The organism is Marinobacter sp. ATCH36 (assembly GCF_023555055.1).
GTDB lineage: Bacteria > Pseudomonadota > Gammaproteobacteria > Pseudomonadales > Oleiphilaceae > Marinobacter.
On the sequence record NZ_JAMJPL010000006.1, the window covers coordinates 113,471 to 171,141 of the forward strand.

Annotated in this window: 52 protein-coding genes and 1 pseudogene (2 of these 53 running past the window's edge); 28 read left to right on the forward strand and 25 right to left on the reverse strand. The window is 57.9% G+C overall.

Translation table 11 applies throughout. The features are described from left to right. The 5 genes from M8010_RS16480 to M8010_RS16500 all read left to right on the forward strand — a co-directional run. On the forward strand, nt 1-283 hold the 3' portion of the coding sequence (locus M8010_RS16480) for a CidA/LrgA family protein (protein WP_250093789.1). The gene continues 77 nt to the left of window position 1, outside the view; 283 of the gene's 360 nt are visible here — the last part of the coding sequence; its start codon lies beyond the left edge, outside the window; the stop codon is at nt 281-283. Beyond that, nucleotides 276-1,007 (forward strand): LrgB family protein, encoded by a 732-nt coding sequence (locus tag M8010_RS16485; protein WP_250093790.1) that lies wholly within the window; start codon nt 276-278, stop codon nt 1,005-1,007. Before M8010_RS16480 ends, M8010_RS16485 begins: the two co-directional genes overlap by 8 nt. Before the next feature lie 107 nt (nt 1,008-1,114). Beyond that, nucleotides 1,115-1,321, forward strand: a complete 207-nt coding sequence (locus tag M8010_RS16490) for a bacterioferritin-associated ferredoxin (RefSeq protein WP_250093792.1) — start codon at nt 1,115-1,117, stop codon at nt 1,319-1,321. A gap of 101 nt (nt 1,322-1,422) precedes the next feature. Next, nucleotides 1,423-1,899 (forward strand): bacterioferritin, encoded by a 477-nt coding sequence (bfr, locus tag M8010_RS16495; protein ID WP_250093793.1) that lies wholly within the window; start codon nt 1,423-1,425, stop codon nt 1,897-1,899. Nucleotides 1,900-1,911: 12 nt separating this feature from the next. Further along, nucleotides 1,912-3,270: a phosphohexomutase domain-containing protein gene (locus tag M8010_RS16500; RefSeq protein ID WP_250093900.1), complete on the forward strand. Its 1,359-nt coding sequence runs from the start codon at nt 1,912-1,914 to the stop codon at nt 3,268-3,270. Between the two features lie 152 nt (nt 3,271-3,422). Here the strand turns inward: M8010_RS16500 and M8010_RS16505 are convergent, their stop codons facing one another. Next, nucleotides 3,423-4,532, reverse strand: a complete 1,110-nt coding sequence (locus tag M8010_RS16505; RefSeq protein WP_250093794.1) for a phospholipase A — start codon at nt 4,530-4,532, stop codon at nt 3,423-3,425. Nucleotides 4,533-4,543: 11 nt separating this feature from the next. Then, entirely contained in the window at nt 4,544-4,882 is a 339-nt protein-coding gene (locus M8010_RS16510) for a hypothetical protein (protein WP_250093795.1), read from the reverse strand. Nucleotides 4,883-5,076: 194 nt separating this feature from the next. Here M8010_RS16510 and M8010_RS16515 point away from each other — a divergent pair, with 194 nt between their 5' ends. After that, nucleotides 5,077-5,490: a c-type cytochrome gene (locus M8010_RS16515; RefSeq protein WP_250093796.1), complete on the forward strand. Its 414-nt coding sequence runs from the start codon at nt 5,077-5,079 to the stop codon at nt 5,488-5,490. 69 nt (nt 5,491-5,559) lie between these two features. On the opposite strand, the gene rep is transcribed toward M8010_RS16515, so the two are convergent. Then, nucleotides 5,560-7,578 carry a DNA helicase Rep gene (rep, locus tag M8010_RS16520; protein ID WP_250093798.1) on the reverse strand — a complete coding sequence of 673 codons (2,019 nt, stop codon included), beginning with the start codon at nt 7,576-7,578 and terminating at the stop codon, nt 5,560-5,562. Nucleotides 7,579-7,722: 144 nt separating this feature from the next. On the opposite strand from rep, the gene M8010_RS16525 reads away from it, so the two are divergent. From M8010_RS16525 to gshA, 3 genes are all read left to right on the forward strand, one after another. Then, nucleotides 7,723-9,459, forward strand: a complete 1,737-nt coding sequence (locus M8010_RS16525; protein WP_250093800.1) for a putative bifunctional diguanylate cyclase/phosphodiesterase — start codon at nt 7,723-7,725, stop codon at nt 9,457-9,459. Nucleotides 9,460-9,506: 47 nt separating this feature from the next. Further along, entirely contained in the window at nt 9,507-11,852 is a 2,346-nt protein-coding gene (locus M8010_RS16530; protein WP_250093802.1) for a Tex family protein, read from the forward strand. Between the two features lie 68 nt (nt 11,853-11,920). Continuing rightward, nucleotides 11,921-13,474 (forward strand): glutamate--cysteine ligase, encoded by a 1,554-nt coding sequence (gene gshA, locus M8010_RS16535; RefSeq protein WP_250093803.1) that lies wholly within the window; start codon nt 11,921-11,923, stop codon nt 13,472-13,474. Nucleotides 13,475-13,476: 2 nt separating this feature from the next. On the opposite strand, the gene M8010_RS16540 is transcribed toward gshA, so the two are convergent. Continuing rightward, entirely contained in the window at nt 13,477-13,920 is a 444-nt protein-coding gene (locus M8010_RS16540; protein ID WP_250093805.1) for a flagellar basal body-associated FliL family protein, read from the reverse strand. 162 nt (nt 13,921-14,082) lie between these two features. On the opposite strand from M8010_RS16540, the gene M8010_RS16545 reads away from it, so the two are divergent. Beyond that, the gene (locus tag M8010_RS16545) at nt 14,083-14,589 is read left to right on the forward strand and encodes a disulfide bond formation protein B (RefSeq protein WP_250093807.1); all 507 of its coding nucleotides are present in this window, start codon (nt 14,083-14,085) and stop codon (nt 14,587-14,589) included. A gap of 92 nt (nt 14,590-14,681) precedes the next feature. Further along, on the forward strand, nt 14,682-15,164 hold the full coding sequence (gene rsd / locus M8010_RS16550; RefSeq protein WP_250093808.1) for a sigma D regulator: 483 nt from the start codon (nt 14,682-14,684) through the stop codon (nt 15,162-15,164). Between the two features lie 66 nt (nt 15,165-15,230). Here the strand turns inward: rsd and bamJ are convergent, their stop codons facing one another. The 4 genes and pseudogenes from bamJ to M8010_RS20155 form a co-directional block, all read right to left on the reverse strand. Then, entirely contained in the window at nt 15,231-15,941 is a 711-nt protein-coding gene (gene bamJ, locus M8010_RS16555) for a BamJ family beta-barrel-assembly machinery protein (RefSeq protein WP_250093809.1), read from the reverse strand. 111 nt (nt 15,942-16,052) lie between these two features. After that, the gene (locus M8010_RS16560; RefSeq protein ID WP_250093810.1) at nt 16,053-16,439 is read right to left on the reverse strand and encodes a DUF4124 domain-containing protein; all 387 of its coding nucleotides are present in this window, start codon (nt 16,437-16,439) and stop codon (nt 16,053-16,055) included. Continuing rightward, nucleotides 16,433-16,675 carry a hypothetical protein gene (locus tag M8010_RS16565; RefSeq protein ID WP_250093811.1) on the reverse strand — a complete coding sequence of 81 codons (243 nt, stop codon included), beginning with the start codon at nt 16,673-16,675 and terminating at the stop codon, nt 16,433-16,435. Before M8010_RS16565 ends, M8010_RS16560 begins: the two co-directional genes overlap by 7 nt. Before the next feature lie 6 nt (nt 16,676-16,681). Next, nucleotides 16,682-16,963, reverse strand: a pseudogene (locus tag M8010_RS20155) (DUF2390 domain-containing protein); the annotation flags it as partial. 48 nt (nt 16,964-17,011) lie between these two features. Here M8010_RS20155 and M8010_RS16575 point away from each other — a divergent pair. After that, nucleotides 17,012-18,955 (forward strand): ATP-binding cassette domain-containing protein, encoded by a 1,944-nt coding sequence (locus M8010_RS16575; RefSeq protein WP_250093813.1) that lies wholly within the window; start codon nt 17,012-17,014, stop codon nt 18,953-18,955. Between the two features lie 12 nt (nt 18,956-18,967). Here the strand turns inward: M8010_RS16575 and ppx are convergent, their stop codons facing one another. Beyond that, nucleotides 18,968-20,479 (reverse strand): exopolyphosphatase, encoded by a 1,512-nt coding sequence (gene ppx / locus M8010_RS16580; RefSeq protein ID WP_349666116.1) that lies wholly within the window; start codon nt 20,477-20,479, stop codon nt 18,968-18,970. Nucleotides 20,480-20,760: 281 nt separating this feature from the next. Between ppx and trxA the strand changes: the two genes are divergently transcribed. After that, the gene (gene trxA, locus M8010_RS16585) at nt 20,761-21,087 is read left to right on the forward strand and encodes a thioredoxin TrxA (protein ID WP_007153552.1); all 327 of its coding nucleotides are present in this window, start codon (nt 20,761-20,763) and stop codon (nt 21,085-21,087) included. A gap of 244 nt (nt 21,088-21,331) precedes the next feature. Here the strand turns inward: trxA and M8010_RS16590 are convergent, their stop codons facing one another. The 4 genes from M8010_RS16590 to moaB are packed head-to-tail and all read right to left on the reverse strand — an operon-like array spanning nt 21,332 to nt 23,836. Continuing rightward, nucleotides 21,332-21,778, reverse strand: coding sequence for a molybdenum cofactor biosynthesis protein MoaE (locus M8010_RS16590; RefSeq protein ID WP_250093814.1), 447 nt, complete (start codon nt 21,776-21,778; stop codon nt 21,332-21,334). A gap of 1 nt (nt 21,779) precedes the next feature. Further along, nucleotides 21,780-22,043, reverse strand: coding sequence for a molybdopterin converting factor subunit 1 (moaD, locus tag M8010_RS16595; protein ID WP_250093816.1), 264 nt, complete (start codon nt 22,041-22,043; stop codon nt 21,780-21,782). A 2-nt stretch (nt 22,044-22,045) separates the two neighbouring features. Then, nucleotides 22,046-23,260 (reverse strand): molybdopterin molybdotransferase MoeA, encoded by a 1,215-nt coding sequence (locus tag M8010_RS16600; RefSeq protein WP_250093817.1) that lies wholly within the window; start codon nt 23,258-23,260, stop codon nt 22,046-22,048. A 3-nt stretch (nt 23,261-23,263) separates the two neighbouring features. Further along, nucleotides 23,264-23,836: a molybdenum cofactor biosynthesis protein B gene (moaB, locus tag M8010_RS16605; protein ID WP_250093818.1), complete on the reverse strand. Its 573-nt coding sequence runs from the start codon at nt 23,834-23,836 to the stop codon at nt 23,264-23,266. A 390-nt stretch (nt 23,837-24,226) separates the two neighbouring features. On the opposite strand from moaB, the gene rho reads away from it, so the two are divergent. The 3 genes from rho (at nt 24,227) to M8010_RS16620 (ending at nt 28,232) form a co-directional block, all read left to right on the forward strand. After that, nucleotides 24,227-25,489, forward strand: coding sequence for a transcription termination factor Rho (gene rho, locus M8010_RS16610; RefSeq protein WP_250093819.1), 1,263 nt, complete (start codon nt 24,227-24,229; stop codon nt 25,487-25,489). A gap of 249 nt (nt 25,490-25,738) precedes the next feature. Then, nucleotides 25,739-27,226 carry a 4-hydroxy-3-polyprenylbenzoate decarboxylase gene (gene ubiD, locus M8010_RS16615; protein ID WP_250093820.1) on the forward strand — a complete coding sequence of 496 codons (1,488 nt, stop codon included), beginning with the start codon at nt 25,739-25,741 and terminating at the stop codon, nt 27,224-27,226. Nucleotide 27,227: 1 nt separating this feature from the next. Continuing rightward, entirely contained in the window at nt 27,228-28,232 is a 1,005-nt protein-coding gene (locus tag M8010_RS16620; protein ID WP_250093902.1) for a 2Fe-2S iron-sulfur cluster-binding protein, read from the forward strand. 158 nt (nt 28,233-28,390) lie between these two features. Here the strand turns inward: M8010_RS16620 and M8010_RS16625 are convergent, their stop codons facing one another. The 6 genes from M8010_RS16625 to M8010_RS16650 form a co-directional block, all read right to left on the reverse strand. Further along, nucleotides 28,391-29,629, reverse strand: coding sequence for a heme biosynthesis HemY N-terminal domain-containing protein (locus M8010_RS16625; protein WP_250093821.1), 1,239 nt, complete (start codon nt 29,627-29,629; stop codon nt 28,391-28,393). Continuing rightward, on the reverse strand, nt 29,626-30,732 hold the full coding sequence (locus M8010_RS16630) for a uroporphyrinogen-III C-methyltransferase (RefSeq protein WP_250093822.1): 1,107 nt from the start codon (nt 30,730-30,732) through the stop codon (nt 29,626-29,628). Before M8010_RS16630 ends, M8010_RS16625 begins: the two co-directional genes overlap by 4 nt. Before the next feature lie 2 nt (nt 30,733-30,734). Then, the gene (locus tag M8010_RS16635; protein WP_250093824.1) at nt 30,735-31,547 is read right to left on the reverse strand and encodes a uroporphyrinogen-III synthase; all 813 of its coding nucleotides are present in this window, start codon (nt 31,545-31,547) and stop codon (nt 30,735-30,737) included. Continuing rightward, nucleotides 31,528-32,469, reverse strand: coding sequence for a hydroxymethylbilane synthase (gene hemC / locus M8010_RS16640; protein WP_250093826.1), 942 nt, complete (start codon nt 32,467-32,469; stop codon nt 31,528-31,530). Before hemC ends, M8010_RS16635 begins: the two co-directional genes overlap by 20 nt. A 96-nt stretch (nt 32,470-32,565) precedes the next feature. Continuing rightward, on the reverse strand, nt 32,566-33,321 hold the full coding sequence (locus tag M8010_RS16645) for a LytR/AlgR family response regulator transcription factor (RefSeq protein WP_250093827.1): 756 nt from the start codon (nt 33,319-33,321) through the stop codon (nt 32,566-32,568). Nucleotides 33,322-33,327: 6 nt separating this feature from the next. Further along, nucleotides 33,328-34,422: a sensor histidine kinase gene (locus tag M8010_RS16650; RefSeq protein WP_250093828.1), complete on the reverse strand. Its 1,095-nt coding sequence runs from the start codon at nt 34,420-34,422 to the stop codon at nt 33,328-33,330. Between the two features lie 134 nt (nt 34,423-34,556). Between M8010_RS16650 and argH the strand changes: the two genes are divergently transcribed. Then, complete coding sequence (gene argH, locus M8010_RS16655) at nt 34,557-35,948, forward strand: argininosuccinate lyase (RefSeq protein ID WP_250093829.1); 1,392 nt, start codon at nt 34,557-34,559, stop codon at nt 35,946-35,948. On the opposite strand, the gene M8010_RS16660 is transcribed toward argH, so the two are convergent. Next, nucleotides 35,945-38,389 (reverse strand): EAL domain-containing protein, encoded by a 2,445-nt coding sequence (locus M8010_RS16660; protein WP_250093830.1) that lies wholly within the window; start codon nt 38,387-38,389, stop codon nt 35,945-35,947. The genes argH and M8010_RS16660 overlap by 4 nt on opposite strands. 116 nt (nt 38,390-38,505) lie before the next feature. On the opposite strand from M8010_RS16660, the gene M8010_RS16665 reads away from it, so the two are divergent. The 7 genes from M8010_RS16665 to M8010_RS16695 all read left to right on the forward strand — a co-directional run bounded on the left by M8010_RS16665 (nt 38,506) and on the right by M8010_RS16695 (nt 47,279). Further along, a complete protein-coding gene (locus M8010_RS16665) occupies nt 38,506-41,358 on the forward strand; it encodes a class I adenylate cyclase (protein WP_250093831.1) in 2,853 nt (950 codons plus the stop codon). Nucleotides 41,359-41,445: 87 nt separating this feature from the next. Next, complete coding sequence (gene lptM / locus M8010_RS16670) at nt 41,446-41,613, forward strand: LPS translocon maturation chaperone LptM (protein ID WP_250093832.1); 168 nt, start codon at nt 41,446-41,448, stop codon at nt 41,611-41,613. Nucleotides 41,614-41,640: 27 nt separating this feature from the next. Then, nucleotides 41,641-42,891: a diaminopimelate decarboxylase gene (gene lysA / locus M8010_RS16675; RefSeq protein ID WP_250093833.1), complete on the forward strand. Its 1,251-nt coding sequence runs from the start codon at nt 41,641-41,643 to the stop codon at nt 42,889-42,891. A 14-nt stretch (nt 42,892-42,905) separates the two neighbouring features. Then, nucleotides 42,906-43,874 carry a diaminopimelate epimerase gene (gene dapF / locus M8010_RS16680; RefSeq protein ID WP_250093834.1) on the forward strand — a complete coding sequence of 323 codons (969 nt, stop codon included), beginning with the start codon at nt 42,906-42,908 and terminating at the stop codon, nt 43,872-43,874. Nucleotides 43,875-43,890: 16 nt separating this feature from the next. After that, entirely contained in the window at nt 43,891-44,637 is a 747-nt protein-coding gene (locus M8010_RS16685; RefSeq protein WP_250093835.1) for a DUF484 family protein, read from the forward strand. Between the two features lie 2 nt (nt 44,638-44,639). Then, complete coding sequence (xerC, locus tag M8010_RS16690; protein ID WP_250093837.1) at nt 44,640-45,587, forward strand: tyrosine recombinase XerC; 948 nt, start codon at nt 44,640-44,642, stop codon at nt 45,585-45,587. Beyond that, nucleotides 45,588-47,279, forward strand: coding sequence for a GGDEF domain-containing protein (locus tag M8010_RS16695; protein ID WP_250093838.1), 1,692 nt, complete (start codon nt 45,588-45,590; stop codon nt 47,277-47,279). Here M8010_RS16695 and M8010_RS16700 read toward each other — a convergent pair. Continuing rightward, nucleotides 47,245-47,478 carry a DUF2789 domain-containing protein gene (locus tag M8010_RS16700; protein WP_250093839.1) on the reverse strand — a complete coding sequence of 78 codons (234 nt, stop codon included), beginning with the start codon at nt 47,476-47,478 and terminating at the stop codon, nt 47,245-47,247. The genes M8010_RS16695 and M8010_RS16700 overlap by 35 nt on opposite strands. Nucleotides 47,479-47,675: 197 nt before the next feature. Between M8010_RS16700 and M8010_RS16705 the strand changes: the two genes are divergently transcribed. Beyond that, nucleotides 47,676-50,420 carry an ATP-binding protein gene (locus tag M8010_RS16705; protein ID WP_250093903.1) on the forward strand — a complete coding sequence of 915 codons (2,745 nt, stop codon included), beginning with the start codon at nt 47,676-47,678 and terminating at the stop codon, nt 50,418-50,420. A gap of 7 nt (nt 50,421-50,427) precedes the next feature. On the opposite strand, the gene M8010_RS16710 is transcribed toward M8010_RS16705, so the two are convergent. Next, complete coding sequence (locus tag M8010_RS16710) at nt 50,428-50,790, reverse strand: hypothetical protein (protein WP_250093840.1); 363 nt, start codon at nt 50,788-50,790, stop codon at nt 50,428-50,430. Nucleotides 50,791-51,010: 220 nt separating this feature from the next. Between M8010_RS16710 and M8010_RS16715 the strand changes: the two genes are divergently transcribed. Both M8010_RS16715 and M8010_RS16720 read left to right on the forward strand, forming a co-directional pair. Further along, on the forward strand, nt 51,011-51,625 hold the full coding sequence (locus M8010_RS16715; protein ID WP_250093904.1) for a hypothetical protein: 615 nt from the start codon (nt 51,011-51,013) through the stop codon (nt 51,623-51,625). A 15-nt stretch (nt 51,626-51,640) separates the two neighbouring features. Then, complete coding sequence (locus M8010_RS16720) at nt 51,641-53,842, forward strand: patatin-like phospholipase family protein (RefSeq protein ID WP_250093841.1); 2,202 nt, start codon at nt 51,641-51,643, stop codon at nt 53,840-53,842. A gap of 11 nt (nt 53,843-53,853) precedes the next feature. Here M8010_RS16720 and M8010_RS16725 read toward each other — a convergent pair whose 3' ends face one another. From M8010_RS16725 to M8010_RS16735, 3 genes are all read right to left on the reverse strand, one after another. After that, the gene (locus M8010_RS16725) at nt 53,854-54,528 is read right to left on the reverse strand and encodes a GntR family transcriptional regulator (RefSeq protein WP_250093842.1); all 675 of its coding nucleotides are present in this window, start codon (nt 54,526-54,528) and stop codon (nt 53,854-53,856) included. 111 nt (nt 54,529-54,639) lie between these two features. Next, nucleotides 54,640-56,076, reverse strand: coding sequence for a cardiolipin synthase (gene cls / locus M8010_RS16730; protein ID WP_502846228.1), 1,437 nt, complete (start codon nt 56,074-56,076; stop codon nt 54,640-54,642). Continuing rightward, the gene (locus M8010_RS16735) at nt 56,073-57,110 is read right to left on the reverse strand and encodes an AraC family transcriptional regulator (protein ID WP_502846229.1); all 1,038 of its coding nucleotides are present in this window, start codon (nt 57,108-57,110) and stop codon (nt 56,073-56,075) included. Before M8010_RS16735 ends, cls begins: the two co-directional genes overlap by 4 nt. Nucleotides 57,111-57,529: 419 nt before the next feature. Between M8010_RS16735 and M8010_RS16740 the strand changes: the two genes are divergently transcribed. Then, nucleotides 57,530-57,671, forward strand: partial view of an alpha/beta fold hydrolase gene (locus tag M8010_RS16740; protein ID WP_250093844.1) — the beginning only. It continues 650 nt past the right edge of the window; 142 of the gene's 792 nt are visible here — the first part of the coding sequence; it begins with the start codon at nt 57,530-57,532; the stop codon falls past the right edge of the window.

Sequence of the window (57,671 nt, forward strand, 5' to 3'; positions counted from 1 at the left end):
GCCGGTCAGTGGTGGAGTTATCGGTATGATTCTGCTCACCCTGTCGCTGATGGTCAGAGGCTCTATCAGCGAGAGCCTGTCAGGCGCGAGCCAGGCACTGATTTCGGTACTGGTGCTGCTGATCATGCCGGGGGTGGTAGGCGTGTTTTTTGTGGCCGATGAGTTTTCAGGGCAATGGTTGGCGATTGCTGTTGCGCTGGCGCTGGGTACCCTGCTGAGCGTGCTCACGACGTTATGGTTGATGCAGCGCTTCAGCGGGCATGAGGTGGATGGCCATGAGTGAGCTGTCTGCCCGCTTTCAGGAATTGCTGGGCCTGCTCTCTGCCAGCCCGGTTTTGGCAATCGCCCTGACGTTGGGGGCATTTTTTGCCGGTAATCGCCTGTTCAGGCTACTGAGGCGACCGGTTTGGCTTCCGCCGATGCTGATTTCAGCCATGCTGGTTGGCGGGATGATCGCTGTGCTGGCGATCGACTACAGCGATTATAGCGACGGTGCCCAGTGGCTAACGGTACTGCTGGGCCCTGCGACGGTGGCGCTGGGAGTGCCGCTGTACCAACAGATGCATCATATCCGTGCACTATGGCGCCCCATTTTATTTACCCTGCCGGTGGCAGCCATGATGGCTGCCGTGTATGCCGTGGTCATCGCCGGTTTGATGGGCGCCTCTCCGGAGGTTCTGGCGTCACTGGCGCCGAAGTCGGTGACAGCACCCATAGCGATCGGCATTACCGAGCAACTGGGCGGCTCCGTGTCACTGATGATGGGCGGGTTGCTGATTACCGGCATACTGGCCACGCTGTTTGTTGACCTGGTTGCCCGTTGGCTCTCCATCACCGACCCACGCATCCTCGGTCTTGCGTTGGGGTTGAACGGTCATGCTCTGGGCACGGCGAGGGCATTCGAAATAAGCCCTGCCGCGGGCGCTTTTGCCTCCCTGGGCATGGGGCTGACGGGCATTTTTACCGCGCTCATCCTGCCACTCGCTTTTCGGCTCATCGGTATCTGAGGGCACTGACACAATTATTTGCACAAAAACCGCTCAAAGGGGTTGCAAAGCCGCATGGTAATGACAATAATTATCACTACTTTTCATCGGCCCAGTGAGTAGCCCTGATGTACGTTTGCCTTTGCCATGGTGTAACAGACCGAGAAATCCGTGAAGCCGCCGATAGCGGTGTCAGCTCCATGCGCCAGCTCGGCAGAGAGCTTGGCGTGGGTACCCAGTGTGGCCGTTGCGCCTGCACCGCGAGGGAGATTCTGCGTGAAAGCCGCGCTCCGGAGTATCTTGCCATGGCGAACATGCTGGCCCAGCCTGCCTGAACTGTCGTTTCGTGCATTCATTTCCCATTTGTGATTTTTTCTCTCTCGATGAAGGGCTATCCTTGTAGGTAATTCAAAATCAAGCAAGGAGAACCGTCATCATGAAGGGCGACAAGAAAGTCATTCAGTTCCTCAATAAAGTGCTCGCCAACGAGCTTACCGCTATTAACCAGTATTTTCTCCATTCCCGCATGTACAAGGATTGGGGCATCACCAAACTGGCAGAGAAGGAATACGAAGAGTCCATCGACGAAATGAAGCATGCGGATCAACTGATCGAGCGCATTTTGTTTTTGGAAGGGCTGCCCAACCTTCAGGACCTTAACAAGCTGTTGATCGGCGAGAATGTCGAAGAAATGCTGTCCTGCGACCTCAAACTGGAAATGATTGCCCATAAAGACCTGAAAGAAGCTGTGATCTATTGCGAGCAGGTTCAGGACTTCACCAGCCGGGAGCTGTTCCGCGGAATCCTCGATAGCGAAGAGGAACATATTGACTGGCTCGAAACCCAGTTGGATATGATTGGCAAGATGGGCTTGCAGAACTACATTCAGCTTCAGTCTTCCTCGGGAGAGTAAACGATTGTGACAATGGATCTGTCCTGCTTTAAAGCCTACGACCTTCGCGGCCGCGTGCCGGACCAGCTTAACCCCCAGTTGGCGGAGCGCATTGGCCGCGCCTATGTGGAAGTCACCGGGGCCAAGCGTGTGATTGTCGGTTACGACATCCGCCTTTCCAGTCCTGAAATTGCCGATGCCCTGAGCTCTGGCCTAATGGCCGCCGGCGCCGATGTCTTTGATATTGGTCTGTGTGGCACCGAACTGGTCTACTTCGCCACCAGCCATTACAAGATGGACGGCGGCATCATGGTCACCGCCAGCCACAACCCCCGTGATCACAACGGCATGAAAATGGTGGGCCCGGACTCGCGTCCCATCAGCTCCGACAACGGCCTGAACAATATCCGCGACCGCGTGCCCGAGCCCTTCGCTGACGCGCCGAAACAGGGCAGCTACGAACCGTGGGAAGTCACCACTGCCTACATCGATCACCTGCTGGGTTATGTGGACGCCGGATCGCTCAAGCCAAAAACCATCGTGGTCAACGCGGGCAATGGAGGTGCGGGCCTGATCATCGACGAGCTGGAGCAACACCTGCCGTTTGATTTTGTGAAGATTCACCACGAAGCGGACGGACATTTTCCCCACGGTGTCCCCAATCCGCTGCTGGAAGAAAACCGTGCCGCTACAGCAGATGCGGTGATTGAGTATGGCGCCGCCATGGGCATCGCCTGGGATGGCGACTACGACCGCTGCTTCTTCTTCGACGAAAACGGCCGCTTCATCGAGGGCTACTACATTGTCGGTCTGCTGGCAGACCAGTTCCTGCGCAAAACCGGCGGCGGCAAGGTCATCCACGACCCAAGGCTGACCTGGAACACCATCGACCTGGTCAAAGCCGCCGGTGGCGAGGCCATCGAAAGCAAGACCGGCCACGCCTTTATCAAGCAGCGCATGCGCGACGAAGACGCGGTGTACGGCGGCGAAATGAGCGCCCACCACTACTTCCGCGACTTCGCCTACTGCGACAGCGGCATGATCCCCTGGCTGCTGGTCGCCGAACGCCTGTGCCAGTCCGGCCAGACGCTATCCTCCCTCATCGACGCCCGCATCGAAGCCTACCCGGCCAGCGGCGAAATCAACCGCACCATCGCCGACCCACCCAAAGTCATCGCAGCGATTGAGGCGAAATACAGCGTAGGCGCCAAAAACGTCTCCCACATCGACGGTGCAAGCATCGAATTCGACGACTGGCGCTTCAACCTACGGATGTCCAACACCGAACCGGTTGTTCGCCTGAACGTCGAATCGCGTGGTGATATTCCGTTGATGAAGGAAAAAACGGCGGAATTGCTGGCGGAAATGGAGCGATTAAATACCGACGGCTAAGTCAAAGCTCTGGGGCTGGGCGGTGCGGCTTCCTCTCCTGAAACTGTGCGGAGCCATGGATGGCGGAGCTCAAGCGCCACATGGATGTGCTTGAGCGTGTTTCAGGAGAGGGAGCCGCACCGCCCAGCCTTGCACCAAAAGCAAGCGGTAACTCAAAGCCAGTCGTTCAGCATAATCCCGATACCAATCCGCTGAACCCGGTGATTGTAATCAATCAGACTCTCACCGTAGCCATTGTAATACTGGATATACCCCTTGATCGTATCCCCCATTGGAAAGCTATAACCCAGCTCAACCGACGTCTTGTTATCCTCAGAGCGCAAATTATTCTGCAACGTCAGCGACAGCGTCCGGTCCTCCGTCCACTTGTAGATTGCCCTGTAATTCGCGTGCCCCAGATACCTCTCGATATCCTCGTTGTCATCGTCACTGTCCGGTAACCGATACCAGGGCTGCACCATGAACAGCCAGCGGTTGTAGCTGTAAGCCGCTGAACCCATGATACGGTTCCAACTGCGGGAGCGAGGTTCCGACTGACCATTGGACGCGTGGTTAAGCCCCAGTGTGACCCCGTTGAGGGTGCCCGGGCCGATGTCGTAGTTCAACGCTTGCCGCAGAAAGATCTCAGGCTCGAAATTGGTTTCCCGGAACGGCGTTGAATCCTCCGTGTTGTATACTTGCCAGAACGACCTCTGGGTGTAACCGAACCAGAGCGTTGTCCGATCCTCCAGCCAGCCTGTGAGCAGCGGCACCTTGAAGCTGATCTGGTACTTGGCCTCCAGGTTATCGATACCGTGATCGTAACGAGTCGTGCCAAGCCTGGGGCTGGAGGGTACCCGGTTGGCATTCTTCATATAGCTGGCAGGCAGGATGTACATGGGCCGGTGGCCGACAAAACTGCCGGAGAAGGAGAAAATTTCCTTCTCGGCCTGCATGTAGCGGTTCACTGCAGCTGACATCACCCCGGCGTCCTCGTCACCTTCGCCGCCTGATTCCTTATCGTCTGGGGCCTCGACAGACTCAGAGATGGCATCGAGTTTGTCCTCTGGTGCACGTTCACGAGCGTCGGTGGGGTCATTGATGGCGTCATAGCAAGCCAGCCGCTGAACACCGTCCTCGATCAAGGCGCACTCTCCTGAGGATAATTCATCAAAACGCTGTTCTGCTCGCGTCTGATCTTCTTCCGCGCTGGCCAGCGGTGCTGCGCAGAGAAAAGCGATACCAGCGGCTCGCAGGGTCTGTATTCTGTAGGTGCTTGGCATTGCACTTGTCCTTATGCGTTAGAAAGGCTGATCCATGTGTTAGCGATGCCGTAGGCCCAGACGCCAAGCAAGGTCAACACCAGCAGGGAAAACACAATTTTGTGGCGTGTTCTGCGTTCTGCCGCTGCGGCTACCACCCAGCGCAGATACATCAGGCCAATAAAGCTGATAAACACCGCCAGGCTGGCAGCGGCGGGAATCAGCAGCCAGGCAGGACTGAGCTCGGCACCGCTCTCGGTGCGACTGGAAAACCATCCCATGGAAATTAGCAGTATGGCCAGTGCGGAAAACTCCGTGATCAACAGAGGTTTGCGCCATGGGTGGGCTTGCGATAGATTCGCATCAGGCATAAATTCCGACCTTCGAAGTCTGTTTTGTGTATGGTACCCGGAATAGGCGGGCAGAGCCCTCTGACTTACGAAATGGCAACGAAACTGGTTGAATCGATGTGTTCATTTTGAACTTTGGTTTTTTTGCCCCTCCGCAGTCGCTATAATGCGACCACTGATTATTATAACGCCCAATTGCGAGGTGCATTGTGAAGATGAAGAGAGTCCTGGCTGCCGTATTGCTTGGCTTCGGCCTGACGACAGGTGCCGTAATGGCCAACGTTGAAGATGAAATCCGCTCCCGTATTGCTCCTGTCGGCGACGTGTGCGTACAGGGGGAAGATTGCGGGCAGGAATCTGCGCCTGCTGAGTCAGCCAGCTCTGAACCTCGTTCCGGTAATGAAGTCTACGATGCTGCGTGTGCTGCCTGTCACACATCCGGCGCCGCTGGTGCCCCGGTAATGGGCGACTCCGGAGCCTGGGGTGATCGCATCGATAAAGGGCTTGAAACCCTTGTTGATCACGCCATTAATGGCTTCAATGCCATGCCCGCCAAGGGCGGCTGCTCCAGCTGTTCCGACGAGGAAATTGAAGTGGCTGTTGAGTACATGGTTGAACAGAGCGAATAAACTGTCGGCGTAGCACTGTTGAATCGAAAAGCCCCGCACGCGGGGCTTTTTCATAAGGGCTTGCATTTTTCAGCTTCCCAGATCGCCCAGCAGTGCGCTGAGCGTGGCCTTACCCTTCTTCTGGTTGGCCTCCACGTCCAGGTCACCAGTGCCCTCCCAGCGCAGGTCGTCTTCCGGCAGTTCGTCCAGGAAACGGCTGGGGATGGTTTCCAGTTTTTCGCCGTACTGTTTACGTTGGGCAGCGTAGGTGAGGGTGAGGGTCTCCTTTGCCCGGGTAATACCCACGTACATTAATCGGCGCTCTTCCTCGATATTGCCTTCCTCGATACTGGAGCGGTGAGGCAGGATTTCCTCCTCCAGGCCCAGGATGAACACATGAGGGAATTCCAGGCCTTTGGAGGCGTGCAGGGTCAGCAACTGGACCTTGTCGCTGTCATCTTCCTCTTCCTGCTGCTCCATCATGTCCCGCAGGATCAGGCGGCTGATGGCATCCTCGATGCCCATTTCGTCGGCTGTGCCCTTGCCATCATCCAGCATGCGCTGGATAGACTCCACCAGGTACCAGATGTTTTCCATGCGCCGTTGTGCCTGTTTTGGCGAACCGGAATGCAGGTGTAGCCATTCCTCGTATTCAATGTCGGTGAACAGCTGCTTGATCACCGGAATCGGATCGTCCCGGAGCAGGCGCTCACAGGTGCTGTCTACCCAGTGGGCGAACCGGCGCAAGCGGTCCAGCCCCTTTTCCGTGACATGGGTTTCAGCCCCCATGTCTCCCAGGGCCCGGAACAGGCTGACATCGCGGGAGCGGGCGTAATGGCTCAGCTGCTCCAGGGTGCGGGGACCAATCTCCCGGCGCGGTACGTTCACCACCCGCAGGAACGCAGCATTGTCATCCGGGTTCACCAACAGGCGCAGATAGGACATGGCGTCCTTGATCTCGTTCTTGGAGAAAAACGACTGGCCGCCGGAGATGCGATAGGGTATCTGGTAAGCCTGCAGCTTCATTTCCAGCAGGCGCGCCTGGTGATTGCCCCGGTAAAGCACGGCAAAGTCGCGGAAGGCCTGGCCTTTTTTGAGCTTCTGGTCGAGGATTTCTGTCGCCACCCGTTCGGCTTCGGCGTCCTCGTTGCGACAGCGAACGATGCGTAATTCATCCCCGATGGTGTGGTCACTCCACAGGGCTTTCTCGAACACGTGGGGGTTGTTGGCAATCACCGTGTTGGCGCAACGCAGGATGCGGGCGGTAGAGCGGTAGTTTTGCTCCAGCTTGACGATCTTCAGGCTCGGGAAGTCTTCCTTCAGTTGCGCCAGGTTCTCCGGCCGGGCACCGCGCCAGGCGTAGATGGACTGGTCATCATCGCCCACCACGGTGAAAGCGGCGCGCTCTGCCACCAGCAGTTTCACCAGTTCATACTGGCACATGTTGGTATCCTGGTACTCATCCACCAGCATGTAGCGGATTTTGCGGCGCCATTTCTGCAACACCTCCGGGTTGTTGCGAAACAACTGCACCGGAAGCAGGATCAGGTCGTCGAAATCAACCGCGTTGTAGGCCTTGAGGTACTCGTTGTAGTAGCGATAGATGATCGCAATGCGCTGCTCCCGCTCATCCGCGGCGCGGCTCCAGGCGTCCTGAGGGCTGCGCATGGCGTTCTTCCAGGACGAAATGGTCATCTGCACGTCCGACAGCTCGTCACCAGCATCGGCGCTGGCTTCCCGCATCATCAGGTCCTGCAGCAGGGCCTTGGCGTCTTCCGCGTCGAAAATGGAGAAGCCGGGGTGGTAACCGAGGTGCTCGTGCTCCTCACGAATCATGTTCAGCCCGAGGTTATGGAAGGTGGAGACAATCAGTCCGCGGGTCAGCTTGCGATCCACCAGTCGCCCGACACGCTCCTTCATCTCCCTGGCCGCCTTGTTGGTAAAGGTGACCGCTGCAATGTGCCGCCCCGGAATGCCCAGATGCTCGATCAGATAGGCCACCTTGCGGGTGATCACACTGGTCTTGCCACTGCCGGCGCCGGCCAGCACCAGCATGGGGCCATCCGCATACCGAACGGCTTCACTCTGTCGGGGGTTGAGCATGTTCACAAATATAGGCGCCAAACCGGATTTAAATGGATGAACTCAGAAAGCAGATATTCTACACCAGCTGGACATGCTGTACCTTGAGGATCTATCAGCTATTCTTGAGGAAACGGAGATGTTTGCTCACCAGGAACGGGACGCTTGTTGATGACCCTGGCAGTAAAATCGTTTAATTCCGGCCATGTGCGCCTGTTGGTACTGACACCTGAGTACTCGGACTATTTGTGGCTGGGTGCCTTGCTGGCAGGCGACAGCGAAATGGAGCCGGATCTGACCTGGTGTCCGGACCTGATTGATTGCGACGACCTGATTCGCAATACCCACTTTGATGTCATCCTCTGGGACTGCGTTTTCCATGGTGGTTCTGAAGATGCCTTCCTGCAATACCTGTCGGCGTCCAGTAACGAAAAACCGGTGCTGGCCTTGAGTGCAGAGCCGGTCGCAGAACGGGCGCCAGGGCTGTTGTCCAATGGCGCTGCGGATTACCTCTCTCGCCAGGGGCTCGATGGGTGGGGCCTGTGCCGGGCGGTTCGGTGCCTCTGGTACCGGCAACAGTTGTCCGAGTACGCGCACGGTCAGCTGGGCAAGGAAGTAGCCAGCGGGTTCATCAATCGCGACCTGTTTTTCGACCGGCTGCAGCAGGCATTACTGAGGGCAGAGCGAGCCAGTCAGCGGCTGGCGCTGCTGCACATCAACCTGGACGATTTTCGCAGTTTCAACGAATCCTTCGGTTACCAGAAAAGTGATCAGATCATGCTCAAGCTGGCGGAACGTCTGCGCCTGAGCCTGCGGCGAATGGATTCGTTGATGCGTATCGGTGGCGATGAGTTCGCAATTATCGTCGAGAAAGTGGAAGACTCACTGGATATCACCCAGATTATCCGCAAGGTTGTGAACGCCATCGGTGAACCACTGAGCATCGACGGCCAGAATGTGGTGGTCAGTGCCAGTCTCGGCGTGGCCACCTATCCCGAGGCCGGCGAAAGCCCGGAGAACCTGATGCGCAGGGCCAACCGCGCCATGTTCGAGGCCAAGCGCGATCCCGGCACCAGCTACCGTTTTTACGACCGCCAGTTGCACATTACCGCCGGTTACCAGCTGCGCCTTGAGGCGGATCTTCGCAATGCTCTGCGTGGCAACGAGCTGGAAGTGTATTACCAGCCTCGGATTGACCTGGCCTCCGAGGAAGTGCGCGGCGTGGAGTGCCTGCTGCGATGGAATCATCCGGAGCGGGGGCTGGTGGGCCCCGATGAATTTATTCCTGTGGCTGAACGCAGCGGGTTGATTGTGCCCATCGGCTACTGGGTCATTGAACAGGCGTGCAAGCGCCTGCAGGAGTCTTCGGAACTGGGGCATCCTGGGCTGGTGTTTGCGGTAAATCTCTCGTTCCGTCAGTTCCATGACCGCAAGATGACCGAGACCATATTTCGCATTATCTTCAACGCCAATGTAGATACCAGCTTGCTGGAGCTTGAGCTCACTGAAAGCGCCATGATGCACGATCCCGAATACGCCCAGCGATGTTTGCGGGAACTAAACCAGTTGGGCATCAGCTTCGCCCTTGATGACTTTGGAACCGGCTTCTCTTCCCTAAGCAACCTGCAGCACCTGCCTATCTCTCTGGTCAAGATTGACAAGTCCTTCGTCCAGGAGCTGGGCCATTCGGCGGATGCCGAACACATCATCCGCGCCATCATCAGCCTGGCCCACAGTCTGCAGATCAGCGTCGTGGCAGAGGGCGTGGAAACCGAAGGGCAGCTGGAATTCCTGCGCCAGCAACACTGTGATGAAATTCAGGGTTACTATTACGCCCGCCCCATGCCCTGGAGCGATCTTGTTCAATTCCTGGACAACCGTAGCCGCTCTGCTTGCCTGCAGCAATAAGCCGCTGTACCTTTGCGCTTTGACCCGTAAGCATCAGATGAGGTTGCATGAACAGTATCATCAGGCGCATTGCTGACGAACTGGGCGTTCGTGAACAGCAGGTTAATGCCACCGTGGAAATGCTGGATGGTGGCGCCACCGTCCCCTTTATTGCCCGCTACCGCAAGGAAGTCACCGGTTCGCTGGACGACAACCAGTTGCGTACCCTGGAAGATCGCCTGCGCTATCTGCGGGAACTGGACGACCGCCGCTCGACTATCCTTAACAGCATTGAGGAGCAGGGCAAGCTGACCGATGAACTGCGCGCCAGTATCGATGCAGCAGACACCAAGAACCGCCTGGAAGACCTCTACCTGCCTTACAAACCCAAGCGCCGCACCAAAGCCCAGATTGCCCGGGAAGCGGGGCTGGAACCCCTGGCGGATGCGCTTTATGGCGATCCGACACTCGAACCGGAACAAACGGCCGAAAGCTACCTGAACGAGGAGGCCGGTATTTCCGATACCAAGGCGGCCCTCGACGGGGCCCGTTACATCCTCATGGAACGTTTTGCCGAGGACGCAGAGCTGCTGGGTGAGCTGCGTGATTATATCTGGCAACAGGGTCAGCTCAAGGTCTCCGTGGTGGCCGGCAAGGAAAATGAAGGCGCCAAGTTCCGCGACTACTTTGACCATGTCGAGCCACTGAAAAAAATACCCTCCCACCGCGCTCTGGCGATTCTGCGAGGCCGTAACGAAGGCGTGCTGAGCTATTCCATTGTGGTGGGTGATGCTGAGGATGATCGCCGCCAGCCCCATCCCGCGGAGCAGCGCATTGCCGCACGTTGGCGCGTTCGCGATAACGGCCGCGCCGCCGACCGCTGGCTTGCGGAAGTCGTCCGCTGGACCTGGAGGGTCAAACTGTCCACCCAGATTGAGACCGACCTGATGGCCCAGGTGCGCGAAGCGTCGGAAACCGAGGCCATTAACGTGTTTGCCGCCAACCTCAAAGACCTGTTGTTGTTGGCACCCGCCGGCCAGCGCCCGACACTGGGACTGGACCCTGGCCTGCGCACTGGCGTGAAAGTCGCCATTATCGATGGCACTGGTCAGGTAGTGGGACATGGCGGCATTTTCCCGCACGCGCCTCGTAACCAGTGGGACCAGTCCATAGAGCAACTGGCCAAATGGTGCCGCCAATACAGCATTGAATTGATTGCTATCGGTAACGGCACCGCTTCCCGCGAGACCGAAAAGCTGGTGGCGGATCTGTGCAAACGTTACCCGGAACTCAAGCTGGCGCGGATTGTGGTCAGTGAGTCCGGTGCCTCCATTTATTCCGCCTCCGAGTTTGCATCACGGGAGTTGCCAGATCTTGACGTCACCATTCGTGGTGCCGTCTCGATTGCGCGCAGACTGCAGGACCCGCTGGCGGAAATGGTCAAGATTGAGCCCAAATCCATCGGCGTGGGCCAATACCAGCATGATGTATCACAGGTGCAACTGGCCCGGAGCCTCGATGCGGTGGTGGAGGACTGTGTGAACGGGGTTGGCGTGGACCTGAATACCGCTTCCATTCCCCTGCTGTCACGGGTGTCGGGGCTGAACCAGAGCATTGCCCAGAACATTGTCGATTTCCGTAACCAGAATGGTGTATTCCGCAACCGAAAACAGTTGCTTAAAGTGTCGCGCCTGGGTGAGCGTACTTTCGAACAGGCGGCCGGCTTCCTGCGCATTGCCAGTGGCGACAACCCGCTGGATCGTTCATCAGTTCATCCGGAAGCCTATGGCGTGGTCGAAGCCATTGCCCGCAGGAACAACCGCAAGGTTGAGGGCATCGTTGGTGACGCATCGTTCCTGCGCTCGCTCAACCCGCAGGACTACGTGACCGAGCAGTTTGGTCTGCCCACCATAAAGGATATTATTACGGAACTGGAAAAGCCGGGTCGTGACCCCCGTCCGGAGTTCCGTTTTGCGAGCTTCGAAGAAGGGGTGGAGACGCTCAATGACCTGAAGCCGGGCATGGTACTGGAGGGATCGGTCACCAATGTGACCAACTTCGGCGCGTTTGTGGATGTTGGCGTTCACCAGGACGGGCTGGTGCATATTTCCGCACTGTCCAATACCTTCGTCAAGGACCCCAGGGAAGTGGTCAAAGCCGGGGATATCGTCAAGGTCAAGGTGATGGAAGTCGACATCCCGAGAAAGCGGATTGCGCTTTCCATGCGTATGGATGACCAGCCCGGTGAGAAGTCCGATAATCGTACTGGCTCTGCTGGTAGCCGCAAGGAATACAGCGGCAAGCCTTCTGCCAGGAATGATCGCCAGAAGGGCGGGGAAAGTCCGCAACAAAAAGGTGCCATGGCAGGAGCGCTGGCACAGGCACTGGCATCAGCCCGGAAAGACGGCCGCTAACCGGCGACGTTACACACTATACTACTGGCGGCCGGTAATCCCGGCCGCCATCCTAGCAGGAGTCATTCATGGGTGAATCCCGCCATCAGCTTTTTCAACAGTTCACTGCCAGCCAGTGGACAGGGTTCAGAAAGGGCGTGGAAAAAGAAGGCCTGCGGGTCGATCGCAACGGTTTTATTGCCCAGACACCGCATCCGCGTTCCCTGGGCTCTGCACTGACCCATCCGCGGGTCACTACGGATTACTCCGAGGCCCTGCTGGAGCTGATCACCCCCGTGTTCGACACCACCCGGGGCATGCTTGACTCGCTCCGGGACATTCATCGATTCGTGCAGCATCACCTGGGTGACGAAGTATTCTGGTCCGCCAGTATGCCTTGCGAGCTGGATGGTGATGCCAGCATTCCCATTGCGGAATACGGCACCTCCAATATCGGACGCCTCAAGCACGTTTACCGCCAGGGTCTGGCAGTGCGTTATGGCCGCATGATGCAGAGTATCGCTGGCGCTCATTACAATCTGTCTTTACCCGACAGCTTCTGGAACCTGTGGCAACAGGCGGTTGGCAATCAGCAAAACCTTCAGGATTTCAAATCGGACCAGTACTTCTGGCTCATCCGTAATTTCCGTCGCCGCAGCTGGCTGCTGATGCTGCTGTTTGGAGCTTCCCCGGCACTGGATGCCAGTTTTGTTGCAGGCATGCGCCATGACCTGGCCAGATTCAGCGAAGACACATGGTACGGCCGCACTGCCACCTCCCTGCGCATGGGAGACCTTGGGTACCACAACAATGCCCAGGCCTCGCTGAATATCTGTTTTAACGAGCTCAAGACTTACACCGACACCCTGTTTCGGGCGATACACACCCCATGGCCGCCTTACGGGGAGATTGGCACTCGGCGTAATGGCGAGTTCATCCAGATCAACACCAGCGTGCTGCAGATCGAAAACGAGTATTACAGTGCCGTTCGCCCCAAGCGCACCACCGAGCGGGAAGAGAAACCAATTCAGGCCCTCGAGTCCCGTGGTGTGGAATACATCGAAGTGCGTTGTCTGGATCTTGATCCCTTCTCCCCGGTCGGGGTCAACGAAAGCCAGATTGATTTCCTGGATCTTTTCCTGCTGGACTGCCTGCTGTCTGATAGTCCACGCATCGACGACGATGAATGTGACCGGCTGGATGATAACTACCAGGACGTGGTGGCGAGGGGGCGGGACCCGAAACTCACGCTTTGCCGCGCCGGTGAGCCGGTAGCTCTGGGTGATGCGGCCTCGGGCTTACTGGATCGGCTGGAACCGCTGGCGGAACAGCTGGACGGCTGGAACGGTGACACGACCTATCGGCGCGCGCTGGATGACCAGCGAGCCAAGCTGGCGGATCCGCTTCAGATTCCCTCGGCAAGGGTTCTGGAGACCATGGAAAGTTCTGGTATGGGGCACAGGGAGTGGGGAATGGAGATGTCCCGGCGCCATCAGCAGACGTTGCGGGACGAGGGGCTACCGGATGAGGTGATGGCCGCATTCGAGAAAATGAGCAAGGAGTCACTTTCGGAACAGACTGCCATGGAGCAGGCTGATAGCCAGTCCTTTGATGAGTTCCTGGAGCATTACTTGCAGTCCTGAGATTACTTCTGAACGACAAACTCGGTAAATAAGACGCCGGTGATGCTTTCGCCGGTTTGCTGCTCTTCCAGTACCGCATTGATCCGACGCGTTGCTTCCTCCCGCAGTGCCTGCTGTCCCTCAGTGCCCGACAACCGGTCGGTATCGGTCTGCTCGCCAAACAGCATTACCAGTTCATGACGTAACCTGGGCATGTGGGCCAGAACTGCCGGACGCGTAGTCTCTCTGGATGCCCGTATGGTAATCGCAGCTTTGAGGTAGGTCAGCTTGGCACCGGGTTTGCCCACATGGGTCACGAACGGCGGGTCCATTTCGATGTAGTCGGTTATGCCCGGCTCTTCCTGTTGCTCCTGCCCGGCTTCTTCGTCTTCCTCGGCAAAAGCTGCGGACGCGAGGGGCAGCGAAAACAGCAGTGCCAGCAATAGGTGCTTTGGCTTAAGTGTCATAGGCTTGAAGTTCGTATTGGTTTAAAGTTACGTGGCTGGGCGCCTGCAGGCACCACCGATGCTGGGAGAATAGCAGGGTCGATGCAGGGTTGCAGCATCTGGTGGTTTCGCTGCCATGGCGGGACAAACTGTCTGACATGAATATTAATCAGAGGTGCGCTTTTGAATTCCCGAGCCGTTTTTTTTCTGATATTCCTGCTTTGTGCCGGCCTTCTTGGCGTGGCCTTTTACATGGAACATTTTATGGGGCTGGAGCCTTGCCCTCTGTGTTGGTTGCAGCGGTTCGGCTTTATGGCTGCAGGCCTGGTCAGCCTGCTGGCGGCGCTGCATGGTCCCGAGAGGTTCGGCGCCAGGGTTTACGGCTTTTTTCTGGTGTTGACTGCCGGCGCCGGTCTCGGAATTGCGGGGCGCCAGCTCTGGTTACAGAGCCTGCCCGCTGATCAGGTTCCCGCTTGCGGTCCGTCGGTGGACTATATGTTGGAGGTCTTGCCCTGGATGGAAGTTTTAACCACAGCACTCAGGGGCACCGGTGATTGCGCCGAGGTAACCTGGCGCTTCCTCGGGCTCAGCATTCCGGGATGGGCCGCTATCTTTTTTACTCTGGTGGTGATCACGGGGCTGATCATGCTGTTCCGGCCCCGAAAAAAGTCTGGCTGGATACGGAGCTGAAACGGTTGCGACGGACCGTCGGCATGGGGTAACTTGAGACTCGACTCAACAAAAAGAATCAAACCAGAACCCGGTAACCGGAGATAGGCGTCATGTTGGATAATTGCCGTAATGCCAGGGAGCGTTGGGGTGGAGTCAGCGAACTGATTGATCGCTGGCTGAAAGAAAGGCAAGAACTACTGGTGCACTACTGTGATTTGTCCGGCACCTCGGATTACTCGCAGACGGACGTGCTTAGTGCGAAATTCATCAGGCTTTGCGAAGTCCTGGTGGATTACGTATCGGCAGGGCATTTCGAGATATACGACCAGTTGGTACAGGAAGCCAGGGAATTCAATGACGGCGGCCTGGAACTGGCGGCAAGGCTTTATCCGAGAATCGAACAAACGACGGAAACGGCGCTGAACTTTAATGATCGTCTTAATGGCCAGTCACTGAGTGAAAGTGAAATCCGCGAGTTGTTCGAGCAGCTTTCGGAACTGGGGGAGACCCTGGAAAGTCGTTTTGAGATGGAAGATTATCTGATTGAGCATCTTCATAATGCCCACGCAGAGAAGGTCATATCGTCTGCCTGACTGGCACTCCTGACGGCTTCCCCCGGCCTCATCCGGTAAAGCGGGGGAAGAGAAGGGTGAACGTGATTATTCCGGATTGATTTCCAGCAGTTCCACGTCAAACACCAGCGTCTCGTTGGGTCCGATCCTCTGGTTTCCACCTGGTCCGTAGGCCAGTTCCGCCGGAATATAGAGTTTTGCCCTGCTGCCTTCAGACATCAGCTGCAGACCCTCAGTCCAACCGGGAATAACCTGGTTCAGGCCGAAAGTAACTGGCTCACCGCGTTCACGGGAGCTGTCAAAAACCTCACCAGAAATCAGTTCGCCAGTGTAGTGAACCTGCACCCGGTCTTCCGCAGTCGGCTTTTCGCCATTGCCTTCTTCAACAATTTCGTACTGCAAGCCTGAATCGGTGGTCTCAACGCCGTCACGCTCTGCGTTCTCGGCCAGGAACTCCTCTCCCGCCTCGCGGTTCTTGTTGGCGAGTTCGTCCGTCTGTGCCGATTCCTGTTCCTGGAGCTCGGCCTGGTAAGCCATCAAGGCCTCCTGAATTTCCTCCCGGCTCATGCGGGTCTGCTCTTCATCACCGGCGTGGCCATGCTGGATACCCTGCAGAAACTGGTCCATCTGCAGATCTGGCAGATCGTTGCCCATCCGCTCACCCATCACCAGGCCCATGCCATAGCTGACCTTTTCATCGGTGGATTCCAGTGCGGGATCTTCCGGCGCGGCATCCTGCGGAGAAGAGCAGCCGACCAGGGCGCCGGCAACAGCCAGTGCGATCAGGGTTTTGTTCATTGCCTGTTCCTTCATCGTGGTTTCTTTTGAATGATTACGAACGCACAGAAGGTAACGGGTTCTGTCGCCAGATGCCACTGAACATGTGTTAAGGGAAGGGTAACGGCAGTGTTAACTATCGTTGTGTGCGGTGTCGCTAGACAGAGAAAACGGAGCCCTGTAGGGCGACTGCCAGTCGGTCTCAGGGTCCGAGGCCGGCAGGCGCAAGGTTTCGTTGTCTGTCCGTTCTATGGCCAGCGCATTCCAGGGCCCCTGGGCCGGCGGTTTGTCAGCGTAGTGCCAGCTGCCGTCGCTGTCCTGCCACTTGAAGACAATATCAGGCCCTTCGGTGGGTACCGGAGAAGGGACCAGTCCCTCAAACGAGGGGATGTCCACATTCGCTTCTGTTTTGGCAGGCTTGGTTGATGTTTCCGCAGGGTCGTTAATACCAAAAAATACCAACGCAACAAGAACGCCCAGTGCGGGAAACGCCAGCCGGATAAGCCATTTCATCAACATGGCCTGTTATCTCCCTTTGCGAGTCTCGACAGCTCTCTGGCAATTGTGTCCAGCAAACTGCCGGTCTCGTTTTCCATATTAGTCTCCGGTGCCGCAGCGAGAAGGTTATTCCGGGCCAGACTGGCCGTGGTTTCTTCACTGGAGCCTGTTTGTATGTCTGAAACAAGGGCCCGGTAGGCCAGTGCCAGCTCAACCCGCTCTGCTTCCAGTTCGCTGCGGGCTATGTATTCCCTCACGATAACAGTGCGAGGGTTGTTTTTCGTTATGTATTTTCTCGCAGACCTCAATGGCGCTGTAACCTGGCTTCGCCAGTCTGTTACGGAGTCACACTCACGCCCGGAAAATCTGTGGCCGGATGATGCAAGCCACGCTGCGCAGAGGATCCTGGTAACGCTCCACCCCCGGCTCTGCAGCTCGAGACACGCTTCCCTCGCCCGGGTCGATTCCCAGAACCGCGAGGCAAAACGCCATAACGGGTTTTCCGGATCGGCATCCTCAGGTATCTTGCTTCCGCTACACGACATTGGACACCTGTCGGTTCCTTATTGAACTTTCCCTGATACCATTAAGTTATGCTAACGATAACCGATCTCAGTTTACAACGGGGTGGCGTCTGGTTGCTAGAAGCCGTCAACCTTACCGTCCAGCCCGGCCAACGGGTGGCAATAGTCGGTGCCAATGGCGCCGGAAAATCCAGTTTGTTCCAGTTATTGCTGGGGCAGCTGTCACCGGAGCAGGGTAGTGTGTCATTGCCCGGTGGTTGCCGGGTTGCCCACATGGCCCAGGAAGTGGCTGCCTCATCCCGGAGTGCCCGGGATTTTGTGCTGGATGGTGACCACGATCTACGGCGAATGGAAGCGGAACTGGCCGCTGCCGAAAAGCGCGGCGACGATCACACCTTGGCCCGCGTTCATGGCGAGCTGGACGTCCACGAAGCCTGGTCTGCGCCGCGTCGGGCGGAAACCCTGCTTCGGGGGCTCGGGTTTTCGGATGCCGATGCTGACCGGCCGGTTTCGTCGTTTTCCGGTGGCTGGCGGATCCGCCTGAACCTGGCCCAGGCATTGATGCGCCCGTCGGACCTCCTGCTGCTCGACGAGCCCACCAACCACCTGGATCTGGACGCCTGTCTGTGGCTGGAAAACTGGTTGCGACGGTACGAAGGCACCCTGTTGTTCATTTCTCACGACCGGGATTTCATGGATCGTGTGGCGACACACCTTGTGCATTTCGACCGGCGTCAGCTGGAGCTCTATACGGGTAATTACTCAGCGTTCGAAACCCAGCGCAGTGAACGTCTTGCCCAACAGCAGGCGGGTTACGAACGCCAACAGGCCAAGATCGCCGAGATTCAACGCTTCATTGACCGTTTCAGGGCCCAGGCTACCAAAGCCCGACAGGCTCAGAGCCGGGTTAAAGCGCTGGAGCGAATGGAGAAAATTGCCCCTGCCCATGTGGACTCACCGTTCAGTTTCGAGTTTCCGGTGGCCGATAAGGTCTCGAATCCTTTGTTAACCATCCGCAACGGTGCAGCCGGTTACGGCGAGACAGTTATTCTGGAGGGTATTAACCTGTCCCTGCTGCCCGGCAGTCGCGTTGGCCTGCTTGGCCCCAACGGCGCAGGCAAATCCACCCTGATGGATGCCCTGCGGGGTGAAAGCACGCTGCTTCGGGGGGAGCGGACCACGGGGGAGCATCTGGCTATTGGTTATTTTGCCCAGCACCAGCTGGAGTCACTTGATCTGGATGCCAGCCCTTTCCTGCACCTGCAACGGCTTTCTCCCAGGGCATCGGAGCAAAGCATTCGGAATTTCCTGGGGGGCTTCGACTTCCACGGCGATGGTGCGCTGAGTGCCATTCGTTCGTTTTCCGGCGGTGAAAAGGCTCGAGTGGCCCTGGCGGTCATCGCCTGGCAAAAGCCCAACCTGCTGTTGCTTGACGAGCCCACCAACCACCTGGACCTGGAGATGCGCCAGGCCCTGACCATGGCCCTGCAAAACTTCGACGGAGCGATTGTTGTGGTCTCCCACGATCGCCACCTGTTGCGCAACACGGTGGATGATTTCTGGCTGGTGAACGACGGCCGGGTGACGGAATACGATGGCGACCTGGAAGATTATGAACGCTGGCTGGCCGACCGGCGTAAGGACGACGCGGAAGCGCCCCGGCGTGAGAGCGGCAACGTTTCTACGGCTGATGCAGATACAGCGGTTGCCGGTGAGAACGCGGACGATCGCAAGGCCCGAAAGCGGGCAGAAGCGGCTATTCGCCAGAAGCTCAGCCCCTATCGAAAGCAGCAGGCTGCCCTGGAGAAAGAAATGGACAAGCTTCAGTCAGAATTGATGACACTGGAGCAGGACCTTTCAGAACCTGATCTCTATGCCGATCAGGGCAAACAGAAGCTGAAGGAACTGCTGGGCCAGCAGGCTGCCGCCAAAAGCCGACTGGCCGAGGTGGAGGCAGAGTGGCTCGATATCAGCGAAACGGTGGAAAACCTGGAAGCAGAACTGACGCCCTGATCAGTCGGGATACTAGACGTTTACTTTCAGGTTGAAATCCTGTTTTGCGAGATAGTCCCGTTCGTTTTCGAGGTCGGCCAGAGTGAGCGGCCGGTCCTCCAGCCAACCGGCAGGGAATTCCACGGCGAGACCATTGGTTGAAGGAGTTAAACGGAGCTCTGGTGGCTGCTCATGATTACGCGGGTGTTGCAGTAGGACCGCCAGGCGAACCAGTACGCACAGGTAGCGCAAACGGGGAATGTCTTCCGGGTCCAGGCCTTCGAAAATGGCGGCAGAGAACTTGCGCCGATGCCCACGAACCAGTGTTGCCAGGTCCCGCTGAAACTGCTGGCTGAAGCCGGGGAGATCGGAGTAACGCAGCAGGTAGGCTCCGTGCTTGTGGTACTGGCTGTGGGAAATGGTCAGACCGATTTCGTGCAGCCGGCAGGCCCAGCGCAACACCTCCTCATCAGCCGGCGTGTTCAGCACCCAGGTATCGGCTACCTGTTGCCAGGCAGCGATGGCCGTCTCCTCCACGGCGCCACCGTGCTCCTGATCCACATGGTAGCGCTCCTGCAGGGCCTGTATGGTGCGCTCCCGCACGTCCTCATGCTGAATCCGGCCAGCAATATCGTATAACAGGCCCTCGCGCAGGGCGCCATCGGCGAAGGTCAGTTCCTTTACCTGCAGCGACTGGAAGGCCCCCATCAGAATGGCAAACCCTGCCGGGAAAATACTTTGGCGGTCAGTGCGGACCCCAAGATCGCCCAGCTTCTCAACCTTGCCCATGTCCACCAGGCGTTTTCTTAGCTCGGTCATGGCGTCGAAAGTAATCTTGCCGTCAGTGATCTTGAGGCTGGCCAGCACACTGGCAATGGCCTTGATTGAACCGGATGACCCCACCGCACTCTGCCAGCCTTTGCTACGGAAATTCTGCCGGATATTGAGCAATTCCTGCTCGGCATGGGTGATCGCTCTGTCCATCTGCTTGCGGGCGATTTTTCCGTCTGGGAAATAACGATTGCGGAACGAAACGCAGCCCATGTGCAGGCTTTCCAGTTCCTGGGGCTCGAAACGTTCGCCGATAATGAATTCGGTACTACCGCCGCCAATATCAATCACCAGTCGCCGGCCGCTGTCATCGGACAGAGTGTGAGATACCCCCAGGTAGATCAGGCGAGCTTCCTCACGGCCAGCAATAATCTCAACGGGATAACCAAGCACCTCCTCTGCCCGGGCCATGAACTCCTGAGTGTTGCGTGCCACTCGCAGAGCATTGGTGCCCACCACCTGTACCGCTTCCGGCGGCATGCCCTGAAGTCTTTGCGCAAACCGGCGCAGGCACGCGAGGGCGCGCTCCTGAGCTTCGGCAGTAAGGCGGTTGTACCGGTCCAGCCCGGCTCCAAGCTGAACCTTTTCGCCCATTTTCTCCAGGGTGCGGATTTCTCCATGAACAAGGCGGGCAACCACCATGTGGAAACTGTTGGAGCCCATATCGATTGCTGCGAGGAGTTCTGGCGGGGTGGCGGAGGAGTTGGCCGTCACGTCTATTGAATTCCTTCTGACAGGCCCTACATAGAGGGAATAAAAGCTTTAAAGGCCGCCTGCGGGATACCCCGACAACGGTTGTATAATGACCAGTGCAAATGCGACAGCGAGCGGAAACCGCTAAAGCTGGTGTTTACTATAAGCGATATGCAGTGTAACGCAATGGTGCGCTATCGGTCAGTGTAATCCGAAGTACCCGGGCAGCAGGAAGCGCTTCACATAGGCCTGACCAATCGCGTAAAGTATTGGAAACCTTGACCACGAATCGGGAAACTGAAATGAGCGGAAATATCGTAAACGTTACAGATGCCTCTTTTGAGCAGGACGTACTGCAGTCAGACGTGCCAGTACTGGTGGACTACTGGGCAGAATGGTGCGGCCCATGCAAAATGATCGCACCCGTTCTGGAAGAAATGGCCGAAGAATACGAAGGCAAGCTGAAAGTCTGCAAACTGAACATCGACGAAAACGAACAGACACCGCCCAAGTTCAACATCCGCGGCATCCCAACACTGATGCTGTTCAAAAACGGCAACGTTGACGCCACCAAAGTGGGCGCACTGTCCAAATCCCAGTTGGCCGCCTTCCTGGACAGCAATCTCTGATTGCCACCAGTCGGCAAAAACCGCCTCTGAGCCCAGACTCACAGGCGGTTTTTTATTGTCCCGAAACAAAGCACGCGGAAGACTTTCAGGCGAGCAACAAATCAGGCAAGCAATGCCGGGCCACTCTTCCGAAAATGTGCGGAGCCATGGATGGCGGAGCCCAAGCGTACACGGACGTATTCAAAGCGTTTTTCGGAAGAGTGGCCCGGCATTGCTTGCCGTCTGGCCAAAAGATCCCAGAGAACTACTCCCAACTCTGTGACCGGTCCAGATCCGAAGCCTTCTGCTCAACCCAGTGCTCACTATCCCCGGTAATCTCCTTTTTCCAGAATGGCGCCGACGTCTTCAGAGCATCCATGATGAACTCACAGGCCGCAAACGCATCCCCACGGTGGGCACTGCAGACCCCCACAAACACAATCTGCTCACCCAGAGCCAGGTGCCCCACCCGGTGAATCACCCGGGCCTCACGCACCTCCCAGCGCTCTGATGCGTTAGCAATCAGCCCCTCAATGACCTGCTCCGTCATCCCTGGATAGTGCTCCAGGAAAAGCCCTGTCACACCCTTTAGATCGCCACTGTCACGAACCAGCCCGGTAAAGGTCGCAATGGCCCCGGTGCCGGAACCGCTGCGACGAAGTGCCCGGTATTCCTCTGCGGGATCAAAATCCTGCTGCTCAATACGAATCACTTCAGCCCCCTGTTACCGGCGGAAAAAAGGCCACTTCATCGCCCGGGTGCAACACCTTGTCCGGTTTGGTCATCAGCTGATTGACCGCAATCATTACCGGCTGCGCGCCATCCAGCTGAGCCCAGTGTCCGCCCCTTGCTGCAAGATCGCTCAACAACTGGCCGGCCGTCAGGCCTGGTTCGGCCTCGACTGTCAGTGAGGCGGTATCCAGTTCTTCCCGCAGGCGCGCGAAAAATTTCACGGTAATGGTTTTGTCTGCAGCCATGGTTATTCCAGCAGCTCCGCAAATGAAAAGTAGGTGACCGTATCACCGATGCCAATAGTCGTATTTTCCGGCACCACCGCCAGACCTTCAGCCCAACAGGCCGCGCTAAGCACACCGGAGCTCTGATTGGGAGAGGCGTTGACGACCGGGCCATTGTCACCGATACCTTTGCGCGCGCGGACGTACTCCCGACGAACCGAAGGCGTCTCAATCGAAAATCCTGCGGGCATTTGTTCACCGTGGCCCGAAATCGCAGTGCGTCCCTGGCAGGCGCGTATCAGTGGCATACCCACCACCAGGAAAGTGACTAGCACAGAAGCGGGATTGCCGGGCAGACCCAGCACCGGGGTATCACCAATGCTGCCAAAGGCCAGGGGCTTGCCCGGTTTCATGGCCATGCGCCACAGCGACAGGTTGCCGTCCTCCTCAAGCACTGCCCGCACATGATCTTCTTCACCCACGGATACGCCGCCGCTGGTGATGATCAGGTCTGCCTCGACGGCGGTGCGCTTGAAGGTGCTGCGGGTTTCATCACGGGTATCCGCCAGGGTCTCGCAGAGTACGACTTCACAACCGGCCTTCGCCAGCAGTCCCTGTAACGTATAGCGATTGGAATTGTAGATTTGTCCTGGCGCCAGGGGCTGGCCTGGGTCTACCAGCTCATCTCCAGTCGTAAGAATGGCCACTTTCAGTCTGTTGTAAACCTCAACTTCGGCCACCCCCATCGAACCCAGCAGGCCCATTTCCTGAGGCCGGATCTTGGTGCCTTTCGCCAGTGCCAGCTCGCCCCTGGCAAGGTCCTGTCCCCGACGGCGAATATTCTGGCCTTCGCTGACCAAGGCATCGATGGTAATACCGTCATCGGCAACCGAGACCCGCTCCTGCATGACCACTGAGTCTGCGCCTGCGGGGATTTCCGAACCGGTAAAAATACGAACCGCGGTGCCGGGCTGAAGGGATCCGGGAGCTTCGCCTGCCGCCACCCGACCGGATACCGGCAACATAGCGTCGCTGGAAAGATCTCCGGCCCGAACGGCATAACCATCCACTGCACTGTTATCGGCCGGCGGTACATCCGCGGGCACCGTGTAGTCTCGTGCCAGAACGCGGTCAAGGCTATTGGTCAGCGCTACTGATTCTGTGCCTGTAATCGGGCGGGCCTGCCTGAGAAGATGATCAATTGCATCGTCGACGGGCATCAGGTCTGAATTTGCCATGGACTATCGCTCCGCTCGCTCACCAATGGTTTCATAAATTCGGCTTAGGGGCTTGTCCGGCTTTCGCAGTGTGATCGCCGAGAAATTGCACGGGCCGTGGCGGCTGTCCAGCTGAGAGCTGAGAATGCCGTTCCAGCCGGTACGGCAGGCGCCGGTGGAGCCGGGCAGGCAGAAAATGACAGTATGGTTGGCCAGTCCGCCAAAAGCCCTGGACTGAATAGTAGAGGTGCCAATCTCGCTGGCGGACAGCCTTCGGAATTCCTCGCCGAAACCTTCAATGGTCTTGTCCAGCAGAGGGACAACGGCTTCCGGTGTGCTGTCACGTTCGTGGAATCCGGTGCCGCCGGTGATCACGACTACGTGCACCGCGGGATCGGCAATCCAGCTCGACATCAATGCCCGCACCAGATAGACATCGTCCGGAAGGATGCGCCGTGCAACCAGCTTATGGCCTGCTTCCAGGATACTGTTTTCCAGGAATTGCCCTGATGAGTCTTCTGCAACGCCACGGGTGTCAGACACCGTTAACAGGGCAATGTTCAGTGGTTTCAGTTCGCTGGTGGTGTCGCTGCTCATTGATGTTCTCCGGAGTCTGTGAAAATCATATTACCAGTATCCTCATAGGTAAGGATGATTGGAAGAGGAGTAGCCCATCAGGGGGATATGATCCGGCTCCGGGAAGGGTAGGCAATGGATCGTAATAGGGTAGATAGTGCCGGAAACTCGAAAATTGGCGCAAAAGTGCGCAGCATCACTTGACATTGGTATACAAGGTGGCTGATTATCCGTCTTGCCCGGTGAGCGGTTGTTCTTCCTGTCTCTGGCTTCAGTACCTTTCCGGATACCATCTACACCGATTGCTCCATCTGGCCAGCACCTAGACAACGTTTACCCGATCAATCCGTTCAGGGGCATCCCTGTCATTCCAATGTTCGTTTACTTCCATTCCTGACAATCTAATAACCTATGAATCTTACTGAACTCAAGCAGAATTCCATGCCCGAATTGCTCGATATTGCGCAAGAGATGGGCCTCGATAACCTGGCTCGTTCGCGCAAGCAGGATGTGATCTTCACCATTCTGAAGAAGCATGCCAAGAGCGGTGAAGACATCTACGGTGACGGCGTACTGGAAATTCTGCAGGATGGTTTCGGCTTTCTGCGCTCCGCTGACGCCTCATATCTTGCCGGCCCGGATGATATTTACGTTTCACCCAGCCAGATCCGCCGGTTCAACCTGCGGACCGGTGATACGGTTGCCGGCAAAATCCGTCCGCCAAAAGACGGCGAGCGCTATTTTGCGCTGTTGAAGGTCAATGAGATCAACTTCGACAAGCCGGATAACGCCCGCAACAAGATCCTGTTCGAAAACCTCACGCCATTGTTCCCTGATCAGCGCCTTATGCTTGAGGCAGGCAATGGCAGCACGGAAGACCTGTCTTCCCGAGTGCTGGATCTGGTGGCTCCCATTGGCAAGGGTCAGCGCGGCCTGATCGTTTCTCCACCCAAAGCCGGTAAAACGCTGTTGATGCAGAGCATTGCCCAGTCCATCACCCGCAACAATCCTGAGTGCCATGTGATGGTATTGCTGATTGACGAGCGGCCTGAGGAAGTGACCGAGATGCAGCGCACTGTGCGTGGCGAAGTCATCGCCTCCACCTTTGACGAGCCACCGGCGCGTCACGTTCAGGTGGCGGAGATGGTGATCGAAAAGGCCAAGCGCCTGGTCGAGCATAAAAAAGACGTGGTGATCCTGCTGGACTCCATTACCCGTCTTGCCCGTGCCTACAACACCGTGATTCCGTCCTCCGGCAAGGTGCTGACCGGTGGTGTCGACGCCCATGCCCTGGAAAAGCCCAAGCGCTTCTTCGGTGCCGCCCGTAACGTGGAAGAGGGCGGAAGCCTGACGATCCTGGCGACGGCACTGGTGAACACCGGTTCCAAGATGGACGAGGTGATTTACGAGGAGTTCAAGGGCACCGGCAACATGGAGATCCACCTGGATCGCAAGATTGCCGAGAAGCGGGTTTACCCGGCTCTCAACATCCGCAGCTCCGGCACGCGCCGGGAAGACTTGCTGATGAGTGAGGCGGATATCCAGCGTATCTGGATCCTGCGCAAGCTATTGCACTCCATGGACGACGACACCGCCGCCATCGAGTTCCTGCTGGACAAGCTCAAGGAAACCAAGACCAACGACGAGTTCTTCCAGTCGATGAAGCGCCGTTAAGTTTTCGTTTCGCCTTCCAGGCGCACTGAGCTTGGGGGCTGGCAACGCCGGGGATCTTCTCCCCGGACACGCCGTGAACCCATCCATGGGGGCTCGGCATTGCCATCCCTGGCAATGCACGGTCCGGGGAGAAGATCCCCGGCGTTACCGATCCAGCATCCCCCATCCCGTTCCTGCACCGAAGCCCAACCGGGGCCAAACCAAAACCAAAGAATTCGCGTACAATGCCGGAACCAACCGGAGTAGCCGATGAAATACAACGACCTGAGAGACTTCATAAACCAGCTTGAAAAGCTCGGTGAGCTGAAGCGCATTTCAGTGGAGGTTGATCCTCACCTGGAAATGACCGAAATCTGCGACCGCACCCTGCGGGCAGGTGGTCCGGCGTTGTTGTTCGAAAACCCCAAAGGCTACGATATGCCCGTGCTTGCCAACCTGTTTGGCACCCCGAAGCGTGTCGCCATGGGCATGGGGCAGGATAGCGTGACTGCCCTGCGTGACATTGGCAAGCTGCTCGCTTACCTGAAAGAACCCGATCCACCCAAAGGTTTCAGAGACGCCATCGAAAAACTGCCGCTGTTCCGGCAGGTGATGCGCATGAGCCCCAAGGTTCTCAGGTCCGCTCCATGTCAGGACGTGGTGATCGAAAAGGATCAGGTGGATCTTTACCAGATACCGGTGCAGCATTGCTGGCCCGGCGATGCAGGGCCATTGGTGACCTGGCCGCTGGTGATTACTCGTGGTCCCCATAAGGAGCGCCAGAATCTGGGCATCTATCGCCAGCAGGTGATTGGTCGCAACCGGCTGATCATGCGCTGGCTCAGCCATCGTGGCGGAGCACTGGATTTCCTTGAGTTCCAGAAGGCCAACCCGGGCAAACCTTACCCCGTGGCCGTGGCATTGGGCGCCGACCCGGCGACTATTCTGGGGGCGGTTACGCCAGTACCCGATACCCTGTCGGAATATGCCTTCGCCGGCCTGCTTAGGGGAGGGCGTACAGAACTGGTGCAGTGTGGCCTCAGTGATCTGCAGGTGCCGGCCAGCGCTGAAATTGTTCTGGAAGGGTTTATCTACCCCGACGATATGGCGCCTGAAGGGCCGTTCGGGGATCATACCGGCTATTACAACGAAGTGGACCAGTTCCCGGTGTTTACCGTGGAGCGGGTGACTCACCGCAAAAATCCGATATACCACAGCACCTATACTGGTCGGCCACCTGATGAGCCGGCGATTCTCGGTGTTGCGCTTAACGAAGTGTTCATCCCCATCCTGCAGAAGCAGTTTCCCGAGATCGTGGATTTCTACCTGCCGCCGGAGGGTTGCTCCTACCGCCTTGCAGTGGTGACGATGAAGAAACAGTATCCAGGCCATGCCAAACGGGTGATGATGGGGGTATGGTCCTTTCTGCGGCAGTTTATGTACACCAAGTTTGTAATTGTCACGGATGACGATGTCAACGCGCGGGACTGGAAAGATGTGATCTGGGCGATGACTACCCGAATGGATCCTTCCCGGGATACCACGCTGGTGGAGAATACCCCGATCGACTATCTGGATTTCGCCTCGCCGGTATCCGGGCTGGGTTCCAAGATGGGGATGGATGCCACCAGCAAGTGGCCCGGTGAAACAGACCGTGAGTGGGGTACGCCCATTACCATGTCTGATAACGTCAAAAAACGTGTCGACGACATCTGGGACAGCCTGGGCATTGAAGTTTCGCCCGACCGCCCCGACTGATATGGCCAGCGATGAAGTTCGTATTCACTTGTCACCGGCCGGGTTGTCGTATAGAGCGGCAGCTGGTGAGACGCTTCTGGCGGCGGCAAACAGGGCAGGTGTTGCGGTTCCGGCAGCATGTCGCAACGGTGTATGCGAACTCTGTGAGGCCCGCCTGATCGCAGGCGAGGCCGTGAACACCCGCAATCAACATACAATTCCGATCGCCGGGCGCCTGATGATGTGTCGAACCCTCGCGCTCAGTGACCTAGAACTGGAGATAGACGCCATTATGGCAGCCGGAGAAAACCACCCCCGCAAGTTCCAGGCAAAAGTGGTGGACGTCCGTTCCATCAGTCACGATGTATACCGTGTGGAACTGCAACTGCCCCGTCGCCGGGAACTGTCGTTCCATGCCGGCCAGTACCTGTCAGTGAACCTGCCGGATACCGACCCCTGCTATTTTTCCATCGCCAGCAGTCCGTCGGACGAATTGATCGAGCTACACATTCAGGCCTCGCCGGAATGGGTGTCTGCCCAGAAAGTGATCGATGCGCTGACCTCCGGTGGGGAAGTCACCGTTGAGCTGCCCCATGGCCGCGCCTGCCTGGCGTCGGTGCCGGATAAACCGTTGCTGCTGGTGGCAGCTGGTACCGGATTTGCCCAGGTGAAAAGCCTGGTGGATTATCTGAGAGAGACATCCTACGACAAACCGGTAAAGCTATACTGGGGCGTTCGCCGCCACGAGGATATGTATCTCCGGTCCCTTGCCCAGAAGTGGCAGGAGGACTGGCCGCCGTTCAACTTCCTGCCGGTGGTCGGAGATGATGAGGATAACGACTGGAGCGGCCACCACGACCAGTTGGTTCGCACGGTACTGGCTTCAGGTATGGACTGGAGTGATGTGGAAGTCCACGCCAGTGGTTCGCCGACGATGGTTTACACGTTGATGGATGCGTTGCTTGAAGCCGGGTTGCCACAGAGGGCGTTTTTCTCTGATGTGCTGGAATACGCGCCTAGGGGATGAGGCTGGCAAACCACCAAAGTCAGTCCGGGCACGGGTGGGGTACCTTTTCTGTCAGGGAAAAGGTGTCCGAGCAAAGCGAGTTCTTTTCCCAGAAGAAAAGGTACCCCACCCGGGACCAGCCCCACTTTGGCAGGCTACGAGGCCAGCAACCAACCCCATCAGGCCTTGGGCATCGGCAAATCCGGCAACCCACTGTCTTTCACGAGCCCCTGCATCAACAGCTTCACACTATTCTCGCCTTCACCCATATGGGCGTTCAGGCGGCTAAGCTCGGCCATGGTTTCGCGGCTGCGGCGTAAGCGCAAACTGGTTTCAAAGTACTCCCTGGCCTTGCCCCAGAGCTCGTTGCGCAGGCTCAGGCGGCCAAGTGCCAGTAGCAGTTCGGCGTTGTTGGGGCGGTCTTTCAGCCATTGTTCTGCAATCAGCAGCTGTTCGTCCGGTTTCAGGCCCTTCACCCGACCATAGAGGTTGACCAGGTCGTCACCCCAGTGATTGCGCAATACCTTTCTCAGAAGCGTTTCAGCCTGGGCCTCGTCCCCCAGTTGCGCCAGCAGGCGGGCGTACTCGCGAATGGTGTGCTCGTCGCGACGCAGGAATCCTGGCAGCTCGTCCCAAAGTTTCGTTAGCGGCTCCAGAGAGGCGGATGGCTCACCCGAATGGCGCCGGCATTCCGCGGCAGCTCGCTGCAGCAGGTTGTGCCAGACCAGCCGTTCCAGATCGCCCAGCTCTTCGCGTTCCATCAGGTTTCGCTTGCGGATCTCTGGTAGCAGGCGAGACAGCTCGCGCCAGTCTTCCAGGCGAACGTAGGTGTTTTTCAGCAGTTTGAGTACGAACGGGTGATGAGGTGCCTGCTTGCGTAGCCTCAACAGTGTGGCCAGTGCTTCCTCAAGCCGGTTACCGGCTAGTTGCAGTTGGGCCTGGGTAATGCCCACGGCCATGTCGGATCCCGGCGTGCTCTCAAAGGCTTTGCGCAGCAGTTCGTCGACCGCCTCGTGATCGCCGGATTCAAACGACGCCTGGGCAGCCGCGAGGTAGTTGATCAGGGGGGTGTCGGCGTGCTCTGCCGATGAAGTGAGAAGCTTGCGTGCCCGCGGCCAGTTACCTTCGGCGAGGGCCAGCAGGCCCTGGGTGGTACGGCGGCGAGCACGACGTTCGCTGCTGCGAGCCAGCCAGCCGGCAACCATGCCAGTGCCGTGGCGCAGGCGACGAAACAGGTTAATGGCCATCACGGACACCACCAGCAGCAGCACCAGTGCCGCCAACCCAACCCAGAAATTGGTTTCAATCAGGTAGTTGCCCAGGCTGATGCGGATATAACCGAGATCATACTGAAGCCCCAGGGAGAGACCGGTGCCTAACAACAAGGCGATCAGGATGATCAGCAGGATGCGGATCATGAGGCATCTCCCTGTTCATCGCCATCGCCATTGTCCAGCCTTCCTGCCAGACGTGACTTGAGTAGTTCCAGGGAGCGACTGATATCCGGCAGTTCCGGGTCGACGTTCTTTTCAGACAGTTCGTCCAGGCTTTGCGAAAGCGCGATAATGCGATCGTTGCTGCTGTCGTACCAGTTGTTGATGGCATTGCTGGCCTTGGTGAGGGAGCGGGAGTACAGCTCCTGGTGGCCGCGCAGAACCGCCAGTTCTGCTTCTTCCAGCATCAACTGGAGATTGAGTCGGGCGTATGCGCTCTGCTCAGGAGAAAGCAGTGGCTTGACTGGTTCGTCGAGTCTGCGCACAACAACGACCTGTGACAGGGTATCTTTTACCTTGTTCCATCCCTCGGCCATCAGGCCAGGGACAGAATCTGTGTTGCCGGCCGCGTTATCGCTTGCATCGGCGATGAACCCGGGGGCTCGGTCGCTGGCCAAGGCATCGTCCGTAAGTTGGTGGATGCTGTCGATGGCCGCTTCCAGCTTCAGGTAAAGGCCGGTGCGGTCAACATCGGCGATACCCTTGAGAGCAAGGATTTCCTTGGCCAGTTGCTGACGAACCGGATAGACGCCGATATCGTCAGACTCCGCCAGTACTTCGTCGCCGGACTCCAGTGCAGCCAGGGCCCCGCGGATATCCTTTTCAATCATCAGACGCTGGTTGGCCACTCGGAGCAGGTATTCAGCTTCGGCCAGCAGCCAGTCGGTGCGGGTGCGGTTACCGGCTTCCAGCAATTCGCGGGCATTGTGGTCGATCTGGCGTTGCTGAGTGGAAATCAGCTCACGCTGTTCCGAAAGCTTTTCCTCCAGTGCCTGCAGGCGCTGGCTTTGCTGGTTGCCGGTCTGGCCGTACATCCGGTCCAGTTGCTCGGTATCGCTTTCCAGGCTGGTGATGGATTGCTGCAGGGACTGGTAGTTGTTCCACTGCTGCCAACTCCACAGCGCCAGTGCTATTGCCAGCGCCAGTGCAAGCAACGTTATGATCCAGAGAGGCCACAGCCGTTGCCGTGTTTGCTGTTGTTTCGGGATTGGGGCGGGCAGTTGTGCTTTTGATTCTGTCACGGGCATCCTTACTTGGTGTTTCCGGAGCCTCCGTCCAGGCTGGCGAGTTGCTCGGCAACTGCAGCCACAATCGTGCTATCGGCAAGGCTTCCTGGTATACACGTTCGCCGAAGGCCGGCCAGACGTGCTTGTTCGGCAATCCGCTCAACAGGGACAACCAGCAAAGTATCTTCAAGATTATGGCCGGTATTTTCACTTAGCGCGATGAGATTGTTCAATGTTTCTCCCGACAGTGTGATGATTGCCTCGGGGGAAAAGTTGTTCAGCATCGCGATCAGCGTGGTTTTATCATAGTCGGGACGGTAACGGCGATAAAGTGGCAACACCGTGACCCTTGCACCCCGTTCTTCCAGCGTTTGCGGGATCAGCTCGCGGCCTTCCTGCCCCCGCACAACCAGCACCTTCTCATGATCCAGGCTGGCCAATTCAGGCAACTGTAGCAAATCTTCGCTGGTATGGCCGGTTTTCGGCTGTCGTGTGTTCAGACCGTAACCGGCCAGTACCGCTGCGGTTCCTGCTCCGACGCCATACCACTGGATGCCCGACGGTGTTTGTGGCCACCAGGTATCCAGCCACTCCAGCAGCAGGCTGGCAGCATAGGGGCTGACAGCGATCACACGGGAGAACTCATCCAGGTTCAGGATGAGCGTGCGGGAAGCGGGATCCTCCGGTAGCGGCTCACGGGCGATCAGAGGCAACACCTGCGCGTCGGCGCCAGCCTCCCGGAAGACCTCGGCAAGGCGGTCGGCTTCGGGTTGCGGCCGGCAGATCAGGATTCGCCGACCCACTAATGGCAGGGAATCAGGTCGGGGTGTGGCCATAGATTTCAGCCAGAACCTTGTCTGCACCCAGCGCAAGCAGGTCTTCCGCCAACTCGCGGCCAAGGCGTTCGCCTTCGCTGCGCGGCGCGCGGCCTTCCACCCGGAACACCTTGGTGCCATCTACGGCGCCCACAAGGCCTCGCAACCACAGGGTATCGTCATCCTCCAGCAGGGCATAGGCGGCAATGGGAACCTGGCAGCCACCCTGCAAGCGGCGGTTCAATGCCCGTTCCGCCTTGACCCGGTCCGAGGTGTCGCGGTGGTCCAGGGGGGCCAGCATGCGGATGAGCTCGGCATCGTCCAGCCGGCATTCGATTCCCAGCGCACCCTGGCCGACAGCGGGCAGAGATACACTGTCGGGCAGGCAGTAGCGGATACGGTCATGGAAACCCAGGCGCTTGAGCCCGGAGCTGGCCAGTACAATGGCGTTGTAATCACCGGCGTCCAGTTTCGCCAGGCGGGTGTTGACGTTACCCCGCAGGGTGCGGATTTCCAGGTCCGGCCGATAGGCGCGAAGCTGGGCCTCCCGGCGCAGGCTGGCCGTGCCTACAATGGCGCCATGGGGTAATGCGTCCACATTTTCATAGTCGTTGCTGACAAAAGCGTCGGTAGGGTCCTCCCGTTCGCAAATGGCCACCAGCCCCAGACCCTCGGGAAATTCCATGGGCACATCCTTCATGGAATGCACGGCCAGGTCCGCCTGACCTGCCAGCATCGCCTCTTCCAGCTCCTTGACGAACAGGCCTTTGCCGCCAATCTTGGCCAGCGGCACATCCAGAATCTTGTCGCCCTGGGTTTTGATCTTGACCAGTTCAACCTCCACATTATCGTGGAGCCGTTCCAGTTCAGACTTGATGAAGTCCGCCTGCCAAAGCGCCAGTGCGCTGCTGCGGGTTGCAATGCGAAGAGTTCGTTTTGACATGTTACTCGTTGCCGAATCTGAAAATGTTATGCCAAGGGTACCCTTTGTGGGGCTATTTGTAGAGCCAAACGTCAAGCCACGACATTGGTGCCAAAGCTAGCCGGGGCGGTGTTCCTTCAACCATTGCCTTACTGAAGCGGTATGTCTCCGGCTTACCGGCAGCCGGCCGTGATCGTCCGACAGGTCAATGACGTTCTGGCCGCCACCGTTTCTGAGTATCGCCTGGATAAAACGCACGCCCACCAGGGTATGGCGGTGAATCCTCAGTAGATGCTGGGGATAGGTGTTTTCAAGCTCTTTCAGGGTGTAATCGGTGACGGTCTCACCCCGGAGATGGTGGATGGTGACGTACTTCTGGTCGGCCTCGCAGTAGAGAATTCCCCGGATATCAATCAACTCCGTGCCGCGATGGGTGCGGACGGCCAGTTGTTCGTCGCTGTCTGACTCTCTTTCCGCCAACGCCTGCATTTGCACCCGGTTGACCCGGCCTGCGCGTTTCAGTGCCTCCACAAGCGCTTCCCGGCGTACCGGTTTGAGCAGATACGCCACGGCATGAACGTCGAACGCCTGAATGGCGTAATGGTCGTACGCGGTGCAAAAAATAATGGCCGGCGGTGCCTCGAGTGAGGCAATTCTCTCTGCCGCTTCCATGCCATCCATGCCGGGCATGCGGATATCCAGCAGCAATATGTCGGGAGACCGCTGCGCGATTCTTGCCAGCGTTTCTTCACCGTCGCTGGCCTCGCCGCACACGTCATAGCCTGGCAGGGCTTCCACCAGTCTGCGGATGCGCTCCCGGGCCAGGGGCTCGTCATCGGCAATCAGTACGCTACGGCTGCTCACATCGGCCATGCTTGCCTACCTGTTCCTTGTCGCGGGTTTACCATTGCTACTCGCCTTCTGCCAAGGTAAGCGAAGAGTGACGGTATATATATCATTCTGGTGGCTGTGCTTCAGCACCGCCGGCTCTCCGAAAAGAGCGTGCAGGCGTGACTGGATGTTGGCCAGCGCCATGCGATTGCCATTATGGCCACCATGATCCGGGGCCGGGCGGGGATTTTGCACCATCAGATAGACGGACGGGCCGTTACGGTAGACCTCAATTTTCACCGTTCCGCCGTTCGGACGAGGCTGAATACCATGATAGATGGCATTCTCCACCAGTGGCTGCAGGGTAAGCGGGGGGATGGCTTGCTGATCCAGGCCATCCTCGATACGCCAGTCCAGAGTCAGCCGGTCCTCCAGGCGTAGCTTTTCGATGGCCAGATAACGCCGGCACAGATCCAGCTCGGCAGACAGGGGGATCAGGCGGTCACCGGTTCGAAGGCTGGCGCGGAACAGTTCGGAAAGATCGAGTACAGCGTCTTCGGCCCGCTCAGGGTTTACCGAGATCAGGCTGGCGATAGTGTTCATGCTGTTAAATAGAAAGTGGGGGTGTATCCGTGCCTGCAGCGCTGTCAGCCGCGACTGCATTTCCGATTCCCGCTGCTGCTGCCACTGGAACTGCAGGTAAAAATAACGCAACACCATCAGCGTGATCAGTAGCGCCAGTAATAACTTCTTGGCCACTCCCTGCCAGGCTTCAACGCCGGGGCGGGGATGCAGAACGCTATCGGCAAACAGGCTGAAGGCCAGCACATCCATCAATACGATGGCGACAATTACAGCGGTGGCGCGGGGGATGGTCAGGCCCGAAAGCCATCGCCGTAACAGGCAGATCAGTGCGGCGCTGGTCAGAACGGTCCATTGCACGAACAGTGACAGCAGGCCGAAGTAATTCCAGTCAATCCAGTGGCTCTGGGCCTGAACGATGGACAAGACCAGCACCAGCAGTTCGCTGGTCACCACCAGCATGAAAACGGCCCGCACCCGGCACAGGTCCGGTACATAAAATTCGCTGTCGCTCAGCGTGGTTTCCCTGACCAGGCGTTCCCTGTTGTGTTTTACTGCCATTGAAACTGTTCCTGAATCCCGTGTTCCCGAATCAGAGAAAGGCAACTGTCCGCTACAGAATGCTATAATCTTGCAACTTTCAATTTACCCATTCCCGCAGAATGATGCCGGGCTGTCAGCAGGAAAGATAGACCATGACGGATCAGAACAAGAGCGCCGAGAAACCCTGGGGCGGTCGTTTTACCGAACCCACCGATGCTTTCGTGGAACGTTTTACCGCCTCCGTGGGCTTTGACCAGCGTCTTTACCACCACGATATTACCGGGTCCATCGCCCATGCCACCATGCTGGCTGAAGTAGGTGTGCTGACCGTTGAAGAGCGTGACACCATCATTGACGGGCTGAAAGCGGTCAAAGCAGATATCGAGGCAGGAACGTTCCAGTGGTCCGTCAGCCTGGAGGATGTTCATATGAACATCGAGGCGCGGCTGACCGACCGTATTGGTATTACCGGGAAGAAGTTGCACACCGGGCGCAGCCGTAATGACCAGGTGGCTACCGATATCCGCCTTTACCTGCGTGATGAAATCGACGTGATTGCAGAAGAGCTGAAACGCCTGCAAACCGGCCTTCTGGACCTGGCCGAGCGTGAGGCGGATACCATCATGCCCGGCTTCACTCACCTGCAGACCGCCCAGCCGGTTACTTTTGGCCATCACCTGCTGGCCTGGTACGAAATGCTGGTGCGTGATGCCGAGCGCCTGCAGGACTGCCGCAAGCGGGTGAACGTGATGCCTTTGGGTGCCGCGGCACTGGCGGGCACAACCTACCCGATCGATCGCAGCATCACTGCCAGGCTGCTGGGTTTCGATCGGCCCAGCGAGAATTCTCTGGACTCGGTCAGTGACCGGGATTTCGCCATCGAGTTCTGCAGCTTTGCCGCCCTGCTGATGACTCACCTGTCCAGGTTCAGTGAAGAACTGGTGCTTTGGACATCCGCCCAGTTTGATTTCATCGATCTTCCGGACCGCTTCTGCACCGGATCATCCATCATGCCCCAAAAGAAAAATCCGGATGTACCGGAGCTGGTGCGCGGCAAGACCGGCCGTGTGAACGGCCACCTGATCAGCCTGCTGACCCTGATGAAGAGCCAGCCGCTGGCCTACAACAAGGACAATCAGGAAGACAAGGAACCGCTGTTCGATACAGTGGATACCGTCAAGGGCTGCCTCAAGGCCTACGCCGACATGATTCCCGCCATTGAGGCCAGAGCTGACAATATGCGAGTGGCAGCCAAGCGTGGCTTCTCTACTGCGACGGATCTGGCGGACTACCTGGTCAAGAAGGGTGTGGCCTTCCGCGATGCCCACGAAATCGTGGGCAAGGCCGTGGCCTTTGGCGTAGCCGAGAGTCGTGACCTGTCTGAGATGACGACCGACGAGCTGAAGCGGTTTTCCGATGTGATCACAGAGGATGTGTTTGACGTGCTGACCCTGGATGGATCCGTGCAGGCACGTGACCACCTCGGCGGCACCGCACCGGACCAGGTCCGCGCCGCCGTTACACGGGCACGCAAAGCGCTCTAGCCGCCGATTTTCCCCGTAGTCAGGGCGACCTCTGCCGGTGTCAGCTCTTCCAGAGGGCGGGGCCGGTAAAGCCGGAAGCCCTGGCCATAGTGGATGCCCAGGGTACGTACCTTGCGCAGGGTATCGTCGTTCTCGATGAAGGTGGCCACGGTCATCTTTCCCGAGGCTGTCGCGATCTTGTGCAGGGCCTCCACCATCACCTGTTGCACCGGGTCATCGTTCAGGTGCTGCATGATCTTGTGGTCCAGCTTGATGATGTCCACAGGTAGCTTTGCCGCCAGGCTATAGCTTTCCACCGAAGCGCCAGCGCCGTCCAGTGCCACCCGACAACCGATGCGGTGCAAGGCGTCGCAGAGTACGGCGATATCATCCGGATACTGGGTTGCATGGGCTTCGCGGATTTCCATACAAAAACATTCCGGCGCGAAAGACGACCCTCTGAGGACGGACTCCATAAAGTCAGCAAAGGTATCATCCAGGACGCTGGCGAGGGACAGGTTGAAGCCACAGTACTTGAGTCGCGGTTCCAGTAATGGATGTTGCTCCAGCCAGGCCAGAGCCTGGAGGATTACCTGGCGGTCGAGGCGTTTGGCGAGGTCAAACCGCTCGGCCACCGGCAGAAATGTATCGGGCACTAGTAGTGGACTGTCCGGCGTATCGCCGGGTACGCGGGTGAGGATCTCGATATGGTCGCCCCAGGTGGCGCTGGCAACCGGCCTTAGCGACTGGTACTCAAGCCTGACATGGCCATTGTCCAGCGCTTTCCGGAGTTGCTCAAGCACCCCATGGGTTGCGCCTTCATCAATAGACTTGGGCATGGCCCGGGCAGCGTGGATGCGATTCCGGCCTGAAGTTTTCGCGGTGTGGCAGAGGTCTGCAGCCTGAGTAAGTAGTTGATCAGGGGCCATTGGTGAGTCGTTTTCCAGGAAAAGCAGGCCGCCGCTGGCCGTTGTCTGAAGTTGTTTATCCTGCCAGTCGAATACAAATCCGCGGATAAGCTCCAGGATGCTGTCCGCAATCTTGCGGGCCCGGGCCTCGGGGCAATTCTCGATTAGCAGTGCGAAGGTGTCACCGGCCAGCCTTGCCAGTGCATCCCGCTGCCGGACTTTAACGCCCATGTTGCTGGCCAGCTCGCGCAGATACCGGTCGCAGATACCACCACCGGCGATCTCGTTGAGATGATCAAAACCGTCCAGGTCCAGGAACAGTAGACTGTTGCCACCTTCACACATCGATTTCTGTTCCAGGGTGCGGTGGAGGCGGGCCAGAAAAGCTTTGCGGTTCATCAGGCCGGTCACCGGGTCATGCTGGGCCCGGTACTCGCTGCTGGAGGAATTCTGCAGCCGTTCGCTGATATCGCGGGCAACATGCACGGCGCCAATCACATCGCCCTGATCGTTGGTCAGCCGCTGATAATGAATTTCGTAAAGGGGTAGCTCCCGGTGTTGCTGGGCCATGGGCATTTCCACCACAAAGCTGTCGCGCTCGAAGGCCCGGGTCCACAAGCGCTCAATCAGTCTTCGTTCGTTGGGGTAGTCCTGCAGCAAAGTGTTGAGGTTGTTGCCCCGTTCCGGCGACTGGCCAAAGGCCCGCTCGAACTGGCGACTGAAGGCCTGATTGAAATGCAGAAGGTTCAGAGCGCGGTCCACCGCCACAACCAGATCGCTGGTGGCATTGGTGGTAGCGACGAGTAGCTGTTCGGCCTGTCTGCGGGCAAAGTGCTGTTGCTGCTCGTAGGTCTGATCAATCAGAGTTCCGCCCAGGCGCTGGGTCCGTTTGCCGGTTTTCAGCGCACGCCCCGTCAACTTGACCTGACGTGTTTTCTGTTTCGCGGTCAGCAGGTCCAGGGTGAGGGAAAAAGGCTGGCCGCTGCGGATGCATCGCCGGATCCGGGCGCGGATGCGGGCCTGGCTGGACTGGCAATAGAACAGCGCCTGCTCAGGCGTGATCCCGCTGCCGGGCCGCAACTCCAGCAAATGGTACATGCCGTCGGTCCAGGTCATCTCGTTGCTGTTGATATCCAGTTCCCAGAGGCCAAGGTTGGCCGAGGTTTCCATCAGCCGCATCAGCCGATGGTCAATGGGGGAGTGGTCACGTTGGCTGATACTGGCGCTGGCGGCCTGATCCGAATCACGGATGTCCATGCGCAGGCTGAGACCGGCGGTGAAGAAAAAACCCTCCTTGTGGCGGAAAGTGATAAGTATCGATTCGCCATTTTCAATGGGGTGGCGGTGGGCTGGCGCAAACGGATCATCCTGGCGGGCGGCAAGAATGCACTGCACCTTGCGCCCCTCCAGATCGCCGGAGTCGTACCCGAGAACCGATTCGGCATGGTGGTCGGCAAAGACAATAACGCCTTCGTCGTCAATGCGAATAAGCGTTCGTCGCTCGATGCCCGGGGGTATATCGGAGCGGTCTCGACGAATAAAGAATTCTTTCACGACACAATAACCTCAGCCAGACTGCTGGTTCTGCTTTTATTTTTTTGCCGGTTTTGCCACGATGCGTTCATCATACTGATAATACTGTCTGAAAGAACCTCTCCCGCGGAGTCGCCGTGACAGCCCATACCGCTCCTATCGCCCTGGACTTTGACGAGGGTATCGATCGAAAAACGCTGCGCCGGCTGCGGGACCGGTTCATGGCTGTTAATCAGCATCGCTGGGAGCGCGCCCGATCAGCCCTGACCTACCGGCAACAGGCGGTCCTTGAAGTGCTGCCTCTGGTGTTTCACCTGAACCATCCGGCGCTTCCCGGTTACCTCGACAATGACTGCCCCTACGGAGTGAGTCATTACCAGCCGACAGAGCCCACGTTGAATGCTGCCAGGCGGCTGGCGCGGACTTTCTCGCTCAAGGACGAAGGCCGACGAAAGCCGGACCTGGAAGCCCTGTTCCTGATGGGAAGCCCAGGGACCCTGGGCCACTCGGTAGCAAGTGATCTGGATATCTGGTTGTGTCATCGCCATGATCTGCCGGAGCGTGGGGTGCGGTGCCTCGAACGGAAGGCGGAAAGTCTTGCGAGCTGGGCGTCAACCCTGGGTGTAGAGCTCCATGTGTTCGTGTTCTCTGCAGCAGACTTGCGGGCAGGTCGCCAGCGCGCCGAAGTCACTGGCGAAAACTGTGGTAGCGCACAACACTATCTTCTTCTGGATGAGTTCTATCGCACCAGCATCCACCTCGGTGGCTGCTATCCGCTGTGGTGGTTGATTCCAGTAAACGACGAAGGCCGCTACGACGAATGTGCCCGGCAGTTGATCGAGTGTCGTTTTATCCGTGGTGATGAGTACATTGATTTCGGGCCAGCCGTGTCGATACCGAAAGAGGAGTTCCTTGGCGCCGGCGTATGGCAGCTGTACAAGGGCATTGATGCGCCCTGGAAATCGATTCTCAAACTACTGCTGATTGAGTGTTATGCGCGGGGAGAAAGTCAGCCGCTGTTGTCCCGGGTATTCAAGGCAGCGATCTATGCCGGGGAAACCAATCCCGATCGGCTTGATCCCTACGTATTGCTCTATCAACGTCTGGAACAGTGGCTGCTGAAAGAAGAGGCACCTGAGCGTCTGGCGCTGGTGCGACAGAGCCTCTACCTGAAAGCCGGGCTACCGCTGACCCGGTCTGCCCAATTGGTCTCGAGTTGGCGAACCCGCCTGTTGCAGGCGCTGGTTGATGACTGGGGCTGGTCGAATGCAGAAGTCGGGAATCTGGACAACCGGGTTCGCTGGCGTGCTGAGGATGTTGTCGCTTTGCGCAGAGCCGTGGTCGCGGAGCTTACCCACAGCTACCGCCTGTTATCGCGCCTGGCGCGGGACCATGGCACTCGCGCGGCCATCAGCAGTAATGATATGAATTTGCTGGGGCGAAAGCTCTATGCGGCTTTCCAGCGCAAGGCCGGCAAGATAGAGCAGATCAATCCCGGACTGGCGCCCTCCCTGGCGGAAGAGAACCTGGCCTTCCATCACCATTCGGAACAGGGCGGGTCGGCAGGTTATGACGGATGGCTGTTGTATCGGGATCTTGAAGATCCTTCGGATGCGTTCTGGCAACCGGTGATTCGCCGATCCGGAAACCTGACCGAGCTGATGGTCTGGTGTTACTGCAATGGCCTGTTGGGCCGATCTACCCGTCTGAACGTGCGTGCCGGTACCAGCACGGCGTCAGTAGCGGAGTTGCGTGAAATGCTGGATGCCCTCAGCTCGTTTCTGCCGTTTCCAGTGGAACCGGCGAGCCGGGAAACTCTGTCCCGGAGTGTCCATTCATTGCGGAACCTGCTGTTCGTCAATGTGGGGCTGGACCCGCAGGCCTATCTGACCGAGCGGGGGCTGCACAAACTCAGTGCCCGGCACGACTCCCTGGGCTTCAGCGGTGGCCGGGAAAATCTGGTAAACAGCATTGACCAGGTGACCCTGAACAGCTGGCATGAAGTCAGTCTGCAGCATTATGCCGCTGGCGACACCCTGATCCAGTGTCTGAAAAATGTGCTGGCGTCGGTGGCAGGGGCGCCGGACCGGCTGCCGGAAATCATGGTCCACAGCCATAACAAAGGCCACGGTGCGACCATAGCCCGTCGGGTAAAAGAGCTTTTCACCGATGTCATGCGTCACTTCTTTGCCGGTGGTATGGGGCCTCATCCGCTGCGTTATGTGATCGAGATGGACCGCCGGTTTTTCGTGTTGCGGTTCAATGGAACCGAGCCGGGGTTTGTGGCCCTGGAGAGCAGGGAAGCACTGATGGGCTACCTGGCCAAACCTCAGGAGAACTATGTTCCGGTGGTTTTTGATCCTCACGCTCTGTTGGATGACCTGCCGTTGCGGACGGTCTGCCATGCCAGTGAGCCAGGCAATATCCAGGTGTTTTACCGGCTCAGTGGTGAAAAGGCCCGTGTCTGGGTGGTGGATGAACTGGGGTCTGTGTTTTCCTGGGAACAGGCCTATGTCAATCGCCGCTACCTTTTGGTGCCGCTGCTGCGATTCCTGGAGAACCTGACTGAGCGGCGACAGTTGAGGCAACTCGATACCGTGGCGGATATCAGCGGAACACAATGCTATGAAGTGGTGCTTCCTGATGGCCAGTGGCGTGCCGAGCGGCGCCCTGATGCAGATAGCAGTGTGCCTCTTCCGGGGCTGGAGGTGCAGGCCATCGGTATCCAGGAGGGCGATTCACGGGTCCGTTTTGATATCTTCTGTGGTGACCAGGAATTCACGGTACAGGAATACGGCAATCAGCTGATTCCGGCGGTTGCTCATTATATTCGTTCCCTTCGTCATAGCCAGGAACGGTACCCCGCGTATCTGACCGACATTCATTTGCCCCACGATCTCGATCCCCAGGTCTATCAGCAGGATATTCAGACGATCCAGTACCTGTATTACCGTTCAGAACTGGAAAATGCCTTGAACCAGCACCTGTAATGCCCCTGAACAGTCCCTGTGACATCTCGCCGGGCATGGTCCCACTCAGGTATACTTCGGTCATTCAGGAAACAGGGGCAGTTACCGATGAAACCAGGACAGGCAATCATGTTTCTGCTGGTGATGGCCGGGTTTATTGCTGGCTGCGGTCAGAAAGGGCCGTTGTACCGGGAAGCACCCTCCGACAGCGATACCGCAACTGAACAGGCCAGCGACAGCGAACAGGGCCGGGACAATGACAACGGCGACAGCTAGTGTCCCGCCAACAGACTCAGGATTTACATGGATCACTTTAACTACCGTAATGGCGAGTTGTACGCCGAAGATGTACCGGTCGCGACGATCGCCGAGCGTTTTGGCACTCCGGCCTATGTTTATTCACGCGCCACACTGGAGCGGCATTATCACGCCTATGATGACGCCCTGGCCGGTCGGCCGCATCTGGTCTGCTATGCCGTAAAGGCCAACAGTAATCTTGCGGTACTGAACATTCTGGCAAAACTGGGTGCGGGCTTTGACATTGTTTCCGCCGGGGAGCTTGAGCGGGTAATCCGCGCCGGTGGTGATCCCGGAAAAACCGTATTTTCCGGTGTCGGCAAGCAGCGCTGGGAAATGCGCCGGGCGCTTGAAGCCGGTGTTCGCTGTTTCAATGTGGAATCCGACACTGAACTGGACAGGCTCAACGAAGTGGCGGGGGAGCTGGGTGTTATGGCTCCGGTGTCCCTGAGGGTGAACCCGGACGTAGATGCAGGCACTCACCCCTACATTTCTACCGGCCTGAAGGAAAACAAGTTCGGTATCGACATTGCTGAAGCGCCCGCAGTCTATGAGCGCGCGGCCATCATGCCCAACCTGGACATACAGGGCGTCGATTGCCATATCGGGTCGCAACTGACCTCGGTCACGCCGTTCCTGGACGCCCTTGACCGGGTGCTGGCGCTGATTGATACCCTGGCGGAGAAGAACATTGTTATTCGCCATCTGGACATGGGTGGCGGCCTCGGCGTTACCTATGACAGGGAGCAGCCACCACAGCCGTCGGACTATGTCACGGCGCTGTCGGAACGCCTCGGTGACCGGCAACTGGAACTGATCATGGAGCCGGGTCGCTCCATTGCGGCCAATGCCGGGATCCTGCTAACGCGGGTAGAGTTCCTCAAGTGCACCGAACATCGCAATTTCGCCATTATCGATGCGGCGATGAATGATTTGATCAGGCCAGCCCTTTACAGCGCCTGGCAGTCCATCATTCCGGTAACACCCCGCAGTGACGGCGAGGAGAAAGCCTGGGATCTGGTCGGACCGGTTTGCGAAACTGGCGACTTTCTTGGCAAGGATCGCAAACTGCGACTTCAGGCAGGGGATCTGCTGGCGGTCCGGTCCTCTGGCGCCTATGGTTTTGTCATGAGTTCCAACTACAACACCCGTAATCGCCCGCCGGAACTGATGGTGGATGGCGATCAGGTGCACGTGGTGCGCCGCCGGGAAACTCTCGAAGAGCAGCTTGGCCCCGAAAGCTGTTTGCCGGAATGAGAGAGGATGATGCTATGAATCAGCCTCGACGCGGGCAGGGTCCCGTGCTCAATTTTACCAAGATGCATGGTCTGGGAAATGATTTCATGGTGGTGGACGCCATCAGTCAGCCCTTCCGCCTGCGCCCGGAGACGATTCGTGAGCTTGCTGACCGGCACTTTGGCATCGGTTTCGACCAGCTGTTGGTGGTCGAGCCCCCGGGCCTGCCGGATGTGGACTTTCGCTACCGGATCTTCAACAGCGACGGTTCAGAAGTGGAGCAGTGTGGTAATGGCGCCCGTTGTTTTGCACGCTTTGTCCGTGACCAGCACCTGACCAACAAAAAGGTGATCCGCGTGCAGACCGCGAAGGGTGTGATTGAGCTCAGGGTCGGCCGTGGCGGTATGGTGACAGTAGACATGGGTGTGCCAGAGCTGAACCCCCCTGCCATTCCTTTCGCCGCCGATCGCCGCAAGGATGTCTATACGGTGGAAGTGGGCGCAGATACTGTCGAACTCAGTGCGGTATCCCTGGGTAACCCCCATGGGGTGCTGTTGGTGGATAATGTAGACTCCGCACCAGTAGGGGAACTTGGCCCCAGGCTGGAAAATCATCCGCGGTTTCCTGCGCGGGCCAATATTGGATTCCTGCAGATCGTTGATCGCACCCACGCGCGGCTTCGGGTTTTCGAGCGTGGTTCCGGTGAAACCATGGCATGTGGCAGCGGCGCGTGTGCAGCCGTTGTTGTCGGTTGCATGCGTGGTTTGCTCGACAGCCGGGTGGATGTGGAATTGAAGGGCGGCCACCTGGTCATTGAATGGCAGGGCGAAGGGTCCCCTGTTATGATGGAAGGCCCTACATCCAGCGTGTTTGAAGGCCAGCTTCGCCTGCCGGGAGACCACCAGCCACCCCGGCGTCGCAAAAACGGGCGGCATGGCGATACAAGGCCGGGGCACCAGCGCCAACAGAATCGCCAGCGCCAGCCAGTAACATCAAAGCCCTGACTACCAGGAGAGCAGCATGACAGACCAAGCGGCCCACAAGAAGGCCGGAGAGCTCACGCCGGAAGCCGTTGCAGACTATCTGCGAGATAATCCCGACTTCTTTGTCGGGCAGGACGAGCTCCTGCGCAGCCTGACATTGCCCCATGACAGCGGCCGCGCAATATCGCTGGTGGAACGCCAAGTACATCTGTTCCGGGAGCAACGGGACACACTCCGCCGCGAGCTGGTCGAGCTGGTATCCATTGCCCGTCATAACGACCGCCTGTTCGAGAAAAGCAAGCGGCTGCTGATGCAGGTGATTGAAGCCCGTAATCTGAATGACATGGCGGCTGCCATCGACGATAGCATTCGGGGTGATTTTGGCCTGGATGCAGCGTCAGTCATTCTGTTCACTGATTCGGAGTTGCCAACGGCGGCGCAGGGTGCATTGCATGTGGTCACGCCGGAAGTGGCCAAGGCACGCCTCGGCGGCCTGCTGGAAGGTGATCGCGCGGTGTGCGGCCAGTTCCGCGAGAGCGAGCGTAGCTTCCTGTTTCCTGACCGGGAGGAGCCCATAGCATCGGTGGCACTGGTGCCATTACGACATAACGAACTGGTTGGTGTTTTCGCGGTTGGGAGCTGTGAAATCGGATATTTCGACCAGAGTATGGGCTCACTGTTTCTGACCTATATCAGCGATACCCTCAGCCGGCTGCTGCCACCCATTCTTCAGCGACACACTGCTGCAGTGCCGGTGACTGATGTGGTGGCGGAGTCTCGCTGAGTATGAATCCGGCCGCTGGTGAGGCGGGCACAGCGGCCGGGCTCTCAGTGCCGCTGGATGGATTTTTGCGTTATCTGGCATCGGAGATACGGCACTCACCGCGCACCTGCAGCAGCTACCGAGACGATCTCAAACGTTTTCTTGCCTGGGTTGAACAACAGCCATCCCCCGCCTGGCGGGATGTGACCAGCCATGACCTGCGGCGCTATGTCGCCCAATTGAGCCGCGAAGGGCTGGGTGGCCGCAGTATAGCCCGGCACTTGTCCGCAATACGTCGTTTTTACGAATTCCTGCTACGTGAGCACCTGGCCACTGATAATCCGGCTCTGGATATCCGGGCCCCGAAGGCTGGGCGCCGCCTGCCCAAAGTGGCGGACGTTGATCAGCTTAACCACCTGCTTGACGCGGCGCCCGACGATCCCCTGGAAATCCGTGACTTGAGCATGTTCGAGTTGATGTATTCGTCGGGGCTGCGGTTGTCGGAGCTCGCCGGGCTGAACCTTCATTCCGTGGATCATCGTGGTGGTGAGGTCCGGGTGCTGGGCAAGGGCAGCAAGGAGCGCATTCTCCCGGTAGGGCGCAAGGCGCTGGAAGCGCTTGCCCGTTGGCTTGAGGTGCGACAGGAAATAGCGTCTGAAGGGCAGGTCGCCCTGTATCTAAGCCGCCGGGGAGACCGGTTAAGCACCCGTAGTATCCAGTCCCGGCTCAGCCGGTGGGGTCTGGCCAAAGGGGCGGACCAACGGTTGCACCCGCATCTGTTGCGGCATTCTTTCGCCAGCCACATGCTGGAGTCCAGCGGCGATTTGCGGGCGGTGCAGGAACTGCTGGGGCATGCCGACATTGCGACCACACAGGTCTATACTCATCTCGATTTCCAGCATCTGGCAAAAGTATACGATCAGAGCCATCCACGCGCCCGCCGTGGGCAAAAGAAAGACCTGGAGAACTAAATGTCATCGGATTCTCCCTGGAAGGAAAAGTACCTGAAAGCACTCGAGGACTCGGAAGCGCGCGAGTCCAGTTGGGACCGTGAGAGGAATCAGCTTCAGCGCATGCTGGTTCGCACCAGCCTGGCGTCCGAGGGGCAGAATCCGGACCTGGACCGTTTACTTTCCGGATTGCGTGCGGAATTACGTAAAGAATCCCCGGAGTCCGGGAGCTGGCTCAATCTGCAGGACCGGATCGACCGCCAGGTGTCCGCACTTGACGAACAGAAGGCGGAATCTGCCAGCCGAATGAAGACAACTCTTGAACAGCTGGTATCCGGACTGCGTTCCCACTCATTGTTTGCCGCCAGTAAGGATCGCCTGCGGGATCTGGAAAAACGACTTTCTAAACCGGAAACGCTGCAATTTTACTTTACCGAGTGGTTGTCGGATCTTGCGGGAGTTCTGGAGCTCGGGCTTGCACAGAACGGAGAGCAGGTTGCCAGACCAGGCGTGTTTGACAGGCTGTTCGGTTCCCGCGTAGCCCCGCCTGCGAGAACGGAAGAGGGCAGTAATGGCGAGGTTTCCAAACCGGGCCGGGATGTATCGGAACTGGACCAGGATGATGCTGAAGGCGCCAGTCAGCGCCTGAGAATTGCCCGTCGGGTTGGCGAGTTGCTGGGCTATATGCTGGGCCAGGTATCTCTGGAGCCAGCCTCCGAGGCCAGAGCCAGGCGGCTTCAGGAGTTACTGCTGAACAGTGATAACTGGGATGAGTTGCGCGAGGGTCTGAACGGAGTGGCGGAACTGGTTGTTGCCGCCGTTACCCGAAGCCAAAGGGAGTTTGAAGCATTTCTCCGGCGCCTGGATGGGCGGCTGGAGTCACTGCGTCAGTGTTTTGCCGATCAGGCCACCGCCCAGACCGGTCGCCTGGACGCGTCCGAGGCGCTGGACCGTGAGATCCGGGATGAACTGCAGACGTTCGGCGAGCAGGTGAAGTCCAGTGCCGATTTCGACCAGTTGAAAGCGTCAGTGGGGCAGCATCTGGAATCGATCAGTGGCGCTGTGGAGCGTTTTCGCACCCAGGAGTCCGAGCGTGAAAGCAACCTGTCGCAACAGTTGGAGTTGATGCACGAAAAACTGGCGGCAGTTGAAGCGAATTCGGAGCAAATGCGCGAGGAGCTTGCGGAAGAGCGGCGGAAGGCACTGAGAGATATCCTGACCCAACTGCCCAATCGGGAAGCTTGGCAGGAGCGTCTTGCTTTCGAATATCAACGCTGGCAACGCTACGGCCACCCGCTGACAATCGGCGTGCTCGATATTGATTATTTTAAACGGGTGAACGACTCCTACGGCCACAAGGCCGGTGACCGGGTGTTGCAATTGGTGGCCAAGGCTTTGAGCGACCGGCTGAGAACGACAGATTTCATCGCCCGCTTCGGGGGCGAGGAATTTGTGGTGCTGATGCCGGAGACACCAGTGGATATCGCCAGATCGGTGCTTGACGGTATGCGGACGCACATTGCCGCATTGCCGTTCCATTTTCGTGGGGATCCAGTGTCGGTCACCTTTTCGGCCGGGCTTGCCGAGTTCGTGGAGGGAGACGACGAAGATGACGCTTTCGATCGCGCCGACAAGGCACTGTATCTGGCCAAGGACTCAGGGCGCGACCGAGTGATGATCAGTGCCGCATCAACGCGTCCAGCTCATCGATAATTTCCGCCCAGTCGGAGTCTTCTTCCAGGCCTTCTTCCAGAAAATGGGACTGGCTTTCCGACCAGAAGGGTGCATCCTGCAGGGCAATCTCGGAAGGAAGGGGTGAGTGTTTCGCAATGAAATTCTCGATGCTCTGTTTGTCAGAGGGCATGCCAAGCTGTTCAAACAGGGCGCTGAAGGTGTGGTTGCTGGTGTCCATCGTAAGGGTTCTCCCCGGGTTGATCCCCGTTTGGTCTGTGACTGCGGGCTCGACTACGATAATGCGGGTAACCTGCTGAATGCAATCAGAAGAATTTACGGGTATGGTTCCCTGAACTGTAGCCAAACCGGTGAGGATATCCAGTGAGGGGCGCCTTTTATTTTCTGTTGCTAGTCACCTGCCTGCTGGTTTCCGGTATGTCCGCGGCAGAGCCTCCCCAGCCCTCGCCGGCGCCGGTTCTGGGTAACCAGGATCTGCAGTGGCTGCAGGACCGGGATGCCTTCCACATCGGTGTCCGTGTCGCCCAGGTGCCCCTGGCATTCGACACCGGGGAGGGGGTGTTGGCCGGTATCCTCATTGACTACCTTAACCGGATTTCAGACAAACTGAATGTGCCGGTCGAACCGGTTGCCGGTGATGAAACGCAGCTTGATGATGGACTCAGGGACGGCAGCCTGGATGCCAGACTGACCACCCGTCTCGCGCGCCAGCCCGCGCCGTCTGATGTTGCCGTAACGTCACCGCTGATGAGCCTGACCTACGGCATCTTTGTTCACTCAGGGGACGCCGGAATCCGCAAACTGTCGGATCTTGAAGGTGCACGCATCGCCCTGATTACAAACGATCCCAATCAGTTTGCTCTGTTGGACCCGGTCGACAACCTTTCCCCGGTACCCGTAGCCAGCATCAGTGAGGCGGTCAGCATGCTGCTGTCCGGCCAGGCCGATGCCTTCCTGGGGCCGGTTCCGGTGGTTTCCGATTATCTCCAGTCCGCCATGGTGAATGGGGTGGGGATGGCTACGCTGCTGAATCAACGGTCGGTCGATGTCGTGCTTGAAGTCAACGCGGGCGAAGACCGGATATACCGGGTTCTCAATCAGGCCGTCCTGGCTATTGGCCATAATGAACATCGGGCCATTCGACAATCCTGGCTGCAAACAGAGTTACCGGAGGAGGATTCATCCGCCATTTCCCTGTCTGCCAGTGAAAGTGACTTCCTCAAACGGAATTCCGATCTGCAGGTGGCCTTCCGGCCCGACTGGCCGCCGTTCGAGTTCACCCAGGATGGTCAGCCCACCGGGCTTGTGCCGGATCTGGTGACCCGCCTGGAAGAAAAGCTCAGTATTCGCTTTAGCCGCGAAATTATGTCCGACAGCTCCAATGCAGAAGCGGCCCTGCGCTCCGGGGACGTGGACATCCTGCCGGCACTTTCCCGAACACCCCGGGTTGAGGAGGAGTTCCTGTTCAGCCGCGCCTATCTGACGGTGCCCATTGCCCTGGCGATTCGCGATGACGGGCGTTTTATCGGAGAACTGCGGCAGCTCAGGGACGAAAAAGTGGGCGTGGTCAATCGTCAGGCCGGGCACGATTACCTGCTGATCAATCACCCAGACCTCGACCTTTACCCCGTGAGGTCCATCGAGGAAGGGTTGCTGGACCTGTCCAATGGTGATCTGGATGTAATGGTTACGCACATTCCGGCAGTGAGCTATACGGTGGCAAGGCTGGGGCTTTCCAATCTGCGGATTACCAGTATCACACCCTATCAGTACGAGCTCAGATTTGCCGTCGACAAGGACCGGCCAGAACTGCAGCGTATTCTGAACAAGGCTCTGGGCAGCCTGGACGCCACTGAAACCGAATCCATCTACAATCGCTGGATTCACCTGGATATTGAACAGGAAACGGATTATACGGTGGTGCGTCGCATCGTGCTCATTGCCATTGTGGTGGTGTTGATCTTCCTGTATTGGAACCGCAAGTTGTCGCGGGAGGTGGATGAAAGAATCCGGTCTGAAAACGCTCTTCGCAGGAGTGAAGATGAGCTGCGGGCGGCAAAACTGGAGGCGGAGCGCCTGGCAAGGGAGGCAGAAGCAGCCAGCCTGACCAAGAGCGAATTCCTCGCCAATATGTCCCACGAAATCCGTACGCCAATGAATGCGGTTATTGGCTACAGTGATTTGCTAAGCAACACCGTCAAGGACCCCCAGCAACGTAATTACCTGGATGCAATCCGTGCGGGTAGCCGCAGTTTGTTAATGCTGATCAACGATATCCTTGATCTTTCCCGTATCGAGGCCGGCAAAATGCGGCTGGACTACTCGGCGGTTTCGGTGCGGCGGCTGCTCAGCGATGTGCGGCATATATTTGATCTGCGGGCGACCGAACAGGGTATTTCGCTTGAGGTCAGTGTTGATTCCAGGATGCCAGTGGCGATGATGCTGGATGAAACCCGATTGCGTCAGGTGCTGTTCAACCTGGTGGGTAATGCCATCAAGTTTACCCATGAGGGCGGTGTGACCGTTCGTGCCACCGCCACACCACGGAAATCCGCCGCTGGAGAGATCACCGGAGATGGCGAAACGGACAAGCGCAGGTGGTACCGCCTGGTGGTTACTGTTGCGGATACCGGTATTGGCATTCCCCCGGATCAACAGGAGCAGATTTTTGAAGCCTTCGAGCAGCAGGAGGGCCAGAACAGCAGACGATACGGGGGCACTGGCCTGGGGCTTGCCATCAGCCGTAAGCTGGTACGAATGATGGGGGGCGAGCTGAAAGTCGAAAGCGAGCCTGGGGCGGGGTCGACGTTTACCGTCAGCCTGCCCCGGGTGGAAGTGACTGAAGCGCAGGCCGAAGAAGAAGGCACTCCGCAGGAGTCAGAGCGTTTACTGGCCCAGACCCTGAGCATGCAGGAGCGCGGCTGGCTGCGGGAGCAGCTGGCCAGGGACTTTGGAGACGAATGGGAAATCGTTCGGGAAAGTGGCGACCCGGAACAGATGAAGAGTTTTGCAATGCGCTTGCTGGAATGGGGCAAGCGATTCCGGTCACCCTCGGTTACCCGCTACGGGGAGAAGCTTCTGGCCGACGTGGAAGCCTTTAATCTGGACTCGGTGAACAGTGCGCTGGACGCGTTCCCGCGCCTTTTGGGGCGGGACCAGTAAGGCTGCATCAGAGGCAGTCGTACTGGGATTTGCGGTCGAAAGCGACGGCGACCATATCGTAGCCGGAGTCGGACAGGGATTGAATAAGCGCTCTGTCCTTGAGAAGCGCCATGCAGACCTTATGAACACTGGCCTGTAACTGATCGCTGGCGGGGTCGGATTTGAAACGAAAGTCCACAACCAGATATTTGCGTTCTATATGGGAGGAGGCGGGAATATCTTCCCGCTCAACGCTCTCGTAGCCGATGTAGGTGGCTTGCTGATCCGGAAAAATCCCGCTCAGCAGAAGATCAAGATTGCTGGCGGCTGCCGGCTGCGAGGCCATTGCCAGCAACAGGGCAAAGGTGCCGGTGATGCTTCTGATGGGCATGGAGTCACTCCTGTGATGTGAGTCCGTGGAAGTTTGTAAGCATATGTAACGTTTGGTTACTGATGATTATCGCAGAGTCCTGCCGGTTTTGCGTGATTTGTTCACGCATTTTTCAATTGTTTGCAGTTTGCGGTAACACTCAACGGGTAGCCGCAAGTTTCCGCAGCGCGCCAGGATCAACTATTATGATTAGAAAATCTATGCAGGTAGAGGCAGGATGATGTTCCAGCTCGTTTTCAAAGGTGAGTGTGCGCCGGGAACGGACCCGGCAACAGCCAGAAGCAATGCAAAAACCCTGTTCAAGGCCACGGTAGAACAGGTTGACCGCATGTTCAGTGGTCAGCCGGTGGTTATCCGCAACAAGCTGGAAGAGGCACAGGCAGAGAAATACCGGGCGGTATTGCAAAAACACGGAATGGTGGCCTACGTACAGGCCATGGAAGGTGCCGCGCCGTCTTCGCCCTCCCGTCCTGCGCCTGGCTCCGAGACCCGGGCTCAGGCGCAACCAGAACCGCCACCTCGAACATCACCGGCGCGGGACACGGTTTCCGGCAAACCAGCCTCATCCGTTGCCGTGGAGCCCGGCGACCGTCTGCCGGTAGCCGGAGAGAAGGTTGACGCGATTCTTTCCGGGTCAGGGCTGAGTCTGGACCCCATCGGAGTAACCCTTGAAGAGCACAGGGAGGCGCCAGAGCCCATGTTCCAGCACCTGGATGAATGGACTCTGGCGCCCCCGGGCACAGAGCTCGGGGTCAAGCGAGACACCCCGCCACCGGTCGTCCCCGATGTATCCCACCTGTCGTTGGCAGAACAAGACCGTACCAACGACCAATAAACGACAGGCGGGAAGATGTCAGCCTTGAGATATCTGGTTGTGGTGGTTGCAGTGCTGACGGCTATACAGGCGCTGGCGGATGCCGACAGGCCGAAGGTAGGGCTGGTGCTCAGTGGTGGTGGCGCCAAGGGCATGGCCCATGTCGGCATACTGCGGGTGCTGGAAGAAATGAAGATTCCAGTGGATGTCGTGGTGGGTACCAGTGCCGGTTCCGCGGTTGGCGCTCTATACGCGTCAGGTATGAACGTTCACGAAATCGAAGAACGTTTTATCGAGATGGACTGGGTATCCAGCTTTCGCGATGATCCCGGCCGTGCCTACAGACCGGTCCGGCGAAAGCGCGAAGACTGGCGCTTTCCTGTGGCACCGGGAATTGGTATTCGCGCCGATGGTTTGCATCTGGGCGGCGGTATCATTACCGGGCAGAACCTGGGTTTCATTCTCAACGAACTTACCCGCAGCGCCTCACTGGTCGAAGATTTTGACCGGCTGGCCATTCCATTCCGTGCGGTTGCCACGGATCTGGAAACCGGAGAGCAGGTGGTCATCGGCAGCGGTAATCTGTCCGAGGCGATTCGCGCCAGCATGAGCATTCCCGGTGTCTATGCACCGGTCGCGCTGGATGGCCGCTTGCTGGTGGATGGCGGCGTAGCCAACAATCTGCCCGTCAGTGTGGCCAGGGAGCTCGGCGCCGAAGTTATCATCGCCGTGGATATTACCGATCCGCTGCTGGAACGAGAGGAGATTCGGGAAGCCTTTTCAGTGGTTGGCCAGCTTACCACCATGATGACCCGCCGGAATACCGAACAGCAGCTGGAACTTCTGACTGACCGGGACATACTGATCCGGCCGGACCTGGAAGGCCTGTCTTCGGCGGATTTCTATCAGGCGCCCGCATTATTCGAGCTCGGCGCCAGTGGTGCCCGCAAACACGCCGGCGAGCTTCGCCATTTGAGCGTGGAAGAGAGTCAATGGATTCGCTACCGCAGCCGGTTACAGATGCACTCATCCCGTCCTGGCCTGATTACCAGTGTTCGTATCGATGACCAATCCCGCCTGGCGGGGGATTTCCTGCGTGAGCGTATTCGCCAGAAAACCGGCGAACCGCTGAATGTGAATCTGCTGGAGGAAGACCTCAAGCGCATCTATGGTCTTGGCTACTATGAAACTGTTTCCTATTCCCTTGCGCCGTCGGGGGCGGGCGGAACCGAGCTGGTGATCCGGGTTCGGGAGAAAAGCTGGGGGCCGAACTATCTGTCTTTCGGGCTGAACTACGAGGACAACTTGGAAAACGAGACCCGCTTTAATCTGGCAACGTCGTTACGGATGACAGGCCTCAATGCTCTGGGGGGTGAGTGGGCAACCGGGCTTCAACTGGGCACTCAGCCATGGGTACGGACCGAGTGGTTCCAGCCCCTGGATTACGGATTCAAACGGTTTCTGACTCTGGGAGGTGAGTACTCACGGGAGAGCCTGAGCGCCTTTGACGGCGAAGGTGAGCGTATCACCGAGGTGGATATAACCAGCCGCCAGGTGGATCTTGCCGTGGGAACCGAGCTGGGGGTCAACGGAGAAATCCGCCTTGAGTACATGCGTGGATATGCCACCGTTGACGAGCAGGTGGGAGAGCCAGTGGCGCCCTCCGGCTCGATCCAGAGTGGCAATCTCAACCTGCGACTGGTCCATGATTCACTGGACGATGCCTTCCTTCCCAAATCCGGTGGCTTTGCGGGCATCCGGGGCCGGTTCGAGCGCCCTGGACTGGGGTCTGATCGTGACTTTGACTCGGTCAGGATCATGGCTCTGGGTACAGCAAGCTGGCGAAAGACCAGCATCACCGGACTGTTGTTTGGAAATACCGTAACGCGGGGGGTGGCCGGCATCGAAAACTCGGTTTTGCTGGGTGGGTTTCGTCGGTTATCGGCGTACAGCCAGGGTGAGGTAGCCGGCGAGGATGCTGTTCTTGCCAGTGTCTTTGCCAGGCAGGAGTTCGGTGGGCCGTACGTGCCCTGGTTTGCCGGAGTGGGTTTTGAATCCGGTAACGCCTGGTCTTCGCTGGGAGATGCCCGTTGGAATAATCTGCTGCATTCAGGAAGTGTGTTTGCCGGCGTTGAAACCTTTCTGGGGCCACTTCAGATTGCCACGGCCTACAACAATGAGGCCGAGTGGAGTGCATACCTGAGCCTTGGGTTCTCGTTTACCCGCCTGTTTGACTGATCAGCCAGCGGTCAGGCGCTGGCCGTTGCGCTAGTAATGGCTTCAAGAACCTGCTGGCACTGCTGTTCGGCGTACTTTGCCAAGATCGCCGCCATGCGTTCCTCATCCTGGTCGCGGATGGCGTCGATGGATTCACGCACGTGTTGCAGGTTGTCTTCCAGCACCCGATTGCCCCCGCGCTGAAAAGCGACAAAGGCACAGCGTTTGGCTGACGGCCAGAGATCCTCAATGGCCGACACAATGAAATAGTTGTCGGCATAGGCCAGCGATGCCTGAGTGTATTCTATGCCGAGCTCCAGAAATGCCAGCAGGTCATTGTTGTCGTGGCAGGCTTTCATGCGCTGATACAGGGATTCGAGCTTGTCCATGTCAGCGGGCTGCCACTGTCGCACCAGCTTGCGACCGGTATGGGTCAGATACAGTTGCAACACCTCGTAAAGACTACGCACGAAAAACTCATCCAGCGGCGTGACGAATGCTCCCTTTCGGGGAACGTTCTGCACCAGGTGGCGTTTTTCCAGTAACAGCAGCCCTTCGCGGATTGAGCCATGGCTGACGTCCATCTGCTTCGCCATGGCGCTCTCATAAATGCGCTCACCGGAGCGGAGCTGGCCAAAAGCGATGAGGTTTTCGACGTGGCGTGCAACCTGTTCGGTCAGGGTTTCGCGGGGCTTGAATGTGGTCATGGTCCTGCTTCGTTACGGCGTGTGCTGGCTCATTGGTTCCGGAATACTCTCACATTACCTGCGCCCGGAAAATGGTCACACTAAAAACCGGGGTTGCTGCTGTGGCCCGTTTCAGAGTAAGGGGGCGGCCAGGCGGATGGTTCTGCATGCCAGGCGGAAAGGAATCGAGCGGTCACGGTAATCTTTTTCCGACATCAGGCGACAGCTGGCGAGGTCTTGCTCCAGCATCTGCTCGATGCCGTCAACAAAGTCGCTGGCGGTGCTGATGGCGGTAATCTCAAAGTTCAACCGCATGGACCGGTTGTCCAGGTTGGCCGTACCAACGGCTGCATAACGGTGGTCCACAAGCACCATTTTCTGGTGCATGAAGCCTGGCTGGTAGCGATAGATGCCAATGCCGGCCCGGCAGGCCTGAACGAGGTAAGAGTAGGCGGCAAGCCTGATTAACACGCTGTCGGATTTTTCCGGAATGATAATGCGCACATCCACACCCCGCAGTGCCGCCAGTTGCAGGGCATTCATGATCTGGAAATCAGGCACGAAATAAGGGGACGCAATCCAGATTCGTTGCCGCGCATTGTTAATGCAGTTCAGGAAAAACAGGGTGCAGGTTTCGTAGGTATCGGCCGGCCCGGTCGGCAGAATCAGCACCTCCTGATCACCGCGTGCGGGCATGGTGGGCGTCCAGTTGAGCGTGGGGAATTCCTCGCTGGCCCAGTTCCAGTCTTCCAGCCAGGCCAGTTGCAGGCCGGTTACCGCCGGCCCGGTAATGCGGCAGTGGCTGTCGCGCCAGGGTTCTTCGTCCATGGCCGTGCCCAGGTACTCATCGCCAAGGTTAATACCCCCGACAAAACCCACTTCCCCGTCGCACACCAGCAGTTTACGGTGGTTGCGGAAATTCACCTGCAAGCGCATACGGCGAACATTGCCGTCCCCGAAGGAGGCGACGTTTGCCCCGGCTGCGGCCAGTTCCCTGAGATATTTCCGGGGTAACCAGACGCTGCCAATATCGTCGTACAGAAACCACACTTCGACACCCTGGGCGAGTTTGCGCTGAAGAATCGACTTGATGCGCTGGCCGATTTTGTCAGAACGGACAATATAGAACTCCAGCAGGATATAGCGCCGGGCATTTTCCATGGCATCGAACAACGCCTCGAAAGTGGCTTCCCCGTCCTTCAACAGATCGCATTGGTTGCCTTTGGTGAATGGCTGTCGGCCGAGTTTGCAGAGCACCTGGAGCTCATCATCAAAATGTTCATGATCCTGCTGGCTGATCGCCGCGGCCTGTTGCTCATAGTGATTCAGCAGGTCGGTGAGCGCGGCGTCGCCGGTGCGACGTGCCTTCAGGTAACCTCCGAACCGGTTGCGCCCGAACAGCAGGAACAGGGGGACGGCGATGTAGGGCAGGCCAATCAGCGCAAGAACCCAGGCAAGCGCACTTTGGGCAGTTCGGTAGGTCATCAGTATCCGGTAAATGCAGACGGCTGCGGTCAGGTACAGCAGCCCGATGACCGCGGCGAGCCAGGAAACGTCGGGCAGAGTCATTGGTGTCGGGCCCGATACTGCGCTGGCGCCATGCCGGTCCAGCGTTTGAAGGCGCGGCTGAAAGCACTGAGCTCGGAGAAGCCAAGCAGGAACGCAATTTCACCAAGCGCGTAGTGATCCGATGCAACGTAGCGCAGGGCCTTGTCCTTGCGAACCTCTTCCACCAGCTCGTGAAACCCCAGACCTTCTTTCTTCAGCCGGCGGTAAAGAGTCTGACGGCTCATATGACACTGCCCGGCAAGGGTATCCGCATCGATACGTTCGGTGGCCATCTGGCGGGATATCAGTCGTCGGATCTTGCGGCCAAAAGTACGCCGGCTTTGGAGCCGTGCCAATAGCCCGTTGACCTGTTTCAACACGGCTGAATAGACGTAGGGGTTGCGATGCGGAATCGGATGACTCAAATGACGACTGTTAAAGGCCAGCCGGGCGCTACCACTGCCAAAATACACCGGCCCCCCGAGTATTCGTTGGTATTCCTGTGCATAGGAGGGTTTGGCATGGGCAATCTCGGCCCACTCGGCAACGATGGAAGGATGGATGAAATGCCTTGTGCGACACAGGGCCGCGGCCATCGTTCGATCCATATCCTGCCGGCAATAGTGGCCGGGCGAATCTGCTTGCCAGGTGAGAATCGCCTGGTCGCCGGCCTGTTCGAAACTCAGTGTGACTGATTCATTGATCAGCCGATGCAGGCGAACATATTGGGTTACAGCCTCGCCCAATGTATCGCAATTGAAAAACACGTGCCCGACCAGCCCCATGCGGTCAGGATCGATTACCTGACCGGCGTGAAGGCCGACAGCCGGGTCTCCGGTAATCTGCTCGGCGTATTCCCAGAGGCGGTAGTGGTTGTCAGCGGGGATGCGAAGGTCCGGATCGGTCAGCTCATCACGGCGGAATCCCGATATCCTCTCCACGGTGCGAAGATCCAGCACTCCCTGCCGGTCCAGATAGTGAACCAGCGCCAGCGTACTGGACGCTGCAACCAGTGGCGATGAGGTGGCTTCTGCCTGTGGAGCGTTCACGGTCACCTTTGTTTATTGGTTAACTGGAATTAATTTATGCTGATACAAAATGTCAAGCCTGTGGGACAGCCTGTCAATGGTTAATTGCTGGAACAACGATAGCATTAACTTATAGAGGATTATCATCCCCACAGATTGAAGCAGGAGGTGTCTGCATGGAACTGAAAATTTTTGTGCCCAACAACGAACTGGAGCGCTCCAACATTGCCGCGCTCGCTGAGTACCTGAACAGCATGTACTACTGCTGATCGCCCATCGTATAGGCAATTGAACGACACCAAGGTTTATGACCTGATGCCGGGGGCAACCCCGGCTTTTTTCGTATACAGGACCTGTCCTGACCACGCCTGAGACCGCTTCCGCTTGTGCCTGTATCCACCGATGGTAATGTAGTCGGTTTACCGGTGTCACAGGAGGCCCTGTCTATGACTGTTGAACTCAACTACCGAATTTCCGGCGATGGCTCGCCACTGATATTGCTGCACGGCCTGTTCGGCTCACTGGACAACCTGGGGGGTATCAGTCGCCGGTTGCAGGATCAGTGGCAGATCCATGCCCTGGATCAGC

Bases quoted from the DNA above. Each gene is read 5' to 3' on its own strand.
- M8010_RS16635 (WP_250093824.1), bottom strand. From the start codon at position 31,547: ATGGCCACACCCCGACCTGATTCCCTGCCATTAGTGGGTCGGCGAATC.
- M8010_RS16530 (WP_250093802.1), top strand. From the start codon at position 9,507: ATGAACAGTATCATCAGGCGCATTGCTGACGAACTGGGCGTTCGTGAA.
- rsd (WP_250093808.1), top strand. From the start codon at position 14,682: ATGTTGGATAATTGCCGTAATGCCAGGGAGCGTTGGGGTGGAGTCAGC.
- M8010_RS16685 (WP_250093835.1), top strand. From the start codon at position 43,891: ATGACAGACCAAGCGGCCCACAAGAAGGCCGGAGAGCTCACGCCGGAA.
- M8010_RS16700 (WP_250093839.1), bottom strand. From the start codon at position 47,478: ATGGACACCAGCAACCACACCTTCAGCGCCCTGTTTGAACAGCTTGGC.
- argH (WP_250093829.1), top strand. From the start codon at position 34,557: ATGACGGATCAGAACAAGAGCGCCGAGAAACCCTGGGGCGGTCGTTTT.
- M8010_RS16600 (WP_250093817.1), bottom strand. From the start codon at position 23,260: ATGGCAAATTCAGACCTGATGCCCGTCGACGATGCAATTGATCATCTT.
- lptM (WP_250093832.1), top strand. From the start codon at position 41,446: ATGAAACCAGGACAGGCAATCATGTTTCTGCTGGTGATGGCCGGGTTT.
- xerC (WP_250093837.1), top strand. From the start codon at position 44,640: ATGAATCCGGCCGCTGGTGAGGCGGGCACAGCGGCCGGGCTCTCAGTG.
- M8010_RS16695 (WP_250093838.1), top strand. From the start codon at position 45,588: ATGTCATCGGATTCTCCCTGGAAGGAAAAGTACCTGAAAGCACTCGAG.
- M8010_RS16505 (WP_250093794.1), bottom strand. From the start codon at position 4,532: ATGCCAAGCACCTACAGAATACAGACCCTGCGAGCCGCTGGTATCGCT.
- moaD (WP_250093816.1), bottom strand. From the start codon at position 22,043: ATGGCTGCAGACAAAACCATTACCGTGAAATTTTTCGCGCGCCTGCGG.
- hemC (WP_250093826.1), bottom strand. From the start codon at position 32,469: ATGTCAAAACGAACTCTTCGCATTGCAACCCGCAGCAGCGCACTGGCG.
- M8010_RS16575 (WP_250093813.1), top strand. From the start codon at position 17,012: ATGCTAACGATAACCGATCTCAGTTTACAACGGGGTGGCGTCTGGTTG.
- M8010_RS16725 (WP_250093842.1), bottom strand. From the start codon at position 54,528: ATGACCACATTCAAGCCCCGCGAAACCCTGACCGAACAGGTTGCACGC.
- rho (WP_250093819.1), top strand. From the start codon at position 24,227: ATGAATCTTACTGAACTCAAGCAGAATTCCATGCCCGAATTGCTCGAT.
- M8010_RS16720 (WP_250093841.1), top strand. From the start codon at position 51,641: ATGTCAGCCTTGAGATATCTGGTTGTGGTGGTTGCAGTGCTGACGGCT.
- M8010_RS16620 (WP_250093902.1), top strand. From the start codon at position 27,228: ATGGCCAGCGATGAAGTTCGTATTCACTTGTCACCGGCCGGGTTGTCG.
- bfr (WP_250093793.1), top strand. From the start codon at position 1,423: ATGAAGGGCGACAAGAAAGTCATTCAGTTCCTCAATAAAGTGCTCGCC.
- cls (WP_502846228.1), bottom strand. From the start codon at position 56,076: ATGACTCTGCCCGACGTTTCCTGGCTCGCCGCGGTCATCGGGCTGCTG.
- moaB (WP_250093818.1), bottom strand. From the start codon at position 23,836: ATGAGCAGCGACACCACCAGCGAACTGAAACCACTGAACATTGCCCTG.
- M8010_RS16630 (WP_250093822.1), bottom strand. From the start codon at position 30,732: ATGCCCGTGACAGAATCAAAAGCACAACTGCCCGCCCCAATCCCGAAA.
- ubiD (WP_250093820.1), top strand. From the start codon at position 25,739: ATGAAATACAACGACCTGAGAGACTTCATAAACCAGCTTGAAAAGCTC.
- lysA (WP_250093833.1), top strand. From the start codon at position 41,641: ATGGATCACTTTAACTACCGTAATGGCGAGTTGTACGCCGAAGATGTA.
- M8010_RS16705 (WP_250093903.1), top strand. From the start codon at position 47,676: ATGTCCGCGGCAGAGCCTCCCCAGCCCTCGCCGGCGCCGGTTCTGGGT.
- M8010_RS16540 (WP_250093805.1), bottom strand. From the start codon at position 13,920: ATGACACTTAAGCCAAAGCACCTATTGCTGGCACTGCTGTTTTCGCTG.
- dapF (WP_250093834.1), top strand. From the start codon at position 42,906: ATGAATCAGCCTCGACGCGGGCAGGGTCCCGTGCTCAATTTTACCAAG.
- M8010_RS16560 (WP_250093810.1), bottom strand. From the start codon at position 16,439: ATGTTGATGAAATGGCTTATCCGGCTGGCGTTTCCCGCACTGGGCGTT.
- M8010_RS16625 (WP_250093821.1), bottom strand. From the start codon at position 29,629: ATGATCCGCATCCTGCTGATCATCCTGATCGCCTTGTTGTTAGGCACC.
- gshA (WP_250093803.1), top strand. From the start codon at position 11,921: ATGGGTGAATCCCGCCATCAGCTTTTTCAACAGTTCACTGCCAGCCAG.
- M8010_RS16500 (WP_250093900.1), top strand. From the start codon at position 1,912: ATGGATCTGTCCTGCTTTAAAGCCTACGACCTTCGCGGCCGCGTGCCG.
- M8010_RS16515 (WP_250093796.1), top strand. From the start codon at position 5,077: ATGAAGAGAGTCCTGGCTGCCGTATTGCTTGGCTTCGGCCTGACGACA.
- M8010_RS16510 (WP_250093795.1), bottom strand. From the start codon at position 4,882: ATGCCTGATGCGAATCTATCGCAAGCCCACCCATGGCGCAAACCTCTG.
- M8010_RS16710 (WP_250093840.1), bottom strand. From the start codon at position 50,790: ATGCCCATCAGAAGCATCACCGGCACCTTTGCCCTGTTGCTGGCAATG.
- bamJ (WP_250093809.1), bottom strand. From the start codon at position 15,941: ATGAACAAAACCCTGATCGCACTGGCTGTTGCCGGCGCCCTGGTCGGC.
- M8010_RS16490 (WP_250093792.1), top strand. From the start codon at position 1,115: ATGTACGTTTGCCTTTGCCATGGTGTAACAGACCGAGAAATCCGTGAA.
- M8010_RS16645 (WP_250093827.1), bottom strand. From the start codon at position 33,321: ATGGCCGATGTGAGCAGCCGTAGCGTACTGATTGCCGATGACGAGCCC.
- M8010_RS16715 (WP_250093904.1), top strand. From the start codon at position 51,011: ATGTTCCAGCTCGTTTTCAAAGGTGAGTGTGCGCCGGGAACGGACCCG.
- M8010_RS16485 (WP_250093790.1), top strand. From the start codon at position 276: ATGAGTGAGCTGTCTGCCCGCTTTCAGGAATTGCTGGGCCTGCTCTCT.
- trxA (WP_007153552.1), top strand. From the start codon at position 20,761: ATGAGCGGAAATATCGTAAACGTTACAGATGCCTCTTTTGAGCAGGAC.
- M8010_RS16525 (WP_250093800.1), top strand. From the start codon at position 7,723: ATGACCCTGGCAGTAAAATCGTTTAATTCCGGCCATGTGCGCCTGTTG.
- M8010_RS16650 (WP_250093828.1), bottom strand. From the start codon at position 34,422: ATGGCAGTAAAACACAACAGGGAACGCCTGGTCAGGGAAACCACGCTG.